This is a genomic window from Fundidesulfovibrio sp. YSD1 (genome assembly GCF_055397115.1).
In genome coordinates this window covers 1-57,671 of sequence record NZ_AP043666.1, presented here as the reverse complement: position 1 = coordinate 57,671, position 57,671 = coordinate 1, and the positions used below count along the sequence as shown (strand labels likewise).

The 57,671-nt window shown below is 67.1% G+C and carries 44 protein-coding genes and 4 tRNA genes (1 of these 48 running past the window's edge); 21 read left to right on the top strand and 27 right to left on the bottom strand.

Translation table 11 applies throughout. The features are described 5' to 3' along the window. A protein-coding gene (locus ACZ5V4_RS00240) for a FlgO family outer membrane protein (RefSeq protein ID WP_464316171.1) crosses the window boundary here: on the top strand, positions 1-34 show its 3' portion. The gene continues 695 nt to the left of window position 1, outside the view; 34 of the gene's 729 nt are visible here — the last part of the coding sequence; its start codon lies off the left edge, out of view; its stop codon occupies positions 32-34. A 63-nt stretch (positions 35-97) separates the two neighbouring features. Here ACZ5V4_RS00240 and ACZ5V4_RS00235 read toward each other — a convergent pair whose 3' ends face one another. From ACZ5V4_RS00235 to ACZ5V4_RS00220, 4 genes are all read right to left on the bottom strand, one after another. After that, positions 98-2,059, bottom strand: a complete 1,962-nt coding sequence (locus tag ACZ5V4_RS00235) for a monovalent cation:proton antiporter family protein (RefSeq protein WP_464316170.1) — start codon at positions 2,057-2,059, stop codon at positions 98-100. A 164-nt stretch (positions 2,060-2,223) separates the two neighbouring features. After that, on the bottom strand, positions 2,224-2,676 hold the full coding sequence (locus tag ACZ5V4_RS00230; RefSeq protein WP_464316169.1) for a hypothetical protein: 453 nt from the start codon (positions 2,674-2,676) through the stop codon (positions 2,224-2,226). A 196-nt stretch (positions 2,677-2,872) separates the two neighbouring features. Beyond that, positions 2,873-5,722, bottom strand: coding sequence for an FAD-binding and (Fe-S)-binding domain-containing protein (locus ACZ5V4_RS00225; protein WP_464316168.1), 2,850 nt, complete (start codon positions 5,720-5,722; stop codon positions 2,873-2,875). 175 nt (positions 5,723-5,897) lie between these two features. Beyond that, the gene (locus ACZ5V4_RS00220) at positions 5,898-7,226 is read right to left on the bottom strand and encodes a malic enzyme-like NAD(P)-binding protein (protein WP_464316167.1); all 1,329 of its coding nucleotides are present in this window, start codon (positions 7,224-7,226) and stop codon (positions 5,898-5,900) included. 123 nt (positions 7,227-7,349) lie between these two features. Here ACZ5V4_RS00220 and ACZ5V4_RS00215 point away from each other — a divergent pair, with 123 nt between their 5' ends. The 8 genes from ACZ5V4_RS00215 to clpX all read left to right on the top strand — a co-directional run bounded on the left by ACZ5V4_RS00215 (position 7,350) and on the right by clpX (position 16,083). Then, positions 7,350-8,915 (top strand): glycosyltransferase family 9 protein, encoded by a 1,566-nt coding sequence (locus ACZ5V4_RS00215; protein ID WP_464316166.1) that lies wholly within the window; start codon positions 7,350-7,352, stop codon positions 8,913-8,915. An 85-nt stretch (positions 8,916-9,000) separates the two neighbouring features. Beyond that, the gene (locus ACZ5V4_RS00210; protein WP_464316165.1) at positions 9,001-9,609 is read left to right on the top strand and encodes a DUF8043 domain-containing protein; all 609 of its coding nucleotides are present in this window, start codon (positions 9,001-9,003) and stop codon (positions 9,607-9,609) included. Between the two features lie 20 nt (positions 9,610-9,629). Further along, a complete protein-coding gene (locus ACZ5V4_RS00205) occupies positions 9,630-9,980 on the top strand; it encodes a hypothetical protein (RefSeq protein WP_464316164.1) in 351 nt (116 codons plus the stop codon). Positions 9,981-10,122: 142 nt separating this feature from the next. Then, positions 10,123-11,289, top strand: a complete 1,167-nt coding sequence (gene ercA / locus ACZ5V4_RS00200; protein ID WP_464316163.1) for an alcohol dehydrogenase-like regulatory protein ErcA — start codon at positions 10,123-10,125, stop codon at positions 11,287-11,289. Further along, on the top strand, positions 11,273-12,559 hold the full coding sequence (locus tag ACZ5V4_RS00195; protein WP_464316162.1) for a two-component system sensor histidine kinase NtrB: 1,287 nt from the start codon (positions 11,273-11,275) through the stop codon (positions 12,557-12,559). The genes ercA and ACZ5V4_RS00195 overlap by 17 nt, the downstream gene beginning before the upstream one ends. Before the next feature lie 106 nt (positions 12,560-12,665). Further along, positions 12,666-13,976: a trigger factor gene (gene tig / locus ACZ5V4_RS00190; RefSeq protein WP_464316161.1), complete on the top strand. Its 1,311-nt coding sequence runs from the start codon at positions 12,666-12,668 to the stop codon at positions 13,974-13,976. A gap of 184 nt (positions 13,977-14,160) precedes the next feature. Further along, positions 14,161-14,769: an ATP-dependent Clp endopeptidase proteolytic subunit ClpP gene (gene clpP, locus ACZ5V4_RS00185; protein WP_464316160.1), complete on the top strand. Its 609-nt coding sequence runs from the start codon at positions 14,161-14,163 to the stop codon at positions 14,767-14,769. A 60-nt stretch (positions 14,770-14,829) separates the two neighbouring features. Continuing rightward, the gene (gene clpX / locus ACZ5V4_RS00180; protein ID WP_464316159.1) at positions 14,830-16,083 is read left to right on the top strand and encodes an ATP-dependent Clp protease ATP-binding subunit ClpX; all 1,254 of its coding nucleotides are present in this window, start codon (positions 14,830-14,832) and stop codon (positions 16,081-16,083) included. 98 nt (positions 16,084-16,181) lie between these two features. On the opposite strand, the gene ACZ5V4_RS00175 is transcribed toward clpX, so the two are convergent. Both ACZ5V4_RS00175 and ACZ5V4_RS00170 read right to left on the bottom strand, forming a co-directional pair. After that, positions 16,182-17,891, bottom strand: a complete 1,710-nt coding sequence (locus ACZ5V4_RS00175; RefSeq protein ID WP_464316158.1) for a GGDEF domain-containing protein — start codon at positions 17,889-17,891, stop codon at positions 16,182-16,184. Next, entirely contained in the window at positions 17,881-19,137 is a 1,257-nt protein-coding gene (locus ACZ5V4_RS00170) for a branched-chain amino acid ABC transporter substrate-binding protein (protein WP_464316157.1), read from the bottom strand. Before ACZ5V4_RS00170 ends, ACZ5V4_RS00175 begins: the two co-directional genes overlap by 11 nt. 335 nt (positions 19,138-19,472) lie before the next feature. Here ACZ5V4_RS00170 and lon point away from each other — a divergent pair, with 335 nt between their 5' ends. The 4 genes from lon (at position 19,473) to ACZ5V4_RS00150 (ending at position 25,866) form a co-directional block, all read left to right on the top strand. Then, complete coding sequence (gene lon / locus ACZ5V4_RS00165) at positions 19,473-21,929, top strand: endopeptidase La (RefSeq protein WP_464316156.1); 2,457 nt, start codon at positions 19,473-19,475, stop codon at positions 21,927-21,929. 643 nt (positions 21,930-22,572) lie between these two features. Continuing rightward, a complete protein-coding gene (locus tag ACZ5V4_RS00160) occupies positions 22,573-23,076 on the top strand; it encodes a 4Fe-4S dicluster domain-containing protein (RefSeq protein WP_464316155.1) in 504 nt (167 codons plus the stop codon). Between the two features lie 205 nt (positions 23,077-23,281). Further along, on the top strand, positions 23,282-24,949 hold the full coding sequence (locus tag ACZ5V4_RS00155; protein WP_464316154.1) for a glycoside hydrolase family 3 protein: 1,668 nt from the start codon (positions 23,282-23,284) through the stop codon (positions 24,947-24,949). After that, positions 24,946-25,866: a DUF1848 domain-containing protein gene (locus ACZ5V4_RS00150; RefSeq protein WP_464316153.1), complete on the top strand. Its 921-nt coding sequence runs from the start codon at positions 24,946-24,948 to the stop codon at positions 25,864-25,866. Before ACZ5V4_RS00155 ends, ACZ5V4_RS00150 begins: the two co-directional genes overlap by 4 nt. 78 nt (positions 25,867-25,944) lie before the next feature. Here the strand turns inward: ACZ5V4_RS00150 and ACZ5V4_RS00145 are convergent, their stop codons facing one another. The 10 genes from ACZ5V4_RS00145 to ftsH form a co-directional block, all read right to left on the bottom strand. Continuing rightward, the gene (locus ACZ5V4_RS00145; RefSeq protein ID WP_464316152.1) at positions 25,945-26,190 is read right to left on the bottom strand and encodes a glycine zipper domain-containing protein; all 246 of its coding nucleotides are present in this window, start codon (positions 26,188-26,190) and stop codon (positions 25,945-25,947) included. Between the two features lie 9 nt (positions 26,191-26,199). Beyond that, positions 26,200-26,583 (bottom strand): hypothetical protein, encoded by a 384-nt coding sequence (locus ACZ5V4_RS00140; RefSeq protein ID WP_464316151.1) that lies wholly within the window; start codon positions 26,581-26,583, stop codon positions 26,200-26,202. A gap of 14 nt (positions 26,584-26,597) precedes the next feature. Next, complete coding sequence (locus ACZ5V4_RS00135) at positions 26,598-27,683, bottom strand: hypothetical protein (RefSeq protein WP_464316150.1); 1,086 nt, start codon at positions 27,681-27,683, stop codon at positions 26,598-26,600. A 98-nt stretch (positions 27,684-27,781) separates the two neighbouring features. After that, a complete protein-coding gene (priA, locus tag ACZ5V4_RS00130; protein ID WP_464316149.1) occupies positions 27,782-30,154 on the bottom strand; it encodes a replication restart helicase PriA in 2,373 nt (790 codons plus the stop codon). 104 nt (positions 30,155-30,258) lie between these two features. Beyond that, the gene (gene galU, locus ACZ5V4_RS00125; protein WP_464316148.1) at positions 30,259-31,125 is read right to left on the bottom strand and encodes a UTP--glucose-1-phosphate uridylyltransferase GalU; all 867 of its coding nucleotides are present in this window, start codon (positions 31,123-31,125) and stop codon (positions 30,259-30,261) included. Between the two features lie 88 nt (positions 31,126-31,213). Next, a complete protein-coding gene (gene glmM, locus ACZ5V4_RS00120) occupies positions 31,214-32,566 on the bottom strand; it encodes a phosphoglucosamine mutase (RefSeq protein ID WP_464316147.1) in 1,353 nt (450 codons plus the stop codon). 11 nt (positions 32,567-32,577) lie between these two features. Continuing rightward, positions 32,578-33,471 (bottom strand): CdaR family protein, encoded by an 894-nt coding sequence (locus ACZ5V4_RS00115; protein ID WP_464316146.1) that lies wholly within the window; start codon positions 33,469-33,471, stop codon positions 32,578-32,580. Continuing rightward, complete coding sequence (gene cdaA / locus ACZ5V4_RS00110; RefSeq protein ID WP_464316145.1) at positions 33,468-34,241, bottom strand: diadenylate cyclase CdaA; 774 nt, start codon at positions 34,239-34,241, stop codon at positions 33,468-33,470. Before cdaA ends, ACZ5V4_RS00115 begins: the two co-directional genes overlap by 4 nt. A 1-nt stretch (position 34,242) precedes the next feature. Then, a complete protein-coding gene (folP, locus tag ACZ5V4_RS00105) occupies positions 34,243-35,025 on the bottom strand; it encodes a dihydropteroate synthase (RefSeq protein WP_464317850.1) in 783 nt (260 codons plus the stop codon). Positions 35,026-35,153: 128 nt separating this feature from the next. Continuing rightward, positions 35,154-37,130, bottom strand: a complete 1,977-nt coding sequence (gene ftsH / locus ACZ5V4_RS00100) for an ATP-dependent zinc metalloprotease FtsH (RefSeq protein ID WP_464316144.1) — start codon at positions 37,128-37,130, stop codon at positions 35,154-35,156. 115 nt (positions 37,131-37,245) lie between these two features. On the opposite strand from ftsH, the gene ACZ5V4_RS00095 reads away from it, so the two are divergent. Further along, positions 37,246-37,338, top strand: a tRNA-Sec gene (locus ACZ5V4_RS00095). 2 nt (positions 37,339-37,340) lie between these two features. Here ACZ5V4_RS00095 and argH read toward each other — a convergent pair. The 9 genes from argH to dksA form a co-directional block, all read right to left on the bottom strand. Continuing rightward, positions 37,341-38,729 (bottom strand): argininosuccinate lyase, encoded by a 1,389-nt coding sequence (argH, locus tag ACZ5V4_RS00090; RefSeq protein ID WP_464316143.1) that lies wholly within the window; start codon positions 38,727-38,729, stop codon positions 37,341-37,343. A 119-nt stretch (positions 38,730-38,848) separates the two neighbouring features. After that, positions 38,849-40,042, bottom strand: a complete 1,194-nt coding sequence (locus ACZ5V4_RS00085; protein ID WP_464316142.1) for an argininosuccinate synthase — start codon at positions 40,040-40,042, stop codon at positions 38,849-38,851. Between the two features lie 3 nt (positions 40,043-40,045). Beyond that, positions 40,046-40,984, bottom strand: a complete 939-nt coding sequence (gene argF, locus ACZ5V4_RS00080) for an ornithine carbamoyltransferase (protein ID WP_464316141.1) — start codon at positions 40,982-40,984, stop codon at positions 40,046-40,048. 104 nt (positions 40,985-41,088) lie between these two features. Further along, positions 41,089-41,514 (bottom strand): rRNA maturation RNase YbeY, encoded by a 426-nt coding sequence (gene ybeY, locus ACZ5V4_RS00075; RefSeq protein ID WP_464316140.1) that lies wholly within the window; start codon positions 41,512-41,514, stop codon positions 41,089-41,091. Between the two features lie 214 nt (positions 41,515-41,728). Continuing rightward, positions 41,729-43,915, bottom strand: a complete 2,187-nt coding sequence (locus ACZ5V4_RS00070) for an HD family phosphohydrolase (RefSeq protein ID WP_464316139.1) — start codon at positions 43,913-43,915, stop codon at positions 41,729-41,731. A gap of 70 nt (positions 43,916-43,985) precedes the next feature. Continuing rightward, the gene (locus tag ACZ5V4_RS00065; RefSeq protein ID WP_464316138.1) at positions 43,986-44,969 is read right to left on the bottom strand and encodes a PhoH family protein; all 984 of its coding nucleotides are present in this window, start codon (positions 44,967-44,969) and stop codon (positions 43,986-43,988) included. A gap of 10 nt (positions 44,970-44,979) precedes the next feature. Beyond that, positions 44,980-46,710: a methyl-accepting chemotaxis protein gene (locus ACZ5V4_RS00060; RefSeq protein ID WP_464316137.1), complete on the bottom strand. Its 1,731-nt coding sequence runs from the start codon at positions 46,708-46,710 to the stop codon at positions 44,980-44,982. Positions 46,711-46,774: 64 nt separating this feature from the next. Next, positions 46,775-48,247 (bottom strand): NFACT RNA binding domain-containing protein, encoded by a 1,473-nt coding sequence (locus ACZ5V4_RS00055; protein WP_464316136.1) that lies wholly within the window; start codon positions 48,245-48,247, stop codon positions 46,775-46,777. 9 nt (positions 48,248-48,256) lie between these two features. After that, positions 48,257-48,619, bottom strand: coding sequence for an RNA polymerase-binding protein DksA (dksA, locus tag ACZ5V4_RS00050; RefSeq protein ID WP_464316135.1), 363 nt, complete (start codon positions 48,617-48,619; stop codon positions 48,257-48,259). A gap of 216 nt (positions 48,620-48,835) precedes the next feature. Here dksA and ACZ5V4_RS00045 point away from each other — a divergent pair. The 6 genes from ACZ5V4_RS00045 to ACZ5V4_RS00020 all read left to right on the top strand — a co-directional run bounded on the left by ACZ5V4_RS00045 (position 48,836) and on the right by ACZ5V4_RS00020 (position 52,277). After that, positions 48,836-48,910: transfer RNA gene (locus ACZ5V4_RS00045), tRNA-Gly, on the top strand. Positions 48,911-49,006: 96 nt separating this feature from the next. After that, positions 49,007-49,081: transfer RNA gene (locus ACZ5V4_RS00040), tRNA-Cys, on the top strand. A 4-nt stretch (positions 49,082-49,085) separates the two neighbouring features. Beyond that, positions 49,086-49,160 (top strand) — tRNA-Gly (locus tag ACZ5V4_RS00035). A gap of 96 nt (positions 49,161-49,256) precedes the next feature. Then, positions 49,257-50,000, top strand: a complete 744-nt coding sequence (locus ACZ5V4_RS00030; RefSeq protein ID WP_464316134.1) for a class I SAM-dependent methyltransferase — start codon at positions 49,257-49,259, stop codon at positions 49,998-50,000. Further along, positions 49,993-51,717, top strand: coding sequence for a YcaO-like family protein (locus ACZ5V4_RS00025; RefSeq protein ID WP_464316133.1), 1,725 nt, complete (start codon positions 49,993-49,995; stop codon positions 51,715-51,717). Before ACZ5V4_RS00030 ends, ACZ5V4_RS00025 begins: the two co-directional genes overlap by 8 nt. Before the next feature lie 242 nt (positions 51,718-51,959). After that, entirely contained in the window at positions 51,960-52,277 is a 318-nt protein-coding gene (locus tag ACZ5V4_RS00020; RefSeq protein WP_464316132.1) for a TusE/DsrC/DsvC family sulfur relay protein, read from the top strand. Positions 52,278-52,398: 121 nt separating this feature from the next. On the opposite strand, the gene ACZ5V4_RS00015 is transcribed toward ACZ5V4_RS00020, so the two are convergent. Then, entirely contained in the window at positions 52,399-55,122 is a 2,724-nt protein-coding gene (locus tag ACZ5V4_RS00015) for a tetratricopeptide repeat protein (protein WP_464316131.1), read from the bottom strand. A gap of 204 nt (positions 55,123-55,326) precedes the next feature. Here ACZ5V4_RS00015 and ACZ5V4_RS00010 point away from each other — a divergent pair, with 204 nt between their 5' ends. Next, entirely contained in the window at positions 55,327-56,067 is a 741-nt protein-coding gene (locus ACZ5V4_RS00010; RefSeq protein ID WP_464316130.1) for a UPF0280 family protein, read from the top strand. Between the two features lie 79 nt (positions 56,068-56,146). Here the strand turns inward: ACZ5V4_RS00010 and dnaA are convergent, their stop codons facing one another. Next, the gene (gene dnaA, locus ACZ5V4_RS00005) at positions 56,147-57,487 is read right to left on the bottom strand and encodes a chromosomal replication initiator protein DnaA (RefSeq protein WP_464316129.1); all 1,341 of its coding nucleotides are present in this window, start codon (positions 57,485-57,487) and stop codon (positions 56,147-56,149) included. Positions 57,488-57,671 lie beyond the last annotated feature (184 nt).

Below are 57,671 nucleotides of genomic sequence, written 5' to 3'. Positions count from 1 at the left end.
CAGGCAGAAACTGCCGAACTTCCTGCTGCCCTAGCCCGGCCGCGACGCCCGGCCCTCGCCCTGAAGAACGCGCCAGCGCCCTGCGAGGGCGGGGGCGTTACGCGGCCGTGAACAGCCAGGACTTGTCCACCATGTCCTCCTGGCGGCCGAACACGTAGGCCTTGTCCCCGGGCTCCAGTCTGAAGGAGCCCTCGGGGTTGAGGTGCATCTCCCCCTGCCTGTCCACGGCCACCAGGGTCAGCCCGTGCACCTTGCGCAGGTGCGATTCTATGAGCGTGTGCCCGGCCAGGGTGGAGCCCTCGTCCACCGTGAACACGGCCAGGTCCATGCCCGAGAGCTGCGGGGTCATGAGCTTCTGGCCGTCCAGGGGCAGCCCCGGCGTGCGCAGCATGCGGTAGTTGGCCCCCCTGGCCTCCAGGATGAAGCGCTCGATCATCTGGTTTGGCACCAGGTATTCCACCAGCACCCGGGTGAAGATCTCGATGGAGGTCTCGAACTCCTCCGGCACCACGTCGCTGGCCCCCAGCTTGAGCAGCTCGTCCACCTCGCCCAAAAAGCGCGTGCGCACGATGATCTTCACGTTGGGGCTGATGGCCCGGGCCGTGCTGACGATGCGCCTGGCGGCCGAGGGGTCCGAGACCACGATCACCATCACCCGCGCCTGCTTGATCCCGGCGTGCTTGAGCACCTCGGGGTAGCTGGCGTCGCCGTAGTGCACGGGCTCGCCGTTGGCGTGCTCGCGCCGCACCGTGTCGATGTTCATCTCCAGCACGTAATAGCCGATGTCCGCGCGCCTGGCCGCGTGGGCGATGCGTTGCCCGCCCGGGCCGAAGCCGATGATGATCAGGTGGTCCTTGAGTTCGGGATGCCCCGTGGCAGCGTCGGCCCTTTGCGCGGGGGCCCTCCCCAGCTTTCCCGCCAGCCAGGGCGCCGCCTGGATGAGCCCGGGCGTCACGGACATGGTGATCACGCTGGCGGCCAGGAAGAGCTGGTAGGAGTCGCCGTCGAAGAGCCCGGCGTCCAGGCCCACCTTGGCCAGCACGAAGGAGAACTCGCCCACCTGCGCCAGGGCCAGGCCGCCCGTCACCGCGGTGCGCAACGGGTAGCCCAGGGCCATCACCGCGCCGCCCGCGGCCAGGGTCTTGAGCACGATCACAGCGCCCGCCGTGCCCAGCACCAGAAGCGGGTTGTCGATGATGAAGGCCACGTCCACGAGCATGCCCACAGAGACGAAGAACAGGCTGGTGAAGATGTCCTTGAAGGGCAGCACGCCCTCCAGGGCGTTCAGGGCGTAGTCCGACTCGGAGAGGATGAGCCCGGCCAAAAACGCCCCGAGCGAGAGCGACAGGCCCACGCTGGCCGTGAGCAGGGCCACCGAGAGGCAGAAGACGATGGTGGCCAGCAGGAAGAGTTCCCGGCTGCGCACCCTGGCCACCATGAGGAAGAGCCTGGGCACCACGTACTTGGCCAGCACCAGCACGATGCCCACCACGGCCACGCCCTTCAGGGCCATCATGCCGAGCGAGCTGGCCAGGTCCCCGCCCTTGCCGCCGAGAAAGGGCGTGAGCAGCATCATGGGCACGATGGCCAGGTCCTGGAAGATGAGGATGGCCAGGCTCACGCGCCCGTGGGGGCTCTCGAGTTCGGCGCGGCGCTGGAGCTCCTTGAGCACGATGGCCGTGGAGGACAGCGCCGCCAGAAAGCCCAGGAAGAGCCCCTGGTTCGTGGCGAAGCCCCCGCCCACGGAAAGGGCCTCGAAGAGCGCGATGGTCAGCCCGATCTGCACGAGCCCGCCGAGGAACACCGGCCGCTTGAGCCGCACGAGTTCCGAGGCGGAAAGCTCCATGCCGATGGAGAAAAGCAGCAGCACCACGCCGATCTCGGCCATCATCTCGACCTGGTGCACGGACTTGACCAGCCCCGCGCCGCCGGGGCCGCAGATCACTCCGGCGACGAGGAAGCCCACGATGGGCGGCAGGCCCAGTCGGTGGCACACGAAGAGGACGCCCACGCTCATGGCGAGGATAACTACGATTTCATTGAGGAACGAAAAATCCATCGGATACGGCTCCAGGCTGTGTTTCGCGTCTTCCTAGCCCAAAAGGTGCGGTTCTGTCACGGCGCACGCTTCTCGAACACGGCAAGGTCCGCGCACCGGCCCGGGGGAGCGGCCCTTGGCGGAAGGAGCGTGGAGGAGCCACGGCATGCAACGGCGAAGATGCGTCAGATGATGTTCAGGCTGACGCCGTATGCGGAGATGATGTAATCCTTGACCAGGAGCGCCTTGGCCATGAGCCCGACGCTTCTTTTCCTGATGATGCTCTTCTTCACTTCCAGGTCGTCCATGAGGGCGTAGCCCTGCAACCCGACCTGGTCGAAGCAGCGCTTGCGGGCGACGCTCAGGGGCAGCGTTCGCGGGATGGCCTTCTTGAGCGCGTTGAACTCCGCCTGGTATTTGCATGTTCCGCGCAAGGCAACGAGAATGTCCCTATAAAACGGTACATCGAACGACCCGTCCAGCTTTTCGAATCGCCTGTCTATCAGGTCGATTATCTTTTCATCCGGGCAGTTCGAGTTCAGCATTTCGTCGATGGCCGTGCATGTATCGTCGCCAAGAATCTCGATAATGTCAGGCGTGATTTTATCGGCGAGTTTTTTGGAGAGAGGCTTGTCCATGGTGACCACCATCTGCCCAGCTTTGTTCTCTAACTTACCGGAAAGTCGTTGACGCCAACAACGGTGATGCACGACTTCAATATACATCAATTCGTGATTTGCAACAATATTCGCAAAACGCCTCCCCGGGGCCGAAAACGAAAAACCCCGCCGGCAAAACCGGCGGGGTTCGCATGTCGGTTCGCGGCGTTACGGTTCAACCGGCCACGGTGCACTTGTCCACGAGATAGACGATGGACTGGTAGGGGATGCCCGTGTTGCGCGACAACCCGATCTCGCAGGTGCGGCTGTTGGAGAAGCCCCAGGTGACCTCCGGCGGCAACTGCTCCGTGAGCCCGTCCAGGGCCGCCTCGTTGAGTTCGGGGAAGTTGAAGCCCCTGTCGCCCGCGAAGCCGCAGCAGTGGATGTTGCGCGGCGCGACCACCTTCTCGGCGCAGGCCTCGGCCAGGGCCTTGAACTTGCCCGCCAGGCCCATCTTGACGGAGCTGCACGTCACGTGGATGGCCACGGACTTGTCGAGCTTGGTGAAGCGCAGCTTGTCCATCAGGTGGTCGTGGATGAACTCCACGGGCTCGTAGATGCGCAGGTCCGGCTCGATCTTGCAGCGCATGGCGTAGAGGCAGGGGCTGGTGTCGAAGAGCACGGGAATCTCGCCGTTCCCGCTCACGCGGCGAAGCTCTCGCTCGAGCTCGGCGGCCTTTTTGTCGGCCTGCTCGAAGAATCCCTTGGACTCGAAGGTCAGGCCGCAGCAGAGCTCGCTCATGCCCTCGGGGTAGACCACGTCGTACCCGGCCTTGTTCAGCACCGAGAGCGTGGCCTCGTAGAGCGCGCGCTGGTCCGGGTCGTCCCGGGCCGGGCCCATGGAGCGCACCACGCAGCTGGGGAAGTAGACCACCTTGCGGCCCTTGCCCTTGACCGTGGGCGTGAACGTGGCCTGGGGCAGCCCCTTGGGCATCCACTTGTTCCACAGCGGGATGCGCCCGCCGGACATCTCCCGGAAGGACTCGGCGAGCTGGGTCATGAGCTTCTCGCCCAGAACCCCGCGCACGGCGTCCACCACCTTGAGGCCCCGGCGCACGGCGGCCATGGACGAGCCGTAGTTCGTGGCCACCCAGGAGGCCACCTTCCTGGCCCGGGGGCTCGAACGCTCGCCGCGCAGCGACTTGGTGAACTTGCCCGTGTCGATGGCCACCGGGCAGACCGTGGCGCACAGGCCGTCGGCAGCGCAGGTCTCTTCGCCGAAGTAGGTGTAGTGCTCCCAGAACTTCTTCATCAGCTCGTCGTCGCGCGAGTGCTTGAGCCTGGCCATGTGGCGCTGGAGCGCGATGCGCTGGCGCGGCGTGGAGGTGATGGTGCGCGAGGGGCAGACGGGCTCGCAGAAGCCGCACTCGATGCAGCGGTCGATGATCTCGTGCACCGCGGGCATGGGCTTCAGGTTCTCGAGGTGCGCGTGGGGGTTGTCGTTGATGATCACCCCGGGGTTCAGCAGGTTGTCCGGGTCGAAGGCCTTTTTCAGCCGGACCATGTAGGAGTACGCCTGCACGCCCCACTCCATCTCCACGAACGGGGCCATGTTGCGCCCGGTGCCGTGCTCGCCCTTGAGCGAGCCGTCGTAGCGGTTCACCACCATCTCGGCCACCTCGTCCATGAGGGCCTGGTAGTCCTTGACCATCTTGGGGGAGCCGAAGTCCGGGCAGAACACGAAGTGCAGGTTCCCCTCCAGGGCGTGGCCGAAGATGATGCCCTCGGGGAAGCCGTGCTTGTGCATGAGCTCCTGGAGCTCCATCGTGCCGTGGGCCAGCTTCTCGATGGGGAAGACCACGTCCTCGATGACCACCGTGGTGCCGGGCCCGCGCACGGCCCCCACCGCCGGGAACAGGCCCTTGCGGATGTTCCAGAGGCGGTTGAAGTCGTCGGGCCGGTCCATGAACACGATGGGGTGCAGGGCCTCGATGCCGGACACCAGCTCCTGGATCTCCCCGATCTGGGCGAGCAGCGCCTTCTCGTCGCCCGCGCGCGTCTCCACCAGGATGGCCGCGGCCTCCTCGGGCAGGCCTTTCAGGAACTCGGGCATCCCGGGCTTGTCCTGCACGGAGCGTAGCGAGGCCCGGTCCATGAGCTCCACCGCGGACACCGGCCCCTTCTTGAGCTGGATGGTGGCGTTGCAGGCGTCGGCGATGGTGGCGTAGTACATCATGGCCGAGGCCTTGTGCGGGTGCTCCACAACGGTGCGGTAGGTCACCTCGGCGATGAAGGCCAGGGTGCCCTCGGAGCCCACCATCAGGTGCAGGAGGATGTCCACTGGGTCGTCGAAGTCCACGAAGGAGTTGATCCCGTAACCGGTGGTGTTCTTGATCTTGAACTTGCGGCGGATGCGCCCGGCCAGCTCCTCGTCGGCGCGGATCTCGTCGCGGATGGCTTCCAGCTCGCGCACCAGCGCGGGGTGCGTTTCACGAAACGCCCGGCGCGAGCCCTCGTCGGCGGTGTCCAGGGTGGAGCCGTCCACGAAGACCAGCTTCATGGACTCCACGGTCTTGTAGCTGTTCTCGGCCGTGCCGCAGCACATGCCCGAGGCGTTGTTGGCCGCGATGCCGCCGATCATGGCCGCGTTGATGGAGGCCGGGTCCGGCCCGATCTTCTTGCCGAAGGGGGCGAGGCGCACGTTGGCCTCGGCCCCGATGACGCCCGGCTCCAGCGAGATGAGCGAGGCGTGGTCGTGGATGTGCAGGCCCTTCCAGGCCCCTGCCAGGTAGACGAGCACGGAGTCCGTGATGGCCTGGCCCGAGAGGCTCGTGCCCGCCGTGCGGAACGTGACCGGCACCTTCATCCCGTTGGCGATGGCCAGCAGGCGCGAGACCTCCTCCGGGGTGCGGGCCTTGACCACGATCCTGGGCACCAGCCTGTAGAAGCTGGCGTCGTCGCCGTAGGCCAGGTTGGTGAAGGGGCCGCTGAACAGGCGCTCCGCCGGGATGAAGGCCGAGAGACGTTCATGGAAGCGCTTGTAGAGTTCGGGAAGCTGGCTGGGGTCGTTGTCGGTGATGGGCATCGTGTGTCTCCTGGCCACGGGGCCGGTGTGGGAAGGATGAGTATCCTCCACGGATACATCGAAATACGGCGCAAGGGAAGCCGGTGGGGGAAAAACCGGGCAGGCACGGCGGGAGGGCGCGAAAAAAAAGGGCGCGCCCGAAGGCGCGCCCGATGAGGCGATTCGAGGCCCGAGCCTAGATCATGCTCAGGTCGTAGGTTTCCAGGAACATCTTCATGCGCTTGTGGGCGTCGTCCATGCGCACGCGCAGGTCCTTCTTGTACTGCTCCAGGTCCAGCTTCTTGGTGGCCACGCCGCTGTCCATGGCGGCCTTGGCCACGGCGGGGGCTTCCCACTCGAGCATGCGGAAGTCCAGGGCCTTGGGGATGATGTAGTCCAGGCCCAGCTTCAGGTCCTTCACGCCGTACATTTCGCAGATCTCGGAGGGCACCGGCTCCTTGGCCAGGTTGGCGATGGCCTTGGCGGCGGCCATCTTCATTTCCTCGTTGATGCGGCGCGAGCCGGCGTCCAGGGCTCCGCGGAAGATGAAGGGGAAGCCGGAGACGTTGTTGACCTGGTTGGGGAAGTCCGAACGGCCGGTGCCCATGATGGCGTCGGGGCGGGCGGCCTTGGCGTCGGTGTAGGTGATCTCCGGGTCGGGGTTGGCCATGGCGAAGATGATGGGGGTCTTGCCCATGCTCTTGACCATGTCCTGGCTGACCATGCCCTTCACGGAGAGGCCCAGGAAGGCGTCGGCGCCCTTCATGGCGTCGGCCAGGCTGGCGTATTCCTTCTTCTGCGCGTTGGCGAAGTAGGCCTTGGTGGAGTGCAGGCCGGAGCGGCTCTTGTTCAGGTGCCCCTTGGAGTCGAACATGGCGATGTTCTCGGGGTTCACGCCGAGCGCCACGTAGAACTTGGAGCAGGAGATGGCCGAGGCGCCCGCGCCGGACACGACCACGCGCAGGTCCTCGATCTTCTTGCCGGCGATCTCGCAGGCGTTCAGCAGGCCCGCGCCGGACACGATGGCCGTGCCGTGCTGGTCGTCGTGGAAGACCGGGATCTCGAGGGCCTCGATCAGGGTCTGCTCGATCTCGAAGCACTCGGGGGCCTTGATGTCCTCGAGGTTGATGCCGCCCACGGTGGGTTCGAGCATCTTGCAGAACTCGATGACCTTCTCGGGGGTGTCGGCATTGATGTTCAGGTCGTAGACGTCGATGTCGGAGAAGATCTTGAACAGAAGGCCCTTGCCTTCCATGACCGGCTTGCCGGCCTTGGCGCCGATGTTGCCCAGGCCCAGGACGGCGGTGCCGTTGGACACGACGGCCACAAGGTTGCCGCGGTTGGTGTATTCCCAGATCTTGTCCGGGTCCGCATGGATCTCACGGCAGGCTTCGGCAACGCCGGGAGAATAGGCCATGGACAGGTCTTTCTGGTTGCGGAAGGGTTTGATGGGCACCACTTCAAGCTTGCCCTTGCGCGCGGCGGAGTGGTAGCGAAGAGCTTCTTCTTTGGTGAACAATGCCATGAAGTCCTCCAAATGCGGTCAAGCGTTGAAGCGGGCGAGTGCGAGCGATTCGATTGGTAGTGCAGTCCGGACGGGAAAGCAACATCTTTCGGGGCGCGCCAAACCAGAGTTGAAAGGTACGGAATGCGTTCACTCGTCATCAACCTGACCCGCTTCGGCGACCTCCTCCAGACCCAACCCGTGCTCACCGGGCTCGCCGCCGAAGGCCACGAGGCCGGGCTCGTCTGCCTGCAGAACTTCGCCCCGGCGGCGCACCTCCTGCGCGACCTCGAAAGCGCCCACCCCGTGCCCGGGGCGCGCCTGCTGGCCGGGCTGGACGGCTCCTGGCCCGGCGCGCTGGGCGACTGCCTGGCCTGGGCCGGCTCCGTGCGCCGCGAATTCGCGCCGGAGCGCGTCATCAACCTGACGCCCTCCCTGGCCGCGCGCCTCATGGCCCGCTCCCTGGCCCAAGACGCCGAGGTCCTGGGCTTCGGGATCGACGAATACGGCTTCGGGACCTACTCCACGCCCTGGGCCGCGTTCCTGGAGGCCACCTCCCTCCACAGGGGGGCCAGCCCCTTCAACCTGGCGGACATCTTCTTCAAGTCCGCGCACCTGGGCGACGCCCCGCGCCTGTTCCGGCTGGCCGAACCAGGCGAGGCGGTCGTCCGGGCGGCCCGGGAGCTCGTCTCGGCCCAGGCCCCGGCGGGCCACTCCGGGCTCGCGGGCATCCAGTTGGGGGCCAGCGCGGAGAAGCGCCGCTGGCCCGTGGAGCACTTCGCGGCCGTGGCGGATTTCCTCTGGGAGAAGCACAATCTCCTGCCGGTGATCCTGGGCTCGGGGGACGAATCCGCCCTGGCCGCTCGCTTCGCCGAGGCCTCGCGCTCGCCCCATGCCGACCTGACCGGAAAAACCTCCCTGCCGCTCCTGGCCGGGGCCGTGAGCGGGCTCAAGGTGCTCGTCACCAACGACACCGGCACCATGCACCTGGCCGCCGGGCTCGGCGTGCCCGTGCTGGCGCTCTTTTTGGCCACGGCCCAGCCCTGGGACACCGGCCCCTACCTGGCCGGTTGCTGCAGCCTGGAGCCGGACCTGCCCTGCCACCCCTGCGCCTTCGACCACGAATGCACGCAGGGCTGGGCCTGCCGCGAGAAGCTGCCGCCCCGGGCGGCCATGGCCTGCCTGGACGGCTGGCTCGAAAAGGGCCGCTGGCCCGGCGTCCCGCTCTCGGGCGCGCGCGCCTGGGAGAGCTACGCCGACGCGGACGGCTTCATGTGCCTGCGCTCGCTCTCCGGGCACGAGAACGAGGCGCGCACGGCCTGGAACATGGTCCAGCGCGCGGCCCTGCGCCGGTTTCTTGACGGCTTGGAGCCCTCCTTCCCCCCGGGCGTGGCGGACGCCCTGCCCGAGGCCTTCCGCGCCCCGCTCCGGGAGGCCTTCTCCCAGGCGGCCGCGCTCATCGGCATGCTCGAGACCCAGGCCCGGGCCTTGCAGGTTTCCCCTCGCCCGGCCATGCGCGAGAAGTTCATGGCCGCGTGGCAGCGCGTGCTCACGCTCCTGGAATCCGACAAGCGCCTGGCCGCCCTGGCGCACCTCTGGCTGCACCTCTCCCAGGCCCAGGGGCAGGACATGGCCAGCTTCTCCTCCTTCGCCGCGAGCATGGGCTCCCTGCTCGCCTCCCTGGCCTCCCTGCTCGCCCCCTCCCGCTGAACAACGATTGGCATGCTTCTGGCATTGACGGCCGTGCAGGAATTTATTTCCGACACCGCCGCTGACGGCAAGAGGAGGGAGAGACATGATCGTTGTGGACGGCCGGGAAACCGGACTGGCTATCCAGAGTTTCGACAACCTGGAGCAGCTTCTCATCAAGGTGATGGAAGACAAACATCTCGAAGGCCGCATCGTGACGGACGTGTTCGTCAACAAGGAGGCCTTTTCCGAGATTTACCCCCACCAGGCCGAGGACGTCGAAGCCCGCGACATCGAATCCGTGGAGATCGTCACCGTGCCCACCAGCGAGATGGCCGTGAACGTCACGCGCGAACTCTACAAGGTGGTCACGCTCATGGACCACGGCGCACGCCGCGTGGCCGAGCTGTTCCGCAAGGCCGAGGACAACGAGGCCCTGGAGGTCTACCAGGACCTCATGGACGTCACCCGCGACTTTCTGGGCACCATCGGCGTGCTGCGCGGCGAGTTCAGCCTGAAGCACAGCCCGTCCTTCAACGAGGCTGCCGAGGAGCTCTCCTCCCTGTTCTCCGAGATGCTCGAGGTCATCGAGAACGAAGACTGGATCCTGCTCGCCGACCTGCTGGAGTACGAGTTCATCCCCGCCGTGGAGCGCTGGAAGAAGATCGTGGCCCAGTTGCGCGAGGACATCAAGGAAATCGCCCGCGCGGCGTAAAGACTTAAGGCGGCAAAGCCATGAGCGACGAACACGAGATCCTCGAACGGGCCCTGGACGCCGGACGCAGGGAACTCGGCCACCTCGCCGCGGGCGAGGTGGACGAAGCCGAAGGCCTGGCCAGGGAGCGCATGGCCCTCATGGAAGAGGCCTGGCGCATGAAGGACCCCCAGAAGATCGGGGTGCTCAAGGAGAAGCTCCTGCAGCTCCAGGGCCTCCAGGGGCAGATCACCGCCGAGGCCCGCAAGCTGCACGAGGCCATCAAGCGCGACCTCCTGCGCGCCAGGCAGGAGAACCAGCGCCTGACCGGGTATCGCTCGTCGCTCCGCGTCTCTCCTGTCGGCGGCAGGTTCGTGGACAAGGCCGGCTGATCATCCGGCGGTCCCGGAACTCTTCGAGCGGCCCCCCTCCGGACGTCCGGAGGGGGGCTGCCCGCTTTTTTTGACGGGGTGCCTTTCTTCTGTTAGGTAGCTATACTACCCTGTGTAACCGCCTTCCATGTCGAGGTTCGCGATGGCCGACACGCAGGATAACGCCCTGAGGAAATTCGTCGCCCCCGAGTTCGTTTTCGGAGAGGGCTCCTTCAGGCTCGCCGGGCGCTACGCGGCCAACCTGGGCGCGCGCCGCCCCATGCTGGTGAGCGACCCCGGCGTGGACAAGGCCGGATGGGCCGAGGCCGTCCGGGCCGAGCTTGCGGCCGCGGGGCTCGAATGCGTGCCCTTCAGCGGCGTCACGCCCAACCCCAAGGACCACGAGGTCATGGCCGGGGCCGGCGTCTACGCCGAGAAAGGCTGCGACGCCCTGGTGGCCGTGGGCGGCGGAAGCGTGCTGGACTGCGCCAAGGGCATCGGCGTGGTCATGGCCTGCGGCGGGCACATCCTCGACTACGAGGGCGTGGACACCGTGGACTGCGCCCTGCCGCCGCTGGTGTGCGTGCCCACCACCTCGGGCAGTTCCGCCGACGTCTCCCAGTTCGCCATCATCACCGACACCGCGCGCAAGGTGAAGATCGCCCTGGTCAGCAAGATGCTCGTGCCGGACGCTGCGCTCATCGACCCCCTGCCCGCCAGCACCATGGACCCGGCCCTCACCGCCGAGACGGGCGTGGACGCCCTGACCCACGCGGTGGAGGCCTACGTCTCCAACGCCAGTTCCCCCGTGACCGACCTCTTCGCCCTGGAGGCCATGCGCCTGGTGCAGGCCAACCTGGTGCGCGCGGTGCGCTCCCCCGGCGACATCGAGGCGCGCGGCAAGATGTGCCTGGCCAGCCTGGACGCGGGCCTGGCCTTCTCCAACGCCATCCTTGGCGCGGTGCACGGCATGGCCCACAGCCTGGGCGGAACCCTCGACCTGCCCCACGGCGAATGCAACGCCATCCTGCTCGGGCCCGTGGTGGCCTACAATTTCCCCTCCGCCCCGGCGCGCTACCGCGAGGTGGCCCGGGCGCTGGGCTGCGCCGTGGAAGGCCTGGGCGACGAGCAGACCCTCCAGGCGCTGACCGGGGCCATCGCCCGGCTGCGCGCCGACGTGGGGCTGACGCGCAACTTGGCCGACCTGGGCGTGACCCGCCGGGACATCCCCCGCCTGGCTTCCCTGGCCATGCAGGACCCCTGCCTGCTCACCAACCCCCGCAAACCTGCCCAGGCGGACATCGAGGCCATCTATGAAGCGGCCCTCTGAGCCCGGGGAGGAACCCGGCCAGGGGCAGGACCAGGAGGACCTGCGCGGCAGGCTCATGGGACTGGGCAAGCGCTCCGTGCGCAAGACCTACTACCCCGAACTGCGCAGGCGCATGGAGGAACTGGAGCGGGCCTGGGGGTATCTGAACTCCATCGTGGACTCCATGCCCTCCATGCTCGTGGGCGTGGACGCCGCGCTCGACATCACCCTCGTCAACGCCCACTTCTCCCGGGTCACGGGCATGGCCCCCGAGGACGCCCGGGGCAAGCCCGTGGCCGAGGTGCTGCCCTGGCTGCCCGCGCTGCCAGGCGCCCTGAAGGCCTCGCTGGCCGGGGGCAAGGGCCGGATTCTGCGCAAGCTCCCGGGCCAGGGGCCGCCGGGACAGTCCTGGGTCGACGTGACCGTCTTCCCCCTGGGCCAGCACCCGCCCGAGGCCGTGGCCCGCATCGACGAGGTCACCTCCCGCGTGCGCATGGAGGAGGCCCTCGTGCAGACGGAGAAGATGATCTCCATGGGGGCCCTGGCCGCCGGCATGGCCCACGAGATAAACAACCCCCTGGCCGGCATCCTCCAGGGCGTGCAGTCCGTGCTGCGCCGCCTGGGGCCGGACCTGGCGGCCAACCGCGAGGCCGCCGGGCGCGCCGGGATCGGCCTGGAGGCCCTCCAGACCTACCTCGAGGACCGCGACATCCTGCAAATGCTCGAAGCCGTGAAGGAGTCCGGGATCAGGGCCTCGCGCATCGTGAGCAACATCCTCGAGTTCAGCCGCCGCTCGGACATGAGCAAGGCCCTGGTCCAGCTGCCCGTGCTGGCGGACAAGGCCCTGGAGCTGGCGGTGAGCGAGTTCGACCTGAAGAAGAAATACGACTTCAGGCATATCCGCGTCGTGCGCGAGGACGACCCGGCGCTTCCCGCGGTCTGGTGCGTGCCCACGCAGATCGAGCAGGTCATCCTGAACCTGGTCAAGAACGCGGCCCAGGCCCTGGCCCAGGCCGGGGCCAGGGAGCCCGCCATCACCGTGCGCACGGGGCTGAGCGAGGGCATGGCCTTCTTGGAGGTGGAGGACAACGGCCCGGGCATGGACGAGGCCACCCGCGAACGCGTGCTCGAGCCCTTCTTCACCACCAAGCCCCCGGGCGAGGGCACGGGGCTCGGGCTCTCCGTGGTCTACTTCATCGTGGTCGAGCAGCACGGGGGGCGCGTGTCGGTGCATTCCACGCCGGGAAAAGGCTCGAGCGTGACCATCAAGCTGCCCCTTCCCACGGCCTGAGCGGCCCTTCCGGGGCTATCCGCCCCAGGGGCTTTCCTTTTGTGCGTTTTTATTCTAGAGAAAACCCCTTTGTCCGCATCCAAATACCACTGAGGAGCCATGTCCCATGGATTATAAAGTCACCGAAGTGTCACCGGTCGAGACCAGGATCGAGGTCAAGGTTCCCGCCGAGGAAATCAACGCCGCCCTGATGGCGACCACGGCGATCTACCGCCAGAGCCTCGACCTGCGCGGCTTCCGTAAGGGCAAGGTCCCCTCCAGCATCGTCGAATCCAAGTTCCGCACCCAGATCCTGCGCGAGGCCGCCAACGACCTCATGAACGTGCACATCAACGAGATCATGTCCACGGTCAAATACCTGGCCATCGCCAAGCTGGACGTGAGCCCCGTCGAGCTGGAGAAGGACAAGGAGATCGAATACGTCATCACCTTCGAGCACTGCCCCGACTTCGAGCTGCCCGAGTACAAGGGCCTGGACGTCGAGGAGGAGGAGGCCCTGGCCAAGGAAGACGAGGTGGCCCAGGTCATCGAGCGCATCCGCGGCAACCTGGCCGAGCTCAACGTGGTGAAGGAAGCCCGCCTGCCCAAGGACGGCGACGTGGCCGTGGTCAGCTTCAACGCCACCGAGAACGGCGAACCCGTGCCCGGCGTGCGCGCCGAGAATTTCCAGCTCTCCCTTGGCGAGAACCAGGCCCTGCCCGACTTCGAGGCCCTGGTGAAGGCCACCATGCCCGGGGCGGACAACTCCGGCCCCATGTCCTTCCCCGCCGACTTCATCAACCAGGAGCTGGCCGGGAAGACCGTGGACATGAACATCACCGTCCACATCATCAAGGAGAAGCTCCTCCCGCCCGTGGACGACGAGCTGGCCCGCAAGGCCGGCAGCTTCGAGAACCTTGAGAAGCTCAAGGAAGCCATCTCCAAGTCCTACGTGCAGAGCCGCCAGCAGCTCTACAAGGCCGCCGCCCAGAAGAAGCTCCTGGACGGGCTGCTCGAGAAGGTCGACTTCCAGCTGCCGCCCGCCCTGGTGGAGGAGCAGGTGGGCCTGCTCGTGGCCGACGCCAAGGACAAGATCGAGCGCCAGGGCAAGGCCCCGGACGCCCTGGGCAAGTCCGACGAGGAACTGCGCAAGGAATTCGAGCCCAAGGCCCTGGAGATCGTCAAGGCCCAGCTCTTCCTGATCAAGCTCTCCGACAAGGAAGGCATCGAGACCACCCCGCAGGAGATGGACGCCTACTTCATGCAGGTGGCCTCCCGCACCGGGCAGGACGTGCTGGCCGTGAAGCAGCATTACGAGCAGAAGGGGCTGGTCATCCCCGTGCGCGACAAGATCCTGGCCGACAAGGCCATGGAGTTCCTCTACTCCCAGGCCAAGGTGACCAAGGTCCCGGCCAAGGAGGCCCCGGCGGACGCCTAGTTCGGGCGCGCCGCCGCCGTTGCCGACGTCTTCGCGCCGGGGTGGACGTGGTCCATCCCGGCGTCTGACTTGTGACGGTCCCGTTTTGAGGTCTTGTCTTTCGGCGCGCGTTGGTTCAAAGTCGTCATGCGTGGGGCGGGGCCGATGCCCGCCGAAAGGTCACATTCCAGCCAAGGAGTAAGGGGTGCACGCCCAGATACCCATAGTCATCGAGACCACGGGGCGCACCGAGCGCGCCTACGACATCTATTCCCGACTGCTCAAGGACCGCATCATCCTTCTCGGCACGCCGGTGGACGACCACGTGGCCAACGTGATCTGCGCCCAGCTGCTCTTCCTGGAGTCCGAGGACCCCAAGAAGGAGATTTCCATCTACATAAACTCTCCGGGCGGCTCGGTCACGGCGGGGATGGCCATCTACGACACCATCCAGTTCATCTCCTGCCCGGTGGCCACGCTCTGCATGGGCCAGGCCGCCAGCATGGGCGCTCTGCTGCTCGCCGCCGGGGCCAAGGGCATGCGCCAGGCCCTGCCCAACGCCAGGATCATGATCCACCAGCCCATGGGCGGCTTCCAGGGCCAGGCCACGGACATTGACATCCACGCCCGCGAGATTATCCGCATGAGGGAGAGGCTCAACGAAATCCTGGCCAAGCATACTGGCACGGATATTGAAAAAATCCGCGAGGACACCGAGCGCGACTACTTCATGACGCCGGGCGAGGCCGTGAAGTACGGGCTCATCGACAAGGTGATCACCTCGCGCGACGCCCAGGACCAGGAAAACAAATAAGCGAGCCTGACCCGCGAAGGCGGCAAGGCCCGCCACCCGCGCGACATCAGGGAAGATGCCATGACCAAAAAGAAGACCCCCGTCTCATCCGATCTCTGCTGCTCCTTCTGCGGCAAGACGCAGGAAGAGGTGCAGCGCCTCATCGCAGGCCCAGACGTCTACATCTGCGACGAGTGCGTCTCCCTGTGCAACGAGATCATCGCCCAGGAAAGCCTGAACGAGGAAGTCGAGGATGGCAAGCTTTTGCCCCCGGCCGAGATCAAGCGCCTGCTGGACGAATACGTCATCGGCCAGGACCAGGCCAAGAAGATCCTGGCCGTGGCCGTGCACAACCACTACAAGCGCGTGTTCTACTCCGGCGGAGCCAAGGGCGACGACGTGGAGCTGGACAAGTCCAACATCCTGCTCATCGGCCCCACGGGCTCGGGCAAGACGCTTTTGGCCCAGACGCTTGCGCGCATCCTCAAGGTGCCCTTCGCCATCGCGGACGCCACCACCCTCACCGAGGCGGGCTACGTGGGCGAGGACGTGGAGAACATCCTCGTCCAGCTCCTCCAGAACGCGGACTACGACATCGAGGCCGCGTCCAAGGGCATCATCTACATCGACGAGATCGACAAGATCGCCCGCAAGTCGGATAGCCCGAGCATCACCCGCGACGTTTCCGGCGAGGGCGTGCAGCAGGCGCTGCTCAAGATCATCGAGGGCACCGAGGCCAACATCCCCCCCAAGGGCGGGCGCAAGCACCCCCAGCAGGAATTCATCAGGCTGAACACCGCCAACATCCTGTTCATCGTGGGCGGCGCGTTCATCGGCCTGGAGAAGATCGTGCAGCAGCGCAACCGGGGCTCCGCCCTGGGCTTCGGGGCCAAGATGGAAGGCTCGCGCGAGGAGGACGTCTCCAAGCTCCTGACCCAGGCCCACCCGTCGGACCTGGTCAAGTTCGGGCTCATCCCGGAGTTCGTGGGCCGCATCCCCATCATCACCTCGCTCTGCGAGCTCTCCGAGGAGGACCTGATCCGCATCCTCACCGAGCCCAAGAACGCGCTGGTGAAGCAGTACATGAAGCTCTTCGAGCTGGACAAGGTGCGCCTGCGCTTCACCTCCAACGCCCTGGCGGCCATCGCGCGCAAGTCCATCGAGCGCAAGACCGGCGCGCGCGGCCTGCGCAACGTGATGGAGAGCATCATGCTGGACATCATGTACCAGCTGCCTTCGCTCACCGGCGTCACCGAGTGCGTGATCAACAAGGCCGTGGTGGAGAAGGGCCAGGACCCCCTGCTCTTCTACCAGCAGGAAGTCAAAAGCGCCTGATCGCGCCGCGACGGCCATGAAATGACGAAGCCCCCTTCCGGAAACGGATGGGGGCTTTTTTCATGGGCGAAGCGCGGGGCCTTCGGGGAGCGGGAGCCTCAGCCCGCCTCCACGCGGTTGCGCCCGGCCTGCTTGGCCCGGTACAGGGCCTCGTCCGCGCGGTGCAAGAGCGAGTGCACGCCGTCCTCGCCGCCGCACACGGCCACGCCGAAGCTGGCCGTGACCATCATCCCGCCCGCGAGAAACTCCGTCTTCGCGATCTCCCGGCGCAGCCGTTCGGCCACGCGCACGGCCACGTCCAGCCCCGTTTCCGGGCAGACGATCAGGAACTCCTCTCCGCCCCAGCGGCCCACCACGTCCGTGTCGCGCGAATGCGCCATGAGCGTCCCAGCGAGCCGCGCGAGCACTTCGTCTCCGGCCTGGTGGCCGTGGGAGTCGTTGACGTCCTTGAAGCGGTCCACGTCGGCCATGATCACGGAGAAAGGCTTGTGGTAGCGCTTGAAGCGCCGCATCTCGGTGCGCAGGGTCTCGTCGAGCTTGCGGCGGTTGGGCAGGCCCGTGAGCCTGTCCGTGAGCGAGAGGACCTCGAGCTCCTGGTTCTTGCGGTCCAGCTCGCGGTTGATGGCGCCCAGTTCCTGGGTGCGCAGGCGGACCATGTCCTCGAGGTTCTCCACCAGGTCCCGCACGCGCTGGGACATGGCGTTGAAGGTGTCGGCCAGTACGCCCAACTCGTCGCCGCTTCCGGCCGTGAAGGCCACGTTCAGGTTGCCGGAGCGCAACTCGGCCGCGGCCTTGGTCATGTCCACGATCTTGCGGGTCACGCTGGCGTGGACGAGCGAGGCAACGCAGAAGGTGCAGATCATGCCGAGCACGGTGGACACGAGCACGACCCCTCCGGCCACAAGGCTGATCCACTCGATCCGGGCCTTGAAGCGGGCCGCCTCGGCGCTGGTGAGGGCCTTGAGTTCCTGGGAGATGGGGTCCACGGTTTGGGCCTGGAGGGCGAAGTCGTTGGATATGCCGCGCATGGTCACGTCGATCGCCAGGATCTTGTCGCCAAGGGATGCATATTCGTCCAAAAGGTTGGTGACGGTACGCTTGGCCTTGCCGTCCAGCTCCGGGGCGTCGGGCAGCAGAACGGCGATCCGGGCGATGGTGTTGAAGGCCGACTGCATGTTGGGCCGCTGCCTGAGCAGCAGGTACTGCATCTGGTGCAATTGCGCCTCGGCCAGAAGCGTGGAGAGGGCCTTGGAGGGCGCCAGGGCGGCCTTGAGCGAGGTCATGCGGGCGTTCATCCGCGCCTCGAGGCCGTCCTCGGGGTCGGCCAAGGCCGTGAGCAGGGACATCTCCTCCAGGAGCAGGCTGGAGAAGCGCCGGGCCAGGGAGAGGTAGAGCGTCACGTCCACGTTGCGCTGGCGCAACTCCTGGCTGACGTTGGACGCGCCCAAGAGGTTCCTGAGCTCCTCGCTGACCGCCACCACGCGCGCGGTGGTGGCGAGGGCGGGCTGGCCGTAGAGCTCCCTGGCCTTGGCGAAACCGGCCTCGGGGTAGTTGACCAGGAAGTCGCGGTACAGGCGTCGCGCCTTTTCGAGTCCGCCGTCCATCTCGAAGACCTTCTGGCGGATCTCCAGGCTGACCAGTATCTCCGCCTCGGTGTCGCGCACCAGGGCCTGCGCGGCCAGGTTCACGAACGCGGCCACGAGAAGCAGCGCCAGGAGGAGCGAAAAGGCCAGGCCGACCTTGTAGGTGATACTGAGCGTGCGCCAGTACCCGGAAAGCCGCCCGGCGGAGGCGTTCTCACGGGGCATGGGTGTACACGGCGTTGGCTTTCAGCCCTTGGACACCCTTGGCGGGGTCCTCCAGGCGCAGGACGTTGAACGCCGGCCGGCCGCAATCGCCGAACTCGTCGCAGGAGAGCCGGCCCGCCACGCCCTTGAAGTCCTTGGTGGCGTACAGGGCGTCGCGCAGGGCCTGGCGGCCAATGCGAACGGAGCCGTCCTTCTGCGCGGAGGCCGCCTTGCCGATGGCCTCGAACAGGATCGAGGCCGCGTCGAAGGCGCTCGAATAGTAGTCAGTGGGCGGGGTGGAGCCGTACTTGGCCACGTACTCGTCCACGAGCCTGTCCACGTCGGGCCCTTTCGGGGGCGTGGGGCCGACGAAGTACATGCCCACCGCGGCGCCGCCCACGGCGTCGATGAAGGACTGGTCGATGAGCGCCCCGTCGCTCATGAGCGCCGCGCCCTGGAGGCCGGGGGTCTTGCGGGCCTCCTCCAGCACGCGGTTGCCCTCGGGCTGGAAGAGCGGGAAGAAGACCAGCTGAGGCTTGGCCGCGGCCACGGCCTCCAGCACCGGGGCCATGTTCTCGTCGCCCTTGTTCACGGTGGCCGAAAGCGTCACCTTTCCGCCCAGGCGCTCGAATTCGGCGCGGAAGCCCTCGGTCAGGCCCCGGGTGTAGATGTCGCCGTCGTTCACGGTGGCCGCCTGGCGCAGCCCGAGCTTCTCGAAGGCGAAGCGAGCGGCCGCGGGCCCGGCGTGCTCCTCGTTGGGCGCGGTGCGGAAGAATCCCGGCTGCCACTTGGGGGCCCTTTTGCCTCCCATGGCGGTGAGGAAGGGGGCGCTGTTGTTGCCGGAGATCATGGACAGCCCGGCCTCGGTCATCACCTGGGCCGCCGTGGCCGCGTCGGCCGAGCAGGTGGTGCCGAAGATGGCCGCCACGGAGGGGTCGGAGACGATCTTGAGGGCGGCGTTGGCCCCGCCCTCGGGGCGGCAGCCCGTGTCCTCCACGATCAACTGGACCTCCCGGCCCAAGAGCGCCCCGCCGCGCCTGGCCAGGGCCAACTCCAGCCCGCGGACCTGGTCGCGGCCGATGGGGGCCACCTTGCCCGAAAGCGACTGGATCACGCCCAGGCGCAGGGGCTGGCCGGGCGGGATGTCCACGCAGCCCAGCTTGTCCGCGCAGACCATGGCCTGCTTGTCCGGAGTGCAGGCGAACGCCAGGATGGCGGCCGCCAGGACCGCCGCTGCGGCGAGCGCGGTTCGGGCGCTAGGAATCATTAGGGCTCCTTCCCAGGAATGTCCTGATCGGCTCCGTGGTACGTTTTCCGCAAGAAATATTCAAATGTTTCTTGAGTATCGATGCAAACACCGTTTCCGTGACGGCAACGTGTCACGCGCCAGCCGCAACACGGATACGCCGTGCCCGGCGCCGGGGGAACCCCGACGCCGGCGCGGCGGGAAAACGGCGCTTGCCGCGCGGGGCAACACATTAAAATAGTTTCACATTATCATCATTTGACAAATCCGCCCTCTGTCTTACTCTCCGTGTTCATGACGTACCGCCTTGTGGCGCAAGCTCCCAATGCGCCGACATCCACAGCCAGGAGGCTTCAATGACGAGCTTTTTCTCCGATGACCAGCCTCGCCGGGCGGGCTCCGTGCGCCTGCCCGTGATGAGCCTGCGCGAGGTGGTCATGTTCCCCCGGTCCATCGTCCCGCTTTTCGTGGGCCGGGAGGCCTCCATCAAGGCCATAGAGAACGCCGTTTCCACCTACGACAAGAAGATCTTCCTGGTCGCGCAACGCACTCCCGAGACCGAGAAACCCCAGGCCGAGGACCTCTTCCAGGTCGGCACCGTGAGCAAGATCCTCCAGATGCTGCGCCTGCCCGACGGAACCATCAAGGTGCTCTTCGAGGGCCTATACCGCGCCAACTGGGACGAAACCGAGACCGAGGGCTTCGACGAAGAATTCCCCACGGCCCGCGTGGAGCGCCTCCACGAGGAGGACGGCGACGGCGCCGAGGCCGAGGCCATGGTGCGCGCCGCGCACGAGGCCATGGAGCACTACGGGCGCATCAACAAGAAGCTCGCCCCAGAGACCATCCTGGCCATCAACGCCCAGACCGCCCCGGGCCGCCTAGCCGACGCCATCATGCCCCACCTGAAGGTGGACTACATCAAGAAGCAGGAAATCCTCGAGCAGCTGGACCCGCACAAGCGCCTGACGGAATCCTTCGCCCTGCTCCAGGGCGAGATCGAAATCTCCTCCATCGAGAAGAAGATCAAGAGCCGCGTCAAGCAGCAGATGGAGAAGAACCAGCGCGAATACTACCTCAACGAGCAGCTCAAGGCCATCCACAAGGAAATGGGCCGCGACGAGGACCCCTTGGCCGAGGTTGCCGAGTTCGAGCAGCGCCTCAAGGACAAGGACATGCCCGAGGAAGCTCGCGAGAAGGCCATGCGCGAGCTCAAGAAGATGAAGCACACCCCGCCCTCCTCGGCGGAGTACACCGTGGTGCGCAACTACGTCGAATGGATCCTCGACCTGCCCTGGAACATGGTGCAGGACGTGAAGATCGACGTGAACAAGGCCAAGGAGATCCTGGACGCCGACCACTACGGGCTGGACAAGCCCAAGGAGCGCATCCTGGAGTACCTGGCCGTGCAGAGCCTGGTGGAGAAGATCAAGGGCCCCATCCTCTGCCTGGTGGGCCCCCCCGGCGTGGGCAAGACCTCGCTGGCCAAGTCCATCGCCAGGGCCATGGGCCGCGAGTTCGTGCGCCTGTCGCTCGGCGGCGTGCGCGACGAGGCCGAGATCAGGGGCCATCGCCGCACCTACGTGGGCGCGCTGCCCGGCAAGATCATCCAGTCGCTCAAGCGCGTGAAGCACAACAACCCCGTGTTCTGCCTGGACGAAGTGGACAAGATGTCCACCGACTTCAGGGGCGACCCCTCGGCCGCCCTGCTCGAGGTGCTCGACCCCGAGCAGAACTACGCCTTCGGCGACCACTACCTGGACCTGGACTACGACCTCTCCAAGATCTTCTTCATCACCACGGCCAACGCGCTGCACACCATCCCCCTGCCCCTGCAGGACCGCATGGAGATCATCCGCATCCCGGGCTACCTGGAGACGGAAAAGGCCAGCATCGCGCGCAGCTTCCTCCTGCCCAAGAAGATCACGGAGAACGGCCTGAAGTCCGAGAACATCACCGTGGACGACGAAGCCATCCTGGAGATCATCCGCCGCTACACCCGCGAGGCGGGCGTGCGCAACGTGGAGCGCGAGCTGGCCTCGCTGTGCCGCAAGACCGCGCGCAAGCTCGTCGAGGGCGGAGACCCGGCCGCGTCCTTCGAGATCGGCAAGGGCCGCGTGGCGGAATTCCTGGGCGTGCCCAAGTTCCGCTACGGCGAGATGGAGGAGGCCCCCCAGGTGGGCGTCTCCACCGGGCTCGCCTACACGGAGATGGGCGGCGAGATGCTCATGGTGGAGACCGCGCTTATGCCCGGCGCGGGCAAGGTGGAGATCACCGGCAAACTCGGCGACGTGATGCAGGAGTCGGCCCGGGCCGCGCTCTCCTACATCCGCTCGCGCTCGGCCACGTTCGGGCTGAAGCCCGACTTCCACAAGGAGATTGACATCCACATCCACGTGCCCGAAGGAGCAACGCCCAAGGACGGCCCCTCGGCTGGCATCACCCTGTGCACGGCCGTGGTCTCGGCGCTCCTCAACCTGCCCGTGCGCAACGACCTGGCCATGACCGGCGAGATCACCCTGCGCGGGCGCGTGCTGCCCATCGGCGGACTGCGCGAGAAGCTCCTGGCCGCGCACCGCGGGCAGATCAAGAAGGTGCTCATCCCCGAGGAGAACGCCAAGGACCTCAAGGAAGTGCCCGAGGCCATCCTAAAGGACCTGGAGATCGTCCAGGTGAAGGACATGGACGAGGTTCTGGCCCAGGCCATCCTCTGCGACAACCCGGACAGGCTCTTCTGCGGCCGCGCCGCCCAGGTGCAGCCCCTGGCCACGAGCCTGTTGAAAGAGGAATTCCAGAACCACACGCGCCACTAGGACACGCGGCTTCGCGCCTTGCGCGCCGCCTTCCACTGGTGCGCACGGCCCGCCCTCCTGCGCGCCGCGTGGGACCTCCCCGGAAGAACGTGGCATGACAAGGCGAAAAGGCGCGGCAACAGCAACGCAAAAGAGCCGGGATCACTCCCGGCTCTTTTTTCGCTCTTGAATCCGTGGCCGCAGCGTTTCTTTCCGTTTTGTAATCATTACACCAACGCCCCGCATCACGACAGCCATGACTCGACCAGCGTGATTGCCGGTCGCCAGACCTGCTTTGCTGTCCTGATGCGCCCGGCCAAGTTCTCCCGGCCACGCTGCATCTTTTCAAATGAACATTCGACGAATACAATATACAAGCATTGCAAATGTTGATCTCTGAATATACGGATATATCGAACCAATTCAGCAAATGGTGTTTCGTGCAGTGCTCGCCGCTTAAAGCGGCAAAAATTTTCCGTTTTCGACGCTTGACGCCTTGGGAATTGTTCCTATCCAGACCAGAACGCCTTGTCCCAGCTGCTGAACGTCAAAATGCAACCATTTAAGTTCTGATTCATCGCACGATTGCACAAATCCCCTCCTTTTTCAGTTGAAATTGACACCAACTCAACGCGCCGTATAGTGACACAGTAGGGGGACCATCATGAGCAACTACGTCATCATCCAGGATGCGGACAAGTGCGGCCACTGCGAGGCGTGCGTGGCGAAATGCATGAAGATGAACCACTTCCCGGCGCGCGTGCGCATGGTGGACATCGTGGCGCCCCACGCCACGAAGCCCGGCACGCACCACTTCGCCTTTCTCTCCTGCCACCACTGCGAGGACCCCAAATGCGTGGCGGCCTGCCCCCACGGGGCCATGCAGCGCACTGAGACCGGCGTGGTGCGCGTCAATGAAGACAACTGCCACGGCTGCTCGGAATGCGTGCACGCCTGCCCGTGGCACGTGCCGCGCGTGCTTGGCGACACGCCCACGGTGAAATGCAACCTCTGCGACGGCCGCGCCGCGCGCGGCGAACTGCCCGAGTGCGTGAAGACCTGCCCCAAGGGGGCGCTCAGGCTCTTGCGCGTGGCGCAGCTCGGCAGCGAGGGGCGCGCGGAATACGCCCAGAAGTTCATCATGAGAAATTTCCTCAAGCAGGACTGACGTTGCGGCCGCGATGCGGCGAGAAAGCCCCGCTCTTGGGCTTTGCGGTCCATTGCGCTCCGCGCCCTGGATCTTCGCCGCGTCCTTGGCGGCCCGCGGCCACGGCCAACCCCACGGACCGGGGGAGCGGAGGGCTATATCCGCTCCCCCCTCCGGCCCCACGAATCGCATTCACCTTTGCGCCGCGCTGGTGTAGCATGAGCTCATGCGCACCCCGACCCTGCTTTGCCTGCTGGCACTGGCGTTTCTTGCCCTGACGTCCCCCCCGCCCTCCCGCGCCGCCACCGTGGACGCCCTGATGTCCTCCATGAGCCTGGAGGAGAAGGTCGGGCAGATGCTGCTCGTGGCCTTCAAGGGCCCGGCCATGTCGGCGGAACTTTCGGAGATGGTGTCCAAGCGCCGCATCGGCGGGGTGATCCTCTATTCATCCTGGGGCAACGTGGAGGACATCCGCCAGGTGGCCCGGCTGTGCGCCTCGGCCCAGGCGGAAGCGGCCAGGGCGAAGGTGCCCGGGCTCTTCGTGGGCATCGACCAGGAGGGCGGCCCGGTGAACCGCCTGCGCGAAGGGGTGACGGTCTTCCCCAGCCAGATGGCCGTGGCCGCCAGCGGCAACCGCGAGCACGCCCGGGCCATGGCCGCCGTGACCGCGTCCGAGCTCTTGACGCTCGGGGTGAACCTCAATTTCGTTCCCGTGGCCGATGTCAACTCCAACCCGGCCAACCCGATAATCGGCATCCGCGCCTTCAGCTCCGACCCCAACACCGTCTCGCGCCTGACCGCCGTGATGGTGGAGGAGTACAAGCGCGCCGGGGTGCTCTGCACGCCCAAGCACTTCCCCGGCCACGGCGACACCGACGTGGACTCCCACCTGGGCCTGCCCGTGGCCTCCCACGACCTGAAGACCCTGGACCGCATCGACTTCGCCCCCTTCCGCGCCGCCTTCAAGGCCGGGGCCCAGGCCGTGATGACCGCCCACGTGGAGGTCCCGGCCATCGAGCCGGACAAGTCCCTGCCCGCCACCCTCTCCAGGCGGGTGCTGGAGGAGACGCTGCGCAAACAGATGCGCTTCGAGGGGCTCATCTTCACTGATTCGCTGGGCATGGGCGCGCTCTCCAAGGGCGTGGGCACGGTGCGCGCCGCCGTGATGGCGGCCAAGGCCGGGGCGGACGTGCTGCTCTTCGGGGCGGATATCGGCCACGACCCGGCCCAGCAGGTGGAAGCCTACGAGGCCCTCCTGGCGGCGGCCAGGTCCGGGGAGCTGCCCCAGGCGCGCATCGACTCCGCCGTCAGGCGCATCCTGGAGGCCAAGGCGCGCATGGGCATCCTGGACGCCTCCGCCGTGCAGGACCGCTCCCAGCTGATCCCCTACCGCGTGGGCATCGAGGAGCACCGCCAGGCCGCCCTGGCCGCCGCGCGCGACAGCATCACCCTGCGCCACGACCGCTCGCGCATCCTGCCCCTGGCCGCCAAGGACAGGGTGCTGGTGATCTGGCCCGAGCGCACCGCGAACGACCCGGTGGACGACTTCGAGCTGCCCCCGAACGCGGCCCTGCAGCGCCCCAAGCGCGAGCCCACGGCCCAGGACATGCGCAACGCCGTTGAAGCCAGCGCCCAGATGGACAAGGTGGTGGTGCTGACCTACGACGCGGCGCGCAACCCGGCCCAACAGAGCCTGGTGCGCACGCTCGCGGCCATGAAGCCCCAGGGGGTGGTGCACGTGGCCCTGGGCGCGCCGTACGACCTCTCGCTCTTCCCGGAGGTTCCGGCACAGGTGGCCACCTACGGCGACGTGCCCGTTTCCGTGAAGGCGCTCTCGCGCGCGCTCACCGGCAAGGCCCCGTTCACCGGGCGGCTCCCGGTCCGCCTGCCGTGATCGTGAGCGCCTCGCGGCGCGCGGACATCCCGGCCCATTACGCCGACTGGTTCATGGCCCGCGCCAGGGCGGGCTGGTGCGCCGTGCCCAACCCCTTCAACGCCCGGCAGGTCGCCCGGGTGAGCCTGGACGCGGGCGACGTGGACGCGGTGGTCTTCTGGACCCGCGACCCCAGGCCCCTGCTGCCGCACCTTCCGGAACTCGACTCCCTGGGGCTCGGGCACGTCTTCCAGTTCACGCTCCTGGAATATCCGCCCGCGCTGCACCCGGGCATGCCCCCGCTGGGCGAGCGCCTGGACGCCTTCAGGCGGCTGTCTGACGCCGTGGGGCCGGAACGCTCGCTCTGGCGCTACGACCCGGTGGTGCTCACCGAAGCCCTGGACCCGGCCTTCCATGAGCGCATGTTCTCCTCCCTCTGCCGCGAACTGGCCGGGTACACCGCGCGCGTCACCGTGAGCCTCGTGGACCCCTACCGCAAGACCCTTACGCGCCTGAAGCGCGCCGGGGCAGACCTGCTGGCCCCGGGTGAGGAAGAACTCGCGCGGATGTTCCGCTCCATGGCCCAGGCGGCAAGGGCGCACGGCATCGAGCCGGTGAGCTGCGCCGACGAGGCGGGCTTGGACGCCCTGGGCTTTTCTCCCGGGGCCTGCGTGGACGCGGCCCTGTTGAAGAGCCTCTTCGGCGTGGAGGTCCCGCCCGGCAAGGACCCGTCGCAGCGCCCGGACTGCCGCTGCGCACCGAGCCGCGACATCGGCATGTACGACGCCTGCCCGGCCGGGTGCGCCTACTGCTACGCCACGTCCAGCTTCGCCCGCGCCCGCCGGGCCCACCAGACCCGCGATCCCCTCTCGCCCTCGCTCATCCCCTTGCCGGGGCGCGGCGAGGACCAGCACAGGTTGCCGCTCGGCCACGGCTGAGGGATCCCCGGAAAACAAAATAAGCGCGCCCGGCGGTTTCGGCCGCCGGGCGCGCGTGTTCCGCCAGGCTTGGCCCGGCTATTTCTTCTTGCTCTTCTTCTCCTGCTCGTTGCCGTAGAGTCCGCCGGCCAGGCCGCCCAGGGCTCCGCCGATGGCCGCGCCCACGCCCACGTAGCCGCCAGAAATGGCCGCGATGCCCGCGCCCGCGCCCGCGCCGATGGCCGCGCCGCTAAGCGCCCCCTGCTGGGTCTTGGTCATGTTGGTGCACGCGCCCGTGAACAGGAGGGAAAACACCAGAACGCCAGTGGCTATGGATTTCGTCATGACACTCACCTACTTGCTGTCCGTTTTGGGGAAAGCGACCTCGTACCAGAGCACCTCGACCACGGGCTTGGACTTGAGGGCGGGCTGCTTCTTGTAGACGTCGTCGAGCGCGGCCGCGATCTCCTTCAGCGTGAAGCGGGAAAGTCCGCTGACCCAGGCCGGGATCAGGGTGCGCTGGTTCTCGGGCGGGGTGGGCCCCTGCACTTCCTTTTCCAGTTCTATCATGGTGGTCATCCCGGCGATGAAGGCCAGCCTCTCGTCGGGAGTGGCGTTCACCCAGTGATCCCCGGTCACCACGGGAAACGCGGAGTTGTCGGCCTTCACCTGAGCGGGAACGGAAAACAGAAGAAGCCCAAAAAGCGCCAGGGACACCGTGATGCGTGCGTGTTTCACTGTCAACCTCCTGGTTACTGATTCTTTGTCGATTCGGTCAAAAGGGTCACGTTGGACTTGGTGAAGAAGCCGTCGAAGCCGTCGTAGCGGTGGATGTACTCGTTCACCAGCAGGGTGTTCGGGCTCATCTTCGTGAACACCTGCTTGAGCCCCTCCCCGCGCGAACCCACCAGTTCCGACAAGAAACCCACGCCCGAGCCCTTGAGCGCCTCCACCGTGGACTCGATGGAGTCCGTGTTGAAGGCCATGTGGTGGCTACGCGGGCCGTAGTTGTGGATGAAGAGCTCCGTGGGGCCGGACTCCTCGGGCGTGGTGAAGGGCGCGATGCCCGAGGTGAACACCTGGGCGTAGTCCTGCGGGGAGAGCCTGGCCACGTTGGTGATGGAGTTCAGGAAGTCCACGTAGACCGCGAAGGCGAAGTCGTAGCTGGTGAGCTCCATGAACTCCAGGATGGCCGCGTCGCGCTCCTCGGCGCGCACGCGCGTGGCCACGTGGTCGAGCTCCCGGATGTTGGCCAGGTGGGGGCTCGAGGGCTTCACCGCGGGCGGGGCCAGGGGTTCGCAGTCGAGGGTCTCGTAGTCGGATTCGCGCTTTTTCCACTGGATGAGGCCCACGGAGTTGCCCGTGAAGCGCGAGGGCGCGGTCTGGGCGAAGAGGTAGTTGGGGTGCTCCTCCACGGCGTCGCCCAGGAAGCTCACGCCGCGCTCCTTCTGGAGCTTCACGTACCCCGCGATGTCGCGGCACTTGAAGACGAAGGTCTCCAGGCGCGTGTTGGGGACGGCCCCGGTCTTGGCCCCCCGGTTGGCCTGGGCGAAGGGGTTCGCGCCGTGCCCGCGCGTGCGCACGATGAGGTCGGCCGAGCCTTCCTGGGAGAGCACGCAGTACTTGTCGCCGCTTCTGGCGAAGCATTGGGACACGTCGTGGCCGGTGGTGGCCAGAAGTTCGGTCACGGCAGGGACGAAGCGGTCCTCCTCCGTGGCCACGACCACGGCCTCCAGCCCGCCCACGAGCCCGAAGAGCCCGTCAGCGCGGCGTTTTTCCCTGATATCCTCTACAGCTCCCAGCAGCACTGAATCGTCGTTGGCCTTGAACCCCGTCATGCGGCACTCCCTCCAAATCGGAATGATTCGAATAGGGAGCATACTCCTTTTGGATGGTTTGTCCAACGGAGAAAAGCGATGAAGCGGTATCTCGCCGCCTACATCATGTCCACGGGGTCCAGGTCGAGCGAGAGCCTGAGCCTGGAGGATCGCCCCAGGGCGCGCACCGCCGCCGCGTAGGCTTGGCGGATGGAGGGCCAGTCCGAGGCCTTGAGCAGGCAGTTGAAGCGCATGCGGTCGCGCACCACGGCCACGGGCGCGGGCGCGGGGCCGCGCACCACGACTCCCTTCACGCAGCGCAGCGCGCGCGAAAGCTCCATGACGGCCTCCCCGCCCAGCTCATACCCGCGCGGGAAGCTCGCGCGCACGAGCCCCAGCTTGACGAAGGGCGGATAGAGGTACTTGCGGCGCTTCTCGATCTCCTGGGCGAAAAAGCCCTGGTAGTCGGCGTTCTTCACCAACTCCCAGAAGGGGTCGGAGGGGTTTCTCGTCTGGATGAGCACCCTGCCCGGCTTCTCCCCGCGCCCGGCGCGCCCGGCCACCTGCACGAGCATCTGGAAGCTTCGCTCGCTGGCGCGGTAGTCGGGCATGTTGAGCCCCATGTCGCCGTCGGCCGCGACGACCAGGGTCACACCCGGGAAGTCGTGGCCCTTGGTGAGCATCTGCGTGCCCACCAGCACCTGGGTGCGCCCGGCAGCGAACCCGGCCAGGATGGACTCGGCCTGGCCTGCCCGGCGCGCCGCGTCGCGGTCCAGGCGGGCCACCTCCACCTCGGCCGGGAGCACCGCCGCGAGTTGCTCCTCCAGAAGCTCGGTGCCCTCGCCCATGGGCAGGAAGTTGCAGCCGCCGCAGTTGCCGCACGGATGCGGAAAGCCCGCGCTCTGGCCGCAGTAGTGGCAGACCACGCGCTCGCGGCCCTTGTGGTAGGTCAGCGAGACTTCGCAGCTCGGGCACTTGAGCACCTTCTCGCAGTCCAGGCAGAAAAGAAGCGGCGAGTAGCCGCGCCGGTTGAGCAGGATCATGGCCTGCTCGCCGCGCTCGAGCGTCCCGGCCAGGGCCTCCACGCTCGGCGGGGTGAGAAGCCCCACGCGCTCGCGCGAAAGCGCCCCCTTGCCCACCTGCACGCCGTGGCCCTTGCCGCCCATCTCCACGAGCTCCACCTCGGGCAGCCGCCCGGCCCCGGCCCGGCTGGACATCACCACCATGGGCGCGGCCCCGTCCAGGGCGGCCTGGTAGGTCTTCACGTCCGGCGTGGCCGAGCCGAGGAGCAAAAGCGCCCCGTCCTGGCGGGCGCGGAAGAAGGCGACCTCCTTGGCCTGGTAAGGCAGGCGTTCGTCCTGCTTGAAGGAGGCGTCGTGCTCCTCGTCCAGGATGATCAGCCCCACGTCGGCCAGGGGCAAAAACAGCGCCGAGCGCGTGCCCACCACCAGGCGGGGCGAGCGGGCCTGGGCCACCTCGCGGAAGGTGCGCTCGCGGCGCGTGGGCGTCTGGTAGCCGTGGGAATAGACGGGCTCGAACCCGAACCAGGCCCGGGCCCTGTCCTTGAGCGCGCAGGCCAGGGCCACTTCCGGGGCCAGGAGCATCACCGAGCGGCCCTGGCGCAGGGTCAGCTCCGCGAGCTCGAAATAGAGCCTGGTCTTGCCGCTGCCCGTGACGCCGTGCACCAGGCGCTGCGCGCCCGGCTTTTCGTCCAGGAGCGGGGCAAGTTCGTCGAGGGCGGCCCGCTGGCCCGGGGTGAGCGGCGGGCGGTCCTCCGGGGCCTGCGGCAGGGGTTGCTCGTCCGGCTCCTCGGGCGGCGGGCCGAGCACGATGTGCCCCTTGCCCTCCAGGGTCCTGAGCGCCTGGGACACGCCGCCCCCCAGGTCCTGCCTGATCCGGGCGGGAGTGGCCTGGCCGCGCGTGAAGAGGAGCTCCAGCACGGCCAGCTGCGCCGTGGCGGCCGGACGCACGGGCCAGGGCGGATCGACCAGCAGCCGGTAGGCGGGCTCGGGCTCGGCCGCCGAGACCGAGAGCATGGCCTCGCCCCCGCGCCAGGCCACGGCGAGTTCCGCTGCCGTTACGGGCGCATCGGCCAATTTGTTCAAGCCGAACTTCAACTTTCTGTTGCCGTGGCGAAACGAGAGGGAAGCCTTGGCGGTCTTGAGCCCGGCGGGCAGAAGCGTGGCCAGCACCTGGCCCGTGTGGGCCATCTGCCTGGAGGCCAGGTTCTCGGCCAGGGTGACGTAGGAAGGCGTGAGCAGCGCGGAGAGCTCCAGCGGCCAGATCACCTCGCGCGCCTCCACGCCCTCGGGCATGGAATCCGCCTCGCCGAGGACCACGCCCGCGCGCGCGGACCCGCCCACGGGCACGGCCACGCGCAGCCCGCGCGGGAAGTCCCACCCCGCGAAGTGCGGCGGCAGGGCGTAGGTCAGGGCCGAAAACGGCGGTGTGAGGAGCGCTACGCGCACGAGCCTGGCGGAGGTGTCTGTCATGGCTGCCGGTGATGAGGCGAGCGGGCCTCGGATGATAAAGCGCCGCCCGCCGACAGTACGGCGGGCGGCGCGGCAAGGTCAAATGCGTATGCCGGGGCCCGGGGCTAGACCGGCATGAAGTCCCTGAGCTTGGAGATCAGGGGGTAGCGCAGCTCCTCGTCCTGGAGGGCGAAGTAGATGTTGGCGGCCAGGTAGTCCACCCAGTCGCCCGCGTCGAAGCGCTGGCCCCGAATCTTCACGGCCAGCAAGCGGCCCTTCTTGGCCAGGCCCTTGAGCGCGTCGGTGAGCTGGTACTCGCCGTCGGCGTTGGGCTTGAGGGCCTCCAGGTGCTCGAAGATGTCCGGGAAGAGCACATAGCGGCCCACGATGGCCAGCTTGGACGGGGCCTCGCTGGGCTTGGGCTTCTCCACCAGGTCGCGCACGCGGTAGAGCCCGGAGGCGAACTCCTCGGCCTCGATGATGCCGTAGCTGGAGACCTTGTCCGCCGGGACCTCCATCACGCCCACCACGGGCATGTGCTCGGACTGGGCCACGTTGATGAGCTGCTTGATGCCCGGCTCCATGCTGAACATCAGGTCGTCGCCCACCATGACCGCGAAGGGCTCGTTCTTGACCACTTCCTTGGCGCAGAGCACGGCGTGGCCGAGGCCGAGCTGTTTCTTCTGGCGCACGGTGATGATGTTGGCCATCTCGGCGGTCTGGCGCACGGTCTCCAGGAGCTCGGTCTTGCCCGAGGCTTCGAGGATTTTCTCGAGGGCCAGGTTGTAGTCGAAATGGTCCTCGATGATGGTCTTGTTGCGGTTGGTGATGAAGACCACGTCGGTGAGCCCGGCGGACTGGGCCTCTTCCACGACGTACTGCACCACCGGCTTCTTGAAGATGGGGAGCATCTCCTTGGGCACGTTCTTGGTGGCGGGAAGGGACCGCGTGCCCCAGCCGGCCACGGGAACGACGACTTTTGAAATCTCCATCTGATTCTCCTTCCTGGCGCGGGAGCCAGTGCTCTCCAAACCGGAATTTTAGGAGATTTGATTGAAATGTCCAGAGGAAACGGGCGGCCTAGCGCAAGTGTTGCTTGAGCGTCACCGAAAGGCCCTGGGCCAGGTTTTCCACCAGCGAGGAGTCGGAGCCCTCCACCATGATCCGGGCCACGGATTCCGTGCCCGAGTAGCGCAGGAGCACCCTGCCCCTGCCCTGAAGGCTCGCCTCGGCGTCCTTCACGGCCTCGGCCACGGCCGGGACCTGGTCGAAGGGGATCTTGCGCTCCACGTGCACGTTCAGGAGCACCTGGGGATAGGGCTCCAAAAGGTGCGCCAGCTCCGAAAGGGGCTTGCCCCGCTCCAGCATGATCCGGATCAGTTGCAGCGCGGCCAGGGTGCCGTCGCCGGTGGTGGCGTGGCGCATGAAGATGATGTGGCCGGACTGCTCGCCGCCGAGGGTCGCGCCCTCGCGGCGCATGGCCTCGAACACGTAGCGGTCGCCCACGGGCGTGCGCAGGAGCCTGCCGCCGTGGCCCTGCATGAACACCTCCAGGGCCATGTTGCTCATCACCGTGGCCACCAGCGTGCTGTTGGGCAGCCTGCCCTTGTCCATGAGGTCCAGGGCGCAGATGGCCATGATCTGGTCGCCGTCCAGGATGTTGCCCTTCTCGTCCACCACGATCACGCGGTCCGCGTCGCCGTCCAGGGCGATGCCGATGTCCGCCCCGGTCTCGCGCACCATCTGGGCCGTGACCTGCGGGTAGAGCGAACCCACCTTGCGGTTGATGTTCTTGCCGTCGGGCTCCACGCCAACCTTGATCACCGTGGCCCCGAGCTCCTCGAAGATGAGCGGCGAGACGCGGTAGGCAGCGCCGTTGGCGCAGTCCAGCACGATTTTCAGGCCCTCGAAGGTCAGCTCCGAGGGGATGGTGGACTTGAGGTACACGTTGTAGCGGCCCGGGCTGTCCTGGATCTTGAAGGCCCGGCCCACGTCCTCGGGCGCGGGGAAGTCCCACTTGCAGGCGTCGTCCAACACGCGCGCGGCGATGCGGTCCTCGGCCTCGTCGGGCAGCTTGTGGCCGTGGCGGTCGAAGAACTTGATGCCGTTGTCCATGTAGGGGTTGTGCGAGGCCGAGATGACCACGCCCACGTCGGCGCGCATGGAGCGCGTCAGGAAGGCGATGGCCGGGGTGGGCAGCGGCCCGACCAGGAACACGTCCATTCCCGAGGCGCAGAACCCCGAGGACAGGGCGTACTCGAAGATGTAGCCGGAGAGCCGCGTGTCCTTGCCGATGACCACCTTGTGGCGGCCCTTGCCGTTGCGGAAGTGCGCCCCGGCGGCCAGCCCCAGGCGCAGCGCCACCTCGGGGGTCATGGGGTAGATGTTCACCTGTCCGCGAAGGCCGTCGGTGCCGAAAAGGCGCTGGTTCATCGTCTCTCCTGTCATTTCACCAGGACGGCCACTTTCTCCGGCCTGGCGGCGATCAGTTCGCAACCCTGGGGCAGGGTCACGCGGTATGTGGTTTCGTGGCGCCCCGGCTGGGCGGCGGCGTCCACCTCCACGAAGGCGTCCACGAGGCCGCGCCACGCGCCCTCGCGCAGCAGCATCATGGGGGCCTTGAACTTGATGAGCACCGTGTCCGGCACGGCGCTCACCTGGGCCTTGCCCTGGTAGGCCAGGCGCAGGGGCACGTCCACGGCCACGTCGCGCATGTTCATCTGGTACTGCACGTGGGCCTTGACCATGCGCGGCGAGGCCTCCACCTGGTCCGGCGCCACGAGGCTGGCCATCACGTCCAGCCGCCCGGCCACGTCGTCGGGCAGGGTCAGGGGCTGCACGGGCACGTCCTTGATGTTCTTGATCACCGACTCCGGGCCGGTGACCGTCACCTGGGCAGGCTCGAGCGTGGCCGTCAGTTTGTAGTCGCGGCCCGTGGCGTCCTGGAAGACCACGCGCACGGGCACGGTCTTGCTCATGCGCTTGTCCACGTCCAGCTCGAGCTTGGAGGGCCGCACCTCGGCCACCTCGAAGAGCTTGGAAAGCGGGATCGCGCCCGGCTCCACCACGATGGTGTTGGTCCCGGGCACGAGCTTGCGCGCGTCCAGGGTGTAGACCAGCGACCCTGGCTCGATCTTGCGCACCAGCCCCTTGGGCCCGCGCACGAGCACGTCCAGGGAGTCGCGCGGGTTGCCCAGGAGCACGAGGCCCTCGGCCAGCCCGGCCGTCTCGATGCGCACCTTGACCCAGGTTTCCACCCTTTCCCTGCCAGTGACCAGATACCACGAAACAAGGGCGAGAAAAAGGGCGAGTATCCTGTAATACCAGTTGGAAGTCACTGCCGTCCCACCCATTTCTTCACGAGAAGCTCCGTGAGCTCCTCCTGGCCGAGGGGTTCCGAGAGCTTGCCGCCGCTGGCGTAGCGGATCTCGCCCTTCTCTTCCGAGACCACCAGGGCCAGGGCGTCGGTCTCCTCGGTCACGCCCACGGCCGCGCGGTGGCGCGTGCCGAAGGACGCGGGCAGCGCCTGGTACGATGCCAGGGGCAGGATGCAGGCCACGGCGCCCACGGTGTTGCCGCGCGCTATCATGGCCCCGTCGTGCAGGGGGCTCGCGGTGTTGAAGACCGTGAGCAGGATGTCGGTTGTCAGCCTGGTGGAGAGCTCAACGCCCCTGTCCATGACGTCGCCCAGGGGGATGCCGCGCTCGAGCACCAGAAGCGCGCCGATCCTGCGCCGGGCCAGCTCGCGCAGGGCGTCGGCCAGGGCCTTGGCGTCGCCTTCGTTGCTCGCGCGCCGGGCATGGCTGCCGAACCAGCGTAGGCCTACCTGGGAGAGGGCCTTGCGGATGTCGGCCTGGAAGAGGATCACCAGCACCAGAAAGAACGAGCCCAGGAAGTTGGTCAGGAGCCAGTGCAGCGTGTAGAGCCCGAACTCGCCCGAGAGGTAGTAGGCCACGAGCACCACGATGATGCCGTGGATCACGCTCACGGCGCGGGTGCCGCGCACCAGGACGATCATCCGCTGGTAGAGCACCGCAACCAGGAGGATGTCCAGGATCTCGCGCCAGCTTATGGGCAGGGAGGAAAGGACGTTCGCGAGCCAGTCCATGTCAGCGCGCCAGGGCCGAAGCCAGGGTCAGGGCCGCCACGGCGGCGGCCGTGTCGTGCACGCGGTGGACCGTCGCCCCGCGCTCGTACGTCAGGGCCGTGGCCACCTGGGTCGCGCCCAGGCGCTCACCCACATCCAGGTTCAGAAGTTTGCCGAAGAGCGACTTGTTGGAGAGCCCCATGAGGATGGGCCTGCCGAAGGCCGTGAACGCCCCGAGCCCGGCGAGCAGCGCCAGGTTGTGCTCCAGGGTCTTGCCGAAGCCGATGCCCGGGTCCAGCGCGATGCGGTCCTCGGGCAGCCCGGCGTTCACCAGCTTGGCCATGCCGAGCTCGAAGAACCGGGCCACCTCGGCCAGCACGCTGCCGTAGCCCGGGGCGCGCTGCATCTCCTGCGGACGGCCGCTGGTGTGCATGAGCACGTAGCCGGGCTTGTGGCTGGCCACCACTTCAAGAAGTTCCGGCTCGAAGGAGCAGCAGGCCGAGACGTCGTTGACGATAACGGCCCCGGCCGAGAGGGCCTCGTCGGCCACGCGGGCCTTGTAGGTGTCCACGGACACGGCCGCTTCGGGATGCTCCGCCAGTATCCGGCGCACGGCTGGCAGCACGCGGCGCAGCTCCTCCTCCTCGGACACGGGGTCGGAGAAGGGCCGCGTGGACTCACCGCCCACGTCGACCACGGCCGCGCCCTGGGAGAGGTGCCGCGCGGCGCTCTCGGCGGCCTGTTCTGGGGCGAGATTCACGCCGCCGTCGGAGAAGGAGTCCGGCGTCACGTTCACGATGCCCATGACGAGGAAGGGGGCGGGCCCTAGGACCCTGCCCCCCCTCACCGTCCACGCCGCGCCCCCGGCGGGGGCCTCGCGGCGCGTTTCGCTCGCTTTGCTGGCGTGTTGCGTCTGTTCCAAAGGCGTCTTCTCTAGGAGTCCTTCCCCTCGCCGGAGGGCTTGCCCGGCTCGCCGGTTTCAGCGGCTTCCCCGGACGGGGCCTGGGCGGACGCCTCGGGCGCGGGAGCGCCCTGCTCCGCAGCCGGCTCGGCAGGGGCTTCCGGGGCGGGCTTGGGTTCGCCGGTCTGGGGAGTGTCCATCTTGATCTCCACCGGCGGCAGCTCCTCGCCCTTCATGATCAGGTCGATGTCCGCGCCGCTGATGGTCTCGCGTTCGAGAAGGGCCTTGGCTATGCCGTGCAGGAACTCGATGTTGTCCGTGAGCAGCTGCTTGGCGCGGGCGTGGCAGCCCTCCACGATGGCGCGCACCTCGGCGTCGATCTGGCGGGAGGTGTCCTCGCTGAAGTTCTTGTGGGCCACGAGGTCGCGCCCGAGGAAGATCTCCTCGTCGCGCTCGCCGTAGGACAGGGGCCCGAGCTTCTCGCTCATGCCCCACTTGCAGACCATCTTGCGGGCCATGCCCGTGGCGCGCTCGATGTCGTTGCCCGCGCCGGTGGTCACCTGCCCGAGCACCACTTCCTCGGCCACGCGCCCGCCCATGAACATGGTGATGGTGTTCATGAGGTAGACGCGCGAGTAGGTGTGGCGGTCGTCCTCGGGCAGCTGCATGGTCACGCCCAGGGCGCGCCCGCGCGGGATGATGGAGACCTTGTGCACCGGGTCCGAGCCCTCGATGAGCTTGGCCAGCAGGGCGTGCCCCGCCTCGTGGTAGGCGGTGGTGCGCTTCTCCTCGTCGGAGAGGATGAGGCTCCTGCGCTCCTTGCCCATGAGCACCTTGTCCTTGGCCATCTCGAAGTCTGCCATGACCACGCGGTCGCGGCCGAGCTTGGCCGCGGAGAGCGCGGCCTCGTTCACGAGGTTCTCCAGGTCCGCGCCCGAGAATCCGGGGGTGCCCTTGGCCAGGACCTCCAGGTCGACGGTGCCGTCGATGGGCGTGCGGCGGGTGTGCACCTCGAGGATGCGCTTGCGGCCGCGCACGTCCGGCGTGGGCACCACCACCTGGCGGTCGAAGCGGCCCGGGCGCAGGAGCGCCGGGTCCAGCACGTCGGGGCGGTTGGTGGCCGCGATGAGGATGACGCCCTCGTTGGACTCGAAGCCGTCCATCTCGACGAGCAGCTGGTTCAGGGTCTGCTCGCGCTCGTCGTGGCCGCCGCCGAGGCCCGCGCCGCGCTGGCGGCCCACGGCGTCGATCTCGTCGATGAAGATCAGGCAGGGGGCGTTCTTCTTGCCCTGCACGAACAGGTCGCGCACGCGGGCAGCGCCCACGCCCACGAACATCTCCACGAAGTCCGAGCCGGAGATGGAGAAGAAGGGCACGCCCGCCTCGCCCGCCACGGCCTTGGCCAGGAGCGTCTTGCCCGTGCCGGGCGAGCCCACGAGCAGCACGCCCTTGGGGATGCGCCCGCCCAGGCGGGTGAACTTCTTGGGGTCTGAGAGGAACTGCACGATCTCCGAGAGCTCCTCCTTGGCCTCGTCCACGCCCGCCACGTCCTGGAAGGTGACGCGCTGGGAGTCCTGGCTGACCAGGCGCGCCCGCGAGCGGCCGAAGCTCATGGCCTTGCCCCCGCCTCCCTGCATCTGGCGCATGAAGAATATCCACACGCCGATCAGCAGGAGCATGGGGAACCAGGAGACGAGCACGGAGACGTACCAGGGCGATTCCTCATCGGGCTCGGCGCGAACCTGCACCTTGTTGTCGATGAGGGTCTTGACCATGTTCGGGTCCTGCGGGGAGTAGGTGGAGAAGCGCGCGCCGTCGGTGGTGGTTCCGTCCACGCGGCGGCCCTGGATCTTCACCGTCTCGACCTGCCCGGCCGTGACCTTCTTCAGGAATTCGGAATAGGCGAGCTTGGACGCCTGCTGGGGCTGCTGGTTCAGAAGATTGAAGAGGACGATCATCACCACGCAGATGACCGCCCAGATGCCCAAATTCTTCGTGAAATTATTCAAGTCTTTCCTCCGTGGAGGGGTTGCTCCAAAGGGCTACTTAACACTTCCCATGCCAGCTGTCCATTCACCGGCAGTTGAATTCATCAGCTGTTAAGGTTATATGCCCCCTCCGGCTGGAAGCGTATCGTCACCGGTGTGGCGCACGGTCTTCAAAACCGTTGGGCGGCTCATACCCGCCGGTAGGTTCGACTCCTATACGCTTCCGCCACCTCACAACCCGGCGAGCCAGCCCCGAAGCGCCCCGATCTGCTCCTCCACCCGCGAGGGCGCGGTGCCGCCCGGGGTGTCGCGCCGGTTCATGGCCGTCTCGTACTCGAGCACCCCGGCCACGTCCTCCCCGATCATCCCGGAAAGCGAGCGCAGCTCCTCGAAGCTCAAGTCCTCGAGCCCGCAGCCCTTCTTCTCGGCCAAGGCCACGGCCGAGCCCGCCACATGGTGCGCCTCGCGGAAGGGCACGCCTTTGGCGGCCAGGTAGTCGGCCAGCTCCGTGGCGTTCAGGAAGCCGAGCTTCAGGGCGCGGCGCATCTTGTCCGCCCGGAAGCCCATGACCTTCATCATCTCGGCCATGATGGCCAGCGAGTCGCTCACGGTCCTGTCCGCGTCGAAGAAGGGTTCCTTGTCCTCCTGCATGTCGCGGTTGTAGGCCAGGGGCAGGCCCTTCATGATGGTCATGAGCGTGAAAAGCGCGCCGTAGACCCGGCCGGTCTTGCCGCGCATGAGCTCGGCCACGTCCGGGTTCTTCTTCTGGGGCATGATGGACGAGCCGGTGGCGTAGGCGTCCGGCAGGGCCACGTAGCCGAAATTGGGGTTGGCCCAGATGATGATCTCCTCGCACAGGCGCGAGAGGTGCAGCATCACGGTGCTGGCCACGAAGGAGGCCTCCAGGGCGAAGTCGCGGTCGGAGACTGCGTCCAGGCTGTTGCCGAAGGTGCCGTAGAGGCCGAGTTCCTCGGCCACGGAGGCCGGGTCCAGCTTGAAGGTCGTGCCCGCGAGGGCAGCAGCGCCCAGGGGCGACACCGCGGAACGCTTCAGGGCGTCGCGGCAGCGCTCATGGTCGCGCCGGAACATCCAGGCGTAGGCCAGCAGGTGGTGGCCCAGGCTCACGGGCTGGGCGGGCTGAAGGTGCGTGTAGCCGGGCAGGATGGTCCGGGCGTGCTCCTCGGCGCGCTCCGTGAGCACGCGAACGAGGGCGGCCAGCAGGTCGCTCCAGGCGTCCAGGCGGGCGCTGACGAAGAGCCTGAAGTCCAGGCAGACTTGGTCGTTGCGGGAGCGGCCGGTGTGCAGCTTGCGCCCGGCGTCTCCCACGAGCTCGGTCAGGCGCGCCTCGATGTTCATGTGCACGTCCTCGAGCTCTTCCTTCCAGGTGAAGGAGCCGTCCTCGATTTCCTTGAGTATTATGTCCAGCCCGCCGGTGATCTTCCTGGCGTCCTCGGCCGTGATGATGCCCTGGCGCGCGAGCATGCGGGCGTGGGCCTTGGACCCGGCGATGTCCTGGGCGAAGAGGGCTTTGTCGTAGCGGACCGAGCCGGTGTAGCGCTCGACGATCTTGGAGGTGGGTTCGGCGAAGCGGCCGCCCCAGGGCTTGGACGAAGTGGACATGGAAGGCCTCCGTTGGCCTGAAGGTGGATCTGTCTGGGCTGCCGGTTGACGGCGCGAAGCGGAAAGCCGGGGTCCGGGGGGAGGCTTCTCCCCCCGGCGGAGTTCGGGGCTGCGCCCCTTTACATCTTCTTGTAGCCGCGCAGGCGCAGGCCCTGGAGCCTGATGAAGCCGGTGGCGTCGGCCTGGTCGTAGACCTTGTCTTCCTCGAAGGTCACCAACTCGGTGTTGTAGAGGCTGAAGGGCGACTTGCGTCCCACGGGCGTGGCCTGACCCTTGTAGAGCTTCACGCGCACGGTGCCTGAGACCCGCTCCTGGCTCTTGTCGATGAGCGCCTGGATGGCCTCGCGCTCGGGGGAGAACCAGAAGCCGTAGTAGACCATCTCGGCGTAGCGCGGGATGAGCGAGTCGCGCAGATGCATGACCTCGCGGTCCATGGTGATGCCTTCCAGGTCGCGGTGGGCGGCGTGGATGATGGTGCAGCCCGGGGTCTCGTAGACGCCGCGCGACTTCATGCCCACGAAGCGGTTCTCGACCATGTCGAGCCGCCCCACCCCGTGCTTGCCGCCCAGCTTGTTCAGCGTGCGGATGATGGCGGCGGGGCTCAGGCGCTCTCCGTTGACCGCCACCGGGTCGCCCTTCTCGAATTCGAGCTCGATGTATTCGGGCGCTTCGGGGGCGTCCTCGGGGCGGGCGCAGAGCAGGTAGCTGTGCGGCCCGGGCTCGTTCCAGGGCTCTTCCAGTTCGCCGCCCTCGAAGGAGAGGTGCATGAGGTTGCGGTCGCAGCTGTAGGGTTTTTCCTTGGTCACGGGCACGGGGATGCCGTTCTCCTGGGCGAAGGCCACCAGGTCGGCGCGGCCCTTGAAGTCCCACTCGCGCCAGGGGGCGATGGTCTTCAGCTGCGGGGCAAGGGCCATGGCGGTGAGCTCGAAGCGCACCTGGTCGTTGCCCTTGCCTGTGGCGCCGTGGGACACGGCCTGGGCGCCCTCCTTCAGGGCGATCTCCACCATGCGCTTGGCGATGAGCGGCCGGGCGATGGAGGTGCCCAGCAGGTAGCGGCCCTCGTACACGGCCCCGGCGCGCAGCACGGGGAAGACGAAATCGGCGGCGAACTCCTCGCGCAGGTCATCGATGTAGGCCTTGGTGGCCCCGGTGTTGAGGGCCTTTTCCTCCAGGCCGTCCAGTTCCTCTTCCTGGCCCAGGTCGGCGGTCATGGTGATGACCTCGCAATCGTAGGTCTTCTTGATCCACTTGAGGATGACCGAGGTGTCCAGGCCGCCGGAATAGGCCAGGACGACTTTCTGTATGTTCTTCATCGGTTAGATCTCCGCGAGGGTGTAGGGAACGGTGTCGTATTGTTCGGTGTAGACCCACTCCAGGATGGCCTTCTGGATGTGCAGGCGGTTCTCGGCCTGGTCCCAGACGATGGAGGCGGGCGACTCGAAGACTTCGGCGGTGACTTCCTCGCCCTGGTGCGCGGGCAGGCAGTGCATGAACTTGGCCCCGGGCGCGGCCAGGGACATGGCCTTGGCGTCCACCACGTAGGAGGCGAAGACCTTCATGCGCTCGCTGGCCTCGCCCTCCTGGCCCATGGAGGCCCAGACGTCGGTGTTGATGAAGTGCGCGCCGGTGACGGCCTGGACCGGGTCGCGGGTGAGCGTGACCTTCGCGCCCTTCGCCTTGGCGGCGTCAAGCACCTCGGGCTTGGGGTCGTAGCCCTCGGGGCAGGCCAGGACCAACTCGAAGGGGAAGTACACCGAGGCGTTGATCCAGGACTGGGCCATGTTGTTGCCGTCGCCCACCCAGGCCACCTTGGTCTTCTCCAGGTCGGCGCCCCGCTCCGCCATGGTCATCACGTCGCCCATGACCTGGCAGGGGTGGAAGTCGTCCGAGAGGGCGTTGACGATGGGTATGGTGGACATGGCCCACATGCGGGTGAGCTTGGAGTGCTCGAAGGTGCGCATGACCAGCCCGTCCACGTAGCGCGAGAGCACGCGGATGGTGTCCTCAACGGGCTCGGAGCGGCCGAGCTGGGAGTCGTGCTGGGTCATGTAGATGGTGGACCCGCCCAGGTGGCGCACGGCCATCTCGAAGGAAACGCGGGTGCGCGTGGAGGCCTTCTCGAAGATGAGGGCCACGGTGCGGCCCTCGAGCAGGCCGGAACGGAACCGGGTCTTCTTCATCTCGATGGCCCGGTTGACCACGGCGTGCGCCTCGGCGCGGGTCAGGTCATGGATTTCCAGAAACTTCTTGGGCATGTGAGCCTCCACGTGATCGCTTGGCAAAAAGAAACCGTTTATTCCCTGCCAGAGCGCTTGTAAAGAGGCTCCCGCGCCGTAAAAGCGGCGCGCGTCCCGGGGCGTCAACGAAGGGCCAGCGCCTCCACGGCCATGCCGGTCATGGCGTCCATGGCCGGGCCGTGCTCGTAGCCCGCCAGGTGGAGCACGCCGTGGGCCAGCAGGCGCAGCAGGTGCTCCTCCAGGTCCTGGCCGTGCAGCACGGCCTCGCGGGCCAAGGCGTCCACGGAAAGGGCTATCTCTCCGAGATAATCCGGCCGGGCGGGGTCGTCCGCCGGGAAGGAGAGCACGTTGGTGGGGCCGGGAAGGCCCAGGAATTCCAGGTTCAGGAGGGCTATCTCGGCGTCGTCCACGAAGCGCACCTCGATGGAGGCCCCCTCCACCCCGAGCACGGCCAGCAGGTGCTCCAGAAGCGGTGCGAACTCGCTACGCGAAAGCGGCAGGCGCGGGTCCAGGCGCGCGCCGGGTTCGATCCAGAAATCAGCACTCATGCTTCGCATGCCTCCGCCGTGACCGGCAGCCCCGCCTCGGGCGGGAGTTGTCGCGCTTCGCGAGCGGCGCAACATCAACCCGCGCGAAGGCCGTTTGAGGGCCGGGCCCTAGTGTGGCGTCCATAAAACAAATGACATTCATTTTATGGATAATAATTTGAAATAATTATTTATCTCCTCGAAAAACATGTCCATGTTCTTCAAGGACGCGACACTAGGCCGCCTTTTCGGGCGGCATGGCCTTGTCGCCGTTCTCCTTGGATTTTTCCCGGGAGCGGTCCAGGTTCGGGTATTCGATCCTGTGGTGGAAGATGCCCGCGAGGATGCGGTGGAAGGCTTCCGAAGCCAGGGTCAGGTCTTTCAGCGTCAGCTCCGAGCCGTCCAGTTCGCCCTCGTTGTAGAGCTTGCGCACGATGGACTGGATGTGCCCCTTGATGCGGCTGGGCGTGGGGTCCACCAGGGTGCGGCTGGAGGCCTCGATGGCGTCGGCCAGCATGATGATGCCCGCTTCCTTCGATTGCGGCTTGGGGCCGGGGTAGCGGAACTCCTCCTCGCGCACGGGTTCCTCGCCCTTGGCCTCGGCCTGCTCCTGGGCCTTGTGGTAGAAGTAGGTGATGAGTGTCATGCCGTGGTGCTGGCCGATGAGGCTGGCTATCTCGTCGCCCAGCTTGTGCTCGCGGGCCAGCTCCACGCCCTTCTTCGCGTGGGAGATGAGGATGAGCGCGCTCATGGAGGGGGAGAGCTTGTTGTGCTTGTTCTCCTTCCCGAAGAGGTTCTCGATGAAATACTGCGGGTTCTTCAGCTTGCCGATGTCGTGGTAGAGCGCGGCCACCTTGGCCAGGAGCGCGTTGGCGCCCACGGCGCGAGCGGCGGCCTCCACCATGTTGGCCACTATGAGCGAGTGGTGGTAGGTGCCGGGCGCGGCCACCATGAGCTCCTGCAGGAGCGGCTGCTCCAGGCTCATGAGCTCCATGAGCTTGAAGCGCGAGGTGTAGCCGAAGATGAGCTCCAGCACGGGGCTCAATCCCAGCACCAGGAGCAGCGAGAACACGGCGTTGAAGGCGGCGTGGATGCCGCCGGACAGGTTGAATTCGCCCGTGACGTCCTGCTGGACCATGGCGATGCCCAGCCACGAGACGATGCACAGCGCGGCCAGGGGCAGGATGGAGCGCAAGACGTCCTGGCGCGTCTCGCAGTTGCGGATGATGGCCGCGTACACGAACCCGCCCAGCAGGTAGTAGCTGAAGAGCTGGAGGTTGCCGCCCACCTCGCTGGTCACCAGGTAGGAGATGAGCAGCACCGCGAACGAACAGAGCACCTGGGGCAGGAACATTGCCAGCACCCCGGCCGCGCCCGCGATGGGCAGCCCGAAGGCCACCTGGCTGGATTTCAGGAACACCGGCAGGTGCGCGTCGGACACGCGGGCAAGCTCCACGAACTTGGCCAGGAAGACGAAGAACCCCGTCACCAGGGCCAGCGTCAGCCATTCGCGCCCGCTCACGGCCAGGATGCCCGACTTCTTGCCCTGGGTCAGGTGTAGGAGCACGAAGAACAGGCAGGCCAGGATGAACGTGCCTGGTATCTTGTAGGGCTTGAACGAGCTCACGCGGTGGGCGTAGAGGGTCTGGAGCTTGGTCTGCTGCTCGGGCGAGACCCGCTCGCCCTGGCGCACCACCATCTCGCCCTTGTAGATGTTGGAGTACACCGGCTCCATGGCGCTGACGATCTCGTGCTTGCGCGCCTGGGTGGTCTCCTGGTTGAAGAGCACGTTGGGGCGAAGGAAGGGGCCGACAAGCGTGAACACGGCCTTGCGCGTCTTCAGGTTCCTCTTCAGGTCGCGCCGAAGGAGCTGGTCCAGCTCCTCCTTGAGCATCTCCAGGTCGGTCATGCCCGGGCCGTCGAGGTAGAGCGTCTCCATGCCCGAGGGCAGCTCGCGCAGCAGGATGCCCTGCTTGTAGGACGCGAACACGCCGGGCAGCGGGGCCACGCCCCTGGCGTAGGCCTCCTTGAGCCAGGGCAGGAGCTGCACGACCAGCATGTCCTGGAACTCGGGCATGCGCCAGAGCGCGAAGCTCTCGCGTGAGACCTCCACGTTGAGCTCCTCGGAGAGCGAGGCGCGCAGCTTCTCGGGGTCCTCGTCGGTCCTGCGGGCCTGGGCCAGGACGTCCGTCACCGAGGCCTTGAGCGACTCGTAGGGCGCGGGGCTCAGGTCGAAGACCGGGGGCTGGTTCTCGGCCACCTGGTCGCGCTTGCGCAGGGTGGCCTCGCGGTCCTCGAAGCGCAGGGTCTGGTCGGCGGTGACGTCCTGCGTGGCGATCTCGCCCGCCAGGAACACCTTGACCGGGGATTCGAAATGTACGGCCGAGAGGATGCTCGCGCCGAGGATGACTCCGAGAAACACGCCGAGCCCGGGTGAGAAGGGGCGCGAGGGGGCCGCGGGCTGGCGTGCTCCCGCTGCCTTGGGGGGCTGGTTATTTCTTTTCAGACGGCTCAGTATGCCGCTCATAGGCTTGCACGATCCGCCCCACAAGGGGGTGGCGGATGACGTCCTCCTCGTTGAAATACACGAAAGACAGGCCCTGGACGCCCGTGAGCACGCGCCTAGCCTCCACGAGCCCGGAGGGCGCGCCGCGCGGCAGGTCGATCTGGGTCACGTCGCCGGTCACAACCGCTTTGGACCCGAACCCGAGCCGCGTCAAGAACATCTTCATCTGTTCCGGCGTGGTGTTCTGGGCTTCGTCCAGGATGATGAAGGCGTCGTTCAAGGTCCGGCCGCGCATGAAGGCCAGCGGGGCCACCTCGATGACGCCCTCGGCGAGCATCTCGTTGACGCGCTGGAAGTCCAGCATGTCGTGCAGGGCGTCGTAGAGCGGGCGCAGGTAGGGGTTGACCTTCTCCATCAGGTCGCCGGGCAGGAAGCCCAGCTTCTCGCCCGCCTCCACGGCCGGGCGCGTGAGCACCAGGCGCTTGACCCGCCTGGCCAGCAGATCGGCCACGGCCATGGCCACGGCCAGGTAGGTCTTGCCGGTGCCCGCCGGGCCGACCCCGAAGACGAGATCGTTTGCGCGGATGGCCCCCAGGTAGGAGCGTTGCGTGTGCGAGCGCGGGGAGATGGTCTTCTTGGGAGAGACCACGAAGCTCTGTTCCTCGAAGACCCGTTTCACACCGGTGCCCGGAGAGCGCGCGATGTGCGTGAGCACGGGCTCGATGTCGCGCGGGAGCACGGACAGGCCCTTGCGCAGCATGCCGTAGAGCTGGACCATGGCCTCCGCCACCTGGTCGAGCACTTCCTTCGAGTCGCCGCGCAGGGTGAGCACGGAACCCCGGGAGTCGGCCCGCACGCCCGTCTTTTCCGACACGAAGGCCAGGTTGGCGTTGTGCGGCCCGAAGAGCTCGCGCGCGAGCCCCGAGTCGTCGAATTCAAGCTTTCTTTCGTATCCCGTGCCGTTGCCCATCAAGCCCCGCTCAGTTGATCTTCACGTCCAGGCCCAGAAGCCCGACCACGGCCCCGTCCGGCCCCTCGATGGGGCGGCTGACCGTGATGCAGGGCGCACCTGACGCCGAGGAGACGTACACTTCGGAAATATAAATGTCCTTGGCGCGCATGGCCCCGGTGAACCAGGGGCGCGCGCTCCAGTCCTTGCCGAACCCGGTGCCGTCGTACTGTGCGGCGAACCCGGCCTGGGGGATGTTGCTCACCACCTGGCGGCCCGAGGCGTCGGTGATGTAGGCCAGTTCCAGGAACGGATTCTGGGCCATGGCCCGCTTGAGCTTGCCCTCCATGGCCCCCCGCTCCATGCCCGCCAGTTCGGGCGCGGCGCAGAGCTCCTCGATGAGGTCCTGGAGCGTGCCCTGCCCGAGCAATGTAAACACGCTGTTCAGGTTGGCCAGTGCCCTCACCTGTTCGATCAAGGTGTCCAGACCTTGCTCGCAACGCGTCATGCCGTCAAGCGTGCCCGAGGACGTGTCGCGCACGAGGTTCACGGTGCGCCCGATCTGCGTGCTGGCCGCCGACTGCTGCTCGGCCGCCGTGGCGATGGAGCGCACCTGGTCGGCCGTGGCCTCCACGATGGAGACGATCTCGGAGAGCGCCTCGCCGGACTGCCTGGCCTGGCCCGTGGCCCGCTCCACCTCGCCCGCCGTGTTCTCCATGCCCGAGACCGCGCCGCGCGCCCCGGCCTGGATGGCCTCGATCACGCCGCCCACCTCGCGGGTGGCCTGCATGGTCTTTTCCGCGAGCTTTCTCACCTCGTCGGCCACCACGGCGAAGCCTCGCCCGGCCTCGCCCGCGCGCGCCGCCTCGATGGCCGCGTTCAGGGCCAGGAGGTTGGTCTGGTCCGCGATGTCGGAGATCACCGTCATGATCCTGCCGATGGACTCGGCCCTGCCGCCAAGCTCCTGCACCACTCCCTTGAGCTCCATGGTGCGCGCGTGGGCCCCGGTGATGGAGCCGAGCACCGCCTCCACCACGCCCGCGCCGTGCTCGGCGCGCTCGCGGGCCTTGCCAGCCAGCTCGGCCGCGCCCGAGGCGTTGCGCGCGGCCTCCAGCACGGCCTGGTCCAGCTGCTGCACGGCCTGGGCGGTCTGTTCCACCATGTCGGCCTGCCTGCGGGCGTCGGCCGAGGTCTTGTCCACCTCGGAGGAAAGGTTGGCGGCCACGTCCTGGATCTCGCCCACCACCTTCTTCAAGGTGCCCGAGGCCCCGGCCATGCCCTGGCGGCGGGAGTTCTCGGCGCGCTGGCGGGTCTCGGTGGCCTGGGTCATGGCCAGCCGGCACTGCCTGGCGCTCTCGCCCGCCTTCTGCTCGTGGTCGCGGGCCTCGGAGAAAAGGCCCTGCACGCGGCCCATGAGGGTATTGATCTCGGCGCCGATGCGCCCTATCTCGTCGGCTCCGGCGGCCTCGCAGCGGGCCGCGAGGTCGCCCTCCTCGGCCCTCTTGAGCGCGGCCAGGATGCGCGAGACCCGCCCCGTGACGCCGAGCCCCGTCACGGCCCCGGCGGCCAAGGCCAGGGCCATGGCCCCGATTCCGGTCCAGAGCACGGCGCTTTTCAGCGAGGCGATCTCGCTGGCGAGCGCGGTCGACGAGGTGGCCCCTTCCCGAAGACTCCCAAGGCCGAGCCAGGCCGTCAACCAGACAGCGAGCACGAGCACGACGGAGAACAGAGACAGGGCCTGCATCTTCTGCTTGAGAGACATAACGCAACCTCTTCAAATAGGTTTGGCAGGCAGGGGCGGAGTCTGAAGAGGATGTGCAAAAATGTCAATAGAGGCTCTTCAAGCGCTCTTCCAGTGACCCATCGAGTTCCACCAGCAGGGTGCGCGCCCCCTCCACCCGCACGCGCCCCAGGGCCGCGCCCTTGATGGCGCGCACCTCCCGGGCCAAGGCCAGGAGCACGTCCGCCTTGAGGTCCGCCGCGCGCCAGCTGGCCAGCGCGGCCAGGATCGCGGCCTCGCGCAGGGTGGACTCGGGCACCTCCTGCCCGGGATGGTCGCGTTTGACGATTACGTGAGCGCCCGGCCCGCTCTCGGCGTGCAGCCAGTAGTCGAAGGGGCTGGAGATGGTGGTGAGCAGCTTGTGGTTCGCGGCGCTATTTTTGCCGCGCAGGATGAGAAAGCCGTCCGAGGAGCGGAAGCGGTGCAGGGGCACGTCCCCGGCCGAAGCCTTCGCCCCCCCCGCCCCCTGGGCCTTGCCGGGCTGGCCCGGGGCCTTGCGAGGGGGCAGGAGGCCCTCCTGGGCCTGGGCCTCCAGGCGCTCCACGTGGCCAAGCCCTCTGCGGCCCTTGGCGGCCTTGCGGAAGAAGCGCTCCATGTTTTCGAGCACCGTGAGCGAGGGGTCAAGCGGCACGGCCAGGGGGCCGTGCTCCGGATGGTCAAGCGTGAGCGGCCCGGACTTGCTCCTGGGGTCGAGCCCGGAAAGATTGGCGGCCACGGCTTCGCCGTAGAGCTGCTGGCGGGTAAGGCCCTCCAGGCGCTGGCGGTCCTTGTCCAGGGTGTCCAGGCGCTTGCGCTTGCGGGCCTCGACGCGCGCGGGCTCCTCGCTCGGGGGAGCCAGGGCCTCGAAGAAGGCCGCCCTGGCATACTCGGACGCGGCGGCGAAAACGTGCGGGAATCGCAGGCAGGACCGCCCCGGGGGCCACGGCAGGGGGCCGTCGCGCATGGGGTCGGCCTCGCTCAGGAAAAATCCGTCCGTTCTGCCTTCGAGGAATGCGGCCAAGAGCGGCGCGCGGTCCTCGGACTCGGCCCGGTCCAGGGCCCGGCGCAGGCTGCGCGGGCAAGCCGGGTCGGCAAGGGCTTCCTCCGGGGAGCTCCAGGTCGGAGCGTCCCCGAAGCCCTCCGGCAGCCGCTCCAGGACCACGGGGTCGTCCTCCATGGAAAGAAGGAGCCAGCGCCCCTCGCCCTGGTTCAGCTCCAGGGCCAGGCGCTTGCGCGGCCAGTCGCAGAGTCCGCCCAGCACCTTGCGCCCGCGAAGCCGCTTGCGCAGCCACATGGCCTTGGCCGGGGGCGCGAGGGGGTTGGCGGGCTTGGCGTCGGAGAGAAAGAGAATTCCGCCCTGGGGCTGGACCCGGGCGAGCAGGAAGCGGCAAAGCGAGGGCTGGCCCGGATACGGGCCTACTGGGGGCGTGAACGCCAGGGTCCAGAACCCCGGCGCGGGGGAGAAAACCGTGTCGAAACGGACGCCTTCGAGAGCGTGGGCGAGCTCAGGCCCCAGGTGCCTGAAGAAGGCGGCGTCCATCCGGCCGGGCTACTCGCCCCTGAGGTTTTCGTCGGCCTCCTGGCGGGCCTTGCACTTGATGCACAGCGTGGTCACGGGACGTGCCTTGAGCCGGGCGACGCTTATGTCCTCGCCGCACTCCTCGCAGATGCCGTAGGTGCCGTCCTCGATGCGCTCCAGGGCCTCCTGGATCTTGCGGATGAGCTTGCGCTCGCGGTCGCGCAGACGCAGGGTGAAGGCGCGGTCGGACTCGGCCGTGGCGCGGTCGGCGGGGTCGGCGTAGACCTCCACCGCGTCGGTCATGTCCTCGATGGTCTCCTCGCCTTTCCTGAGGATGTCCTGGAGAGAGTCGTTCAGGTACTGCCGGAAGAAGTCCAGATCTTTCTGTTCCATTGAGAGAGCCTCCGGAGGGGCCGCGACGGCCCTTGGGTCGAAGAAGTGAGTCCACTTAATGGATTTGCTCGCGGAGGTAAAGGGTTTAGCGCATATGCATGCGCATGCGCCGCACTTTTCCATCATTAAGGTATAGGGCAACGGATTCGAGACATTTTTCAGAAAGTCGCTTGACATCCACCCCCCTCCCAATTAAACACGCCTCTCGCGCCACGAGCGGGAGTAACTCAGTGGTAGAGTGCAACCTTGCCAAGGTTGAAGTCGCGGGTTCAAATCCCGTCTCCCGCTCCATCCCCCACCCGGGGGACTTTTTTTTGAAAGTGGCGGTCCGGGAATAAAGTTGACAGTGAGGCGGAACTTCACTAAAGCTGACTTCCCTTTGCGCGAGGCGGCATAGCCAAGTGGTAAGGCAGAGGTCTGCAAAACCTCCATTCTCCGGTTCAAATCCGGATGCCGCCTCCAGATCGCGGGAGTAACTCAGTGGTAGAGTGCAACCTTGCCAAGGTTGAAGTCGCGGGTTCAAATCCCGTCTCCCGCTCCACCAAATCAGGACAGGCCGGACCCCGTAAGGGCCGGCCTTTTTTTTCGCCCTCCTGATCCCGCGCCCCTCCCGGGGCCGAACGAGGAGTTGCCCGCCGTGAACACCGACCCCCGCATCCTTGAGCTGGCCCTGTCGCCGGAAGTCACGCTCGACGACGTTCTCGCGCTTGCCGGATCGCGCCACCCCGTGGCCTTCGAGACAGTCTCGCTCGGGGGCATGGACCTGGACATCCTCCAAATCACCGACCTGCCCGCCTACGTGGACAGGCTCGCCCAGTCCTCCAGGCCGGGCGAGAAGCTCGTGCTGCCCTTCTGGGCCAAGCTCTGGCCCGCCTCGTTTCCGCTGGCCATGCTGCTTTCCAGGCTCACTCCGCAGCCCGGAGGCTCGAGCCTGCTGGAACTGGGCGCGGGCCTGGGCCTGTGCGGGCTCGCCGCGGCCAGGCGCGGATTCCAGGCGCTCGTCACCGACATCGAGCCCGAGGCGCTCTTGTTCATCCGCGCGAGCATCCTGAAAAACGGCCTGGAGGCCCAGGCCCGCCCGGCGCTTTTGGACATCCGCTCGCCCGGCATCGAGGACCGCTTCGAGGTCATCGTGGGCTCCGAGGCCCTCTACCTGCCGGAACTGCACGAGCCCATGGCCAACCTGCTCGTGAACCACCTGGCCGGCGGCCCGGCGGCCCAGGCCCTGTTCTCCTGCGACCACTGCCGCGAGGCCGCGCCTTTCTTCGCCCGTATCCACCAGGACTTCCTCATCCAGCGCACGCAGTCCACCTGCCGCTCGAGCGAGGGGGATTCCAAAACCTGCGTGCTCTACCGCATGCGGAGCCGTACCGATGCGTAAACTGCAAAGCACCCCCAAGGGCTACACCGCCGACTCCGACAAGCTCTGCTCGCCCGAAAGCACCGCCGCCCGGGTCAAGGAGCTCTTCGCCGGCCACGGCGGCATCCTGGCCGAACTGCGCCGCACCGACACAGGGCGGCTCGGCATCCCGGTCTACCTGTCCATCTGCGGCCCCCAGGCCCGGGGCGTCATGCCCACGCGCAAGCAGATGGGCAAGGGCGCGTCCCCGGCCCAGGCCGAGGCCTCGGCGCTCATGGAACTGGCCGAGCGCTTCAGCTACTTCAGCTTCTGGGCCGACGAGTCCAACTTCACCCTGGCCACGTGGTCCGAGGCCCAGGCGCTCTGGCCCGGCAAGGTCATGCCCGTGTCCGAGGTGATCCTGTCCGTGGAGGACTCCCTGGGCGAGGAGGACGCCGTCAGGCTTCTGGACCTGGTGCGCTGGCGCTTCTATCCCGCCACCAGGGTGCTCGACGGCGAGGAGGTCATGGTCCCGCTGGACTGGTTCAAGAAGCTCAACGAATTCAACGGGTCGTCAGCGGGCAACTGCCTGGAGGAGTCCATCCTGCAGGGCGCGTGCGAACTCGTGGAGCGCCACGTGAGCGCCATCGTGGACCGCGACGAGCCCCGCCTGCCCACCATCCGCACGCACGGCGTCGCGGACCCGGTGCTGCGCGGGCTGGTCGAGGCCTTCGAGAAAAACGGCGTGAAGCTCTGGCTCAAGGACTTCAGCCTGGGCATGCCCGTGCCCACCGTGGGCGCGCTGGCATACGACCCGGCCACCCTGGGCGCGAAAAGCGAGATCGTCTTCACCGCCGGCACGGCGAGCTCGCCCGTGAAGGCCGCCGTGCGCGCCGTGACCGAGATCGCCCAACTGGCCGGGGATTTCGAGACCGGCAGCAACTACGAGGCCTCGGGCCTGCGCAAGTTCTTGAGCCTGGGCGAGATTTCCTGGGTGGCGGACGGGCCCGAAACCGCCCTGGAGCGCCTGCCCAGCGTGGAGCAGCAGGACATCCTCTCGGAGCTCTCGGCCCTTGCCGCGGGCCTGAAGGCCAAGGGCTACACGCTCTACACCGTGGAGACCACCCATCACGAGCTTGGCGTGTCCACCAACTACAACGTCGTCCCCGGCTTCAGGTTCCGCGAGCGCACCCCCAGGGCCAGCCTGGGCATGTTCGTGGGCCGGATGCTGGCCGAGGAGTCCCCCGAGGACGAGGCCCGGGCGGGCCTTCGCGTGCTGGAGGAGGTCTGCCCGGGGCAGCCCTACCTGCCCTTCTACCAGGGCCTCCTGGCCCTGCGCGAAGGCGATGAGGAAGCGGCCCTGGAGCGCTTCATCGAGGCCGAGCCCGTACAGGCCGACCAGGAGGACCAGGCCCTGACGGTGTTCTACCGCGCCTACGCGCACACGCGCCTGGACCAGTGGAGCCACGCCGAGCCCCTTCTGGGCAAGGCCATAGCCCTGTGCCCCGAGGTGAAGGAATACTACAACCTGCGCGGCGTGGCCCGGTTCAAGTCCGGAAACTATTCCGACGCGGCCGGGGACTTCGAGGCAGCGCTCGTTCTGGACTCGGGATCGGTGATGGATCTGGCCAACCTGGGCCTTTGCCATAAATTCCTAGGACATGAAGAAGCCGCAATCGAGTTCCTGAGCAAGGCCCTGGAGATGGACCCCGGACTGGACTTCGTGCGGGAGCATCTTTCGCAAATCCTACCGGATTGATCGCGTATCGAAATCAATTGACAACACTCGGAATTGGCACTTAAGAGGTCACGAATTCGGTGGGGACCAAGGTGGGACACTGGAACGCTTGCATTGCGGGAAGGTATCGGGTAGAAGACCCGAGTTCTTACCTGGTGAACCAAAACAGCGGATCGCTGTTAATGGTATAGGAGCCCTCCCAGGAGGGTCCCGGCAATTCTGGAACCGACTGATAGTTCAAGCAACGCCAAGGAGGATGGAGAATGGCCACTGTTGAATTCAAGGGCAAAACCTTCGAGGTCGACGAGGACGGATTCCTGCAGCGCTTTGAAGACTGGAACCCCGACTGGGTCGATTACGTGAAGGAGTCCGAGGGCATCAAGGAACTCTCCGAAGAGCACAACAAGGTGATCGAGTTCCTGCAGGACTACTACAAGAAGAACGGCATCGCCCCCATGGTTCGCATCCTCTCGAAGGTGACCGGCTTCAAGCTGAAGCACATCTACGAGCTGTTCCCCTCCGGCCCCGGCAAGGGAGCTTGTAAGATGGCCGGCCTGCCCAAGCCCACCGGCTGCGTGTAGTCCGCGACGGTCTTACGAATCGCGACGGGGTCCCGAATGGGACCCCGTTTTTTTTGCCCCTCGAAACAGGCTGCCCTGAAAACCGCGCGTGGCGCGCCCCGCGTCGCCGCGAGCCCTTCCCCTACTTCTTGCCCTTGCCCCCTGCCTTGGCGGGCACGCCGGCCCCGGGCAGGGCCTTCACGGCCTTCTTGCCCGAGGATTTCTTGCCGGAGCCCTTGGCGGCAGCCTTTTCCTCCTCTTCCTTGAAGAGCTCGGCGCGGCGCTTCTCGAAGGTCACGGCGGTCTTGATGGCGGCCAGGGCCATGGCCACGATGGAGACGACGATGACCAGCCCCTTCTGCACCTGCCACTTCTGCTCGGAGAGGATTCCCGCCAGCCACGCCTGGCCCGTCTTCTGGGCCAGGAAGATCACCCCGGGCACCGCCACCAGCGACAGGGCGAGCCCCACGAGCTCCAGCCACATGAAGCTCTTGCCCAGAAGCAGCACGAAGAGCGTGGCGTCGCGCACGATGCGCAGCGTCACGAGCCGGGCCTTCAGAAGCGCTATGGCCGCGCTGATCTCCTCGATGTAGTCCTGGGCCTTGCGGAAGTTGGCCGCCACCTGGAGCGAGGTGGTGCGCATCCAGTTGAGCTTGGTGGCGCAGGCGTTGAAGTCCTTGTTGAATTCGCGCAGGAGCTTGCCGAAGGGGAACCAGGCCGCCTCGTGGTGGATGTCCTTCAGTTCCTCGTGGATGTCCTTGAGCCTGACGTTGATGTGCGAGATCTCCTTCTCCACGGTGTTCTGGAGGTCCTTCTGCAGCGAGTCGTACTCCTTCACGAGGCTGTTGAAGCAGGAGTAGTTGTTCACCTTCACCAGTTCCGAGAGCACCTCGGCCCTGGCCAGCCCGTTCTTCAGGAAGGGATGGTCCTCGCGGAACCAGCTCTTGAGGTAGTCCGGCAGGCCCTTCAAGTGCGTGGCCTTCTCGTCGCGCGCGGCCTGGGCCTCGGTCCAGGGCCTCCAGAGGGCCTGGAGGATGTGGATGCGCCCGCGCTCAAGCTCGGGGTCCACGAGGATTCGGTTGAAGATGGCCGGGTTGTCGCGCAGGAGGTCCATGAGCTCCATGAGCCCCTGGTCCGTGAACCCGAGCTTCACCATGCACACGCCCTGGCGGTACACCGGCTCGATCCAGCGCGGACATTCGGACTTGGCCTGCCTGTAGAGCGAGAGCGCCTTCTGGAAGTCTCCCTGCACCTCCAGGGTGCGGCCCTCGAGCAGGAACAGCCAGCCGCGCTGCACGGCCGTGAAGGCGCTACGCGCGGCCTCCTGCCAGAAATAGGCGGCCCTGCTCCAGTCGATCTGCTCCATGGCCATGAAGCCCTGGATGGACCGGGGCTGGAAGCCCCGTCCGAAGGCCGCGATGCCCTGGGCGATCTCGCGCTCGAAGGCGTCCGAGTCGCCAAGGCGCGCCGCCTCCAGGGCCTCCCAAAGGTAGCCGCCCTCGTCCAGGGCGTTCAGCTCCGTGAAACCGGCGGGCAGGTCCTTGCCCTTGCTGCGCCAGATCAGCGGCACGCAGCGCAGTTGGAAGGGGAACCCGGCCTCGAACACTGCCCGCACGATGAGCCCGGCCGCGCCCCCAGCGGATATAAACTGCGCGAGCGCACCGGGTTTGGCCCCGGCCAGGGCGTGGCCGAGCTCCATCCCGGCCTGCTCCAACTGGGTCATGTCCACCATGCCCAACTGGTCCCAGACCTTTTCGTCGCGCTCCTTGAGGGACTTGGACGGGCAGTCCGCCGGGAGGTGCCCGGCCAGGCCGCAATAGAAGCACGGCGGGTTGGCCCCGGCCACCAGGCTCGCGGGCAGCTTGAAGGGCACCTCGCCCTGAACCTCGCCCTGGGATTCCTCCTGCGACAGCGAGATGTGGCACCAGTCGTCGATGGTCAGGGCCCCGGAGGAGCGGCGCACGTCGTTGATGCGGAAGCCCTGGCCCAGGTAGAGCGCGGACTTGAAGCTCATGTGCGGGTAGTCCGGGGTGATCTGGCGCCAATCCAGGTTCACGCGCTTGGGCAGGTCCTTGTTCAGGTGGTGGCCTTTCTTGAGCACGCTGGCCATGACGCAGGGCCAGTACTTCTTCCCGGAATCGGAACTCTTGACGTTGCCCTCCACCTTGAGCAACTCGCGGGTGATGTTGCGGAAGGAGCGGATGTTGTCCACGCCGAAGATGAGGAAGCCCTCGTGGGAGAGGTACTTCACCGCCAGGCGCTCCAGGAGCGTCTGCATCTCGGAGAAGATGGCGCGCCACCCCTCGGCGGCGTTCTTGTCCAGGGGGTCGCCCAGGGGACGGATCATGAAGTACCAGCCCAGGGGGGAATCCTGGGCCAGGGTGGCGTCGATGGCCAGCGCGCCGAAGCCCGCGTTGGCCAGCCCCGGCATGGGCTTGGCCGGCTTTATCGAGAGCCCGGGCAGCTGGCCCACCATGTTGGAGAACTGCGGGTGGACCAGCACCTCCAGGTCCTGGGAGGCCCCTGCCTCCTGGTTCTGGAACTCCTCCGCGCAGGTGAAGGAGACCTCGTACTTGTAGCCGATCAAGAGGGACGCGGGGAAGGCTTGGATGAAAAGCGGCAACCGGTTCACGCGCGAGTAGCTGGAGAGCCGCCCCAGGGCCTTGAAGGCCTCGTCGCCGAAGAAGAACCAGAGGGCGGTGTTGCCCTCCTGGGCCTGCTGGAAGCCGCCGAACTCGGCGAATATCTGGCTGAGCACGGGCGAGAGCTGCCCCTCCCAGACGAGCCACATCCCCACGCCCGAAGCCACGAGCTTGGGCTGCTGGATTGCGGGCATCCGCTCAACGAGCATGGACAGCCTGTACATGCGTCTCCTCTCGAACGCGCGCGGCTGGCGCGCTGGTTTCCCCGGCAAGGCTCACATCGGCGCGGGCGGCGATTCCTTTAGGTTCCGGGCGTACGATAGCGCTTCCGGGCGGGCGCGAAAAGCGCGAGTTGGCCGGGCGCGACGCAAAGGTGGACAAGCGCGCCCCCGGGCGGCTACCTAGCCACGAAAAAACGGGATGAACGCATGATCCATTCGAGCCCAGACCGGGCCTACAGGGCCCTGCCGGACCCGGCCCCGGGCGAGGTCCGCTTCCGCGTGGTCATCGAGGAGTCCGACCTTCTGGTGAGCGCCGCGAGCGACCTTTCCGAAGACGTGTTCGCCTTTCTGGGCGAGATTCGCGGGGCGCTCAAGACCTACATTCTGCTCAAGCCGGATTTCACGTCCTCGCTCACCCCCCTGCCCCAGGACCCGGCGGCCCCGGAGGTCGCTCAACGGATGCTCGAGGCTGCGGCGGCCTGCGGAGTCGGGCCCATGGCCGCCGTGGCCGGGACCATCGCCCAGGCCGTGGCGGACAGGTTCGCGCCCATATCCCCGGACATCCTGGTGGAGAACGGCGGGGACCTCTCCATGCACTCCACGCGGGAGCGCACCGTGGCCCTCCTGGCCAAGCCCGTGCAGGGCGCGCGCCTGGCCCTGCGGCTCGCGCCGGAGGAATTTCCGCTGTCGCTTTGCACCTCGTCGGCCACCATCGGGCATTCGCTCTCCTTCGGCGCGGCGGACCTGGTCACGGTGAAGGCCCGGAGCGGGGCCTTTGCGGACGCGGCCGCCACGACGCTCGGCAACCTGGCCAGGAGCGCGGACCACCTGGGGCTGGTGCTCGAGCGCGCCCAGGACCTGGCCCGCGCGGGCCTGCTCGGCGTGTTCGTGCAGGTGGGCGGCAAGATCGGGGTCTGGGGCGACATGGAGCTCGCGGCCCTCGAATAGCCCCGCCCCGCGCGTTTTCGCAAACGAAAAGCCCCGGGCGCACGCGCCCGGGGCTTTTTTCGCGCCTTTGCGCGGGGAATTACTGCGCGATGCGGTCCACTGCCGATTCGATCTGCCTGCCCAGCGGGGTCTGCAGGGAGAGCTGCCTCTCCACGGCCGTGATGCCCTTGACCACCGTGGAGTGGCGGCGGTTGAAGCGGTTCCCGATGTCCTGGAGGGAGAGCTCGGTGTGCTTGCGGGCGAGGAAGAAGGCGGTGTTGCGGGCCACGACGTAGTTGCGCTTGCGGCTTTTGGAAGCCAGGTGCTCGGGCGCGATGTCGTAGACCTTGCAGACGTACTCCACTATCTGCTCCAGGCCCATGGCGGGCTGGTCCAGGTCGTAGTTGCGCAGCACGTCCCAGGCCATGTCCAGGTTGATGGCCCGGCCCAGGATCTTGGCCTTGAGCACCAGGTTCTGCAGCGCCGACTCGAGTTGGCGGATGTCCGTGCGGATGCGCTCGGCCAGGAGCCCGGCCACCTCGCCGGGGATCATCACCTGGTGCATCCTGGCCTTGCTGTTGACGATGTTCAGGCGGGTCTGCAGGTCGGGGTGCTCGATGGTGGCCATGAACCCGGCGCAGAGCCGGGAGGCCAGCTGGCTGTCCAGGCCGGTGAGCTCCTTGGGCAGAAACGAGCTGGTGAACACCACGCGGCAGCCGCGCGACTGGAGCGCGCTCAGGGTGTTCAGCAGTTCGTCCTGAAGCTTCAGCTTGCCCTGGAAGAAGTGGATGTCCTCCAGGATGAGGGTGTCCACGTTCTCGCGGAACTGGGCCTTGAAGCGCTCGACCTCGCGGGTCTTGATGGCCAGGATCAGCCGGGAGGAGAACTCCTCGGCGGTCAGGTAGACCACCTTGGGCCTGGCCCCCTGGCCCGGGGCGAGCAGGTGCTTGCCCATGGCCTGGCTCAGGTGCGTCTTGCCCAGGCCCGGGCCCGCGCTGATGAAGAGCTGGCTGGCGGGCAAGGTCTGCCTGCACATCCCGAGCGAGGCCTCGTAGGCCAGGGCGTTGGAGGGCCCCACCACGAAGTGGTCGAAGGAGAAGCGGAAGAGCTGCCCCCCGGTGTCGTCCGCGCGGCCGCAGGTGGCGGTCCTGGCGTTCTGGGCTTTCCTGGCGGGTTCCGCCGCCGGAGCGGGCGCGGCGGGGACGGGGCCGGACACCACGGTCACGGCGACGGGGCGGCCGGCCGCCTGCGAGGCGGCCTCGGCTATCTGGCCCATGAGCCTTTCCCGGACCCAGGAGGCGACGAACTCGTTGGGGGCGTTGAGTGTGAGGCCGCCATCCCCGGCGGTGGCGGCGAGCGGCTTGATCCAGACCTGGTACAGACCGGGATTCAGGCTGCGTTCGAGGATTTTTTGGATGTTGTTCCAGAGCGGGTTCGTCATGGGCAGTGTGATGCTTCCGGGGGCGTTTTTTCTCAACCCTAGTGAGAGCCTTGAGCAGCGCAGCCGAGCCGGGGGTTTTCCCAAAGCTAACTTCTTGGCATAGCTTGAGAGTTTCTAAAACGACGATCCGGTGTCAACCCGGGACCGGGTGCCGGGAAACGCCGGGGGGGCAAGGGATTCCACC

Coding starts and splice junctions, on each gene's coding strand:
- ACZ5V4_RS00010 (WP_464316130.1), top strand. CDS start 55,327: ATGATCCATTCGAGCCCAGACCGGGCCTACAGGGCCCTGCCGGACCCG.
- cdaA (WP_464316145.1), bottom strand. CDS start 34,241: ATGGACTGGCTCGCGAACGTCCTTTCCTCCCTGCCCATAAGCTGGCGC.
- ACZ5V4_RS00135 (WP_464316150.1), bottom strand. CDS start 27,683: ATGACGGGGTTCAAGGCCAACGACGATTCAGTGCTGCTGGGAGCTGTA.
- ACZ5V4_RS00020 (WP_464316132.1), top strand. CDS start 51,960: ATGGCCACTGTTGAATTCAAGGGCAAAACCTTCGAGGTCGACGAGGAC.
- ACZ5V4_RS00155 (WP_464316154.1), top strand. CDS start 23,282: ATGCGCACCCCGACCCTGCTTTGCCTGCTGGCACTGGCGTTTCTTGCC.
- ACZ5V4_RS00160 (WP_464316155.1), top strand. CDS start 22,573: ATGAGCAACTACGTCATCATCCAGGATGCGGACAAGTGCGGCCACTGC.
- argF (WP_464316141.1), bottom strand. CDS start 40,984: ATGCCCAAGAAGTTTCTGGAAATCCATGACCTGACCCGCGCCGAGGCG.
- lon (WP_464316156.1), top strand. CDS start 19,473: ATGACGAGCTTTTTCTCCGATGACCAGCCTCGCCGGGCGGGCTCCGTG.
- tig (WP_464316161.1), top strand. CDS start 12,666: ATGGATTATAAAGTCACCGAAGTGTCACCGGTCGAGACCAGGATCGAG.
- ACZ5V4_RS00235 (WP_464316170.1), bottom strand. CDS start 2,059: ATGGATTTTTCGTTCCTCAATGAAATCGTAGTTATCCTCGCCATGAGC.
- ACZ5V4_RS00175 (WP_464316158.1), bottom strand. CDS start 17,891: ATGCCCCGTGAGAACGCCTCCGCCGGGCGGCTTTCCGGGTACTGGCGC.
- ACZ5V4_RS00195 (WP_464316162.1), top strand. CDS start 11,273: ATGAAGCGGCCCTCTGAGCCCGGGGAGGAACCCGGCCAGGGGCAGGAC.
- ACZ5V4_RS00220 (WP_464316167.1), bottom strand. CDS start 7,226: ATGGCATTGTTCACCAAAGAAGAAGCTCTTCGCTACCACTCCGCCGCG.
- glmM (WP_464316147.1), bottom strand. CDS start 32,566: ATGAACCAGCGCCTTTTCGGCACCGACGGCCTTCGCGGACAGGTGAAC.
- ACZ5V4_RS00205 (WP_464316164.1), top strand. CDS start 9,630: ATGAGCGACGAACACGAGATCCTCGAACGGGCCCTGGACGCCGGACGC.
- ybeY (WP_464316140.1), bottom strand. CDS start 41,514: ATGAGTGCTGATTTCTGGATCGAACCCGGCGCGCGCCTGGACCCGCGC.
- dksA (WP_464316135.1), bottom strand. CDS start 48,619: ATGGAACAGAAAGATCTGGACTTCTTCCGGCAGTACCTGAACGACTCT.
- ACZ5V4_RS00060 (WP_464316137.1), bottom strand. CDS start 46,710: ATGTCTCTCAAGCAGAAGATGCAGGCCCTGTCTCTGTTCTCCGTCGTG.
- ACZ5V4_RS00215 (WP_464316166.1), top strand. CDS start 7,350: ATGCGTTCACTCGTCATCAACCTGACCCGCTTCGGCGACCTCCTCCAG.
- ACZ5V4_RS00170 (WP_464316157.1), bottom strand. CDS start 19,137: ATGATTCCTAGCGCCCGAACCGCGCTCGCCGCAGCGGCGGTCCTGGCG.
- ACZ5V4_RS00145 (WP_464316152.1), bottom strand. CDS start 26,190: ATGACGAAATCCATAGCCACTGGCGTTCTGGTGTTTTCCCTCCTGTTC.
- argH (WP_464316143.1), bottom strand. CDS start 38,729: ATGTCCACTTCGTCCAAGCCCTGGGGCGGCCGCTTCGCCGAACCCACC.
- ACZ5V4_RS00085 (WP_464316142.1), bottom strand. CDS start 40,042: ATGAAGAACATACAGAAAGTCGTCCTGGCCTATTCCGGCGGCCTGGAC.
- ercA (WP_464316163.1), top strand. CDS start 10,123: ATGGCCGACACGCAGGATAACGCCCTGAGGAAATTCGTCGCCCCCGAG.
- ACZ5V4_RS00055 (WP_464316136.1), bottom strand. CDS start 48,247: ATGGACGCCGCCTTCTTCAGGCACCTGGGGCCTGAGCTCGCCCACGCT.
- ACZ5V4_RS00015 (WP_464316131.1), bottom strand. CDS start 55,122: ATGTACAGGCTGTCCATGCTCGTTGAGCGGATGCCCGCAATCCAGCAG.
- ACZ5V4_RS00230 (WP_464316169.1), bottom strand. CDS start 2,676: ATGGACAAGCCTCTCTCCAAAAAACTCGCCGATAAAATCACGCCTGAC.
- ACZ5V4_RS00210 (WP_464316165.1), top strand. CDS start 9,001: ATGATCGTTGTGGACGGCCGGGAAACCGGACTGGCTATCCAGAGTTTC.
- clpX (WP_464316159.1), top strand. CDS start 14,830: ATGACCAAAAAGAAGACCCCCGTCTCATCCGATCTCTGCTGCTCCTTC.
- ACZ5V4_RS00065 (WP_464316138.1), bottom strand. CDS start 44,969: ATGGGCAACGGCACGGGATACGAAAGAAAGCTTGAATTCGACGACTCG.
- folP (WP_464317850.1), bottom strand. CDS start 35,025: ATGGGCATCGTGAACGTGACGCCGGACTCCTTCTCCGACGGCGGCGTG.
- dnaA (WP_464316129.1), bottom strand. CDS start 57,487: ATGACGAACCCGCTCTGGAACAACATCCAAAAAATCCTCGAACGCAGC.
- ACZ5V4_RS00225 (WP_464316168.1), bottom strand. CDS start 5,722: ATGCCCATCACCGACAACGACCCCAGCCAGCTTCCCGAACTCTACAAG.
- priA (WP_464316149.1), bottom strand. CDS start 30,154: ATGACAGACACCTCCGCCAGGCTCGTGCGCGTAGCGCTCCTCACACCG.
- ACZ5V4_RS00025 (WP_464316133.1), top strand. CDS start 49,993: ATGCGTAAACTGCAAAGCACCCCCAAGGGCTACACCGCCGACTCCGAC.
- galU (WP_464316148.1), bottom strand. CDS start 31,125: ATGGAGATTTCAAAAGTCGTCGTTCCCGTGGCCGGCTGGGGCACGCGG.